This window comes from Citrobacter sp. Cf132, assembly GCF_030333885.1.
Taxonomy (GTDB): Bacteria; Pseudomonadota; Gammaproteobacteria; order Enterobacterales; family Enterobacteriaceae; genus Citrobacter; species Citrobacter freundii.
In genome coordinates this window covers 56862-106912 of sequence record NZ_JAOWFA010000041.1, presented here as the reverse complement: position 1 = coordinate 106912, position 50051 = coordinate 56862, and the positions used below count along the sequence as shown (strand labels likewise).

Sequence of the window (50051 nt, the reverse complement as noted above, 5' to 3'; positions counted from 1 at the left end):
GGAAGGTGCGAATAAGCAGGTCATTTCTTCCCAAGCTGACTCGCTGATTAAAATTTCGCGGATCTGGGCCGATTTTTTTCCCGCAAACACATCGAATCAGCCTATTTAGGCTATTTTTTCCACCATTTCTGGCGTTATTTCCGGTTTTTACTGAGATCTCTCCCACTGACGTATCATTTGGTCCACCCGAAACAGGTTGGCCAGGGTGAATAACATCGCCAGTTGGTTATCGTTTTTCAGCAGCCCCTTGTATCTGGCTTTCACGAAGCCGAACTGCCGCTTGATGATGCGAAACGGGTGCTCCACCCTGGCACGGATGCTGGCTTTCATGTATTCGATGTTGATGGCCGTTTTGTTCTTGCGCGGATGCTGCTTCAAGGTTTTTACCCTGCCGGGACGCTCGGCGATCAGCCAGTCCACATCCACCTCGGCCAGCTCCTCGCGCTGTGGCGCTCCTTGGTAGCCGGCATCGGCTGAGACAAATTGCTCCTCTCCATGAAGCAGATTACCCAGCTGATTGAGGTCATGCTCGTTGGCCGCGGTGGTGACCAGGCTGTGGGTCAGGCCACTCTTGGCATCGACACCAATGTGGGCCTTCATGCCAAAGTGCCACTGATTGCCTTTCTTGGTCTGATGCATCTCCGGATCGCGTTGCTGCTCTTTGTTCTTGGTCGAGCTGGGTGCCTCAATGATGGTGGCATCCACCAAAGTGCCTTGGGTCATCATGACGCCTGCTTCGGCCAGCCAGCGATTGATGGTCTTGAACAATTGACGGGCCAGTTGATGCTGCTCGAGCAGGTGGCGGAAATTCATGATGGTGGTGCGATCCGGCAGGGCGCTATCCAGGGATAATCGGGCAAACAGGCGCATGGAGGCGATTTCGTACAGGGCATCTTCCATGGCACCGTCGCTCAGGTTGTACCAATGCTGCATGCAGTGAATACGCAGCATGGTCTCCAGCGGATAGGGCCGTCGGCCATTGCCCGCCTTGGGATAAAACGGCTCGATGACAGCGGTCATATTCTGCCATGGCAGAATCTGCTCCATGCGGGAGAGGAAAATCTCTTTTCGGGTCTGACGGCGCTTAGTGCTGAATTCACTATCGGCGAAGGTGAGTTGATGGCTCATGATGTCCCTCTGGGATGCGCTCCGGATGAATATGATGATCTCATATCAGGAACTTGTTCGCACCTTCCCTAGATTAATTGATATTACTTCTAAAAAAGGTTTGGTTATTAATTTTATTGTTGGTCAGATGTATGGGACTTCGGCATGGCAGTCTTTTTTATTGGCCTGGAAACGACTTGGGCTTTCTGATGACATAATTAATAACAGTGAAATTATCTTGCACGATTATGTATTAAATATTAATGAATGGCTAAGTGTTACGGAGGATAAATTCAGATTAATTATTGTAGGAGAAAAATCAAAAGAAATCAAAGATAATCACCATGGAACGGGCGATGGTTTGTGTGCTTTTCTTTTTGCTCCGACTGTTTTAGTTAATCAAAATAATATTTCTGAGAAGGCACGATTGTACAGGTCTATTTCTACAGATGAAAATCATCTGATCAAAGATCTTAACGATTTGATTTTTTATCAGGCCAGAACCGGGATGATCAACAATTTATTGATAGGAAAACATAGTGATAAAAAAGATGTAGCTAAGGCAGCAATTCTTCTTAACGAACATAATAACAATCTTGAACAGTATTACGCTGAGTTATATATCGGCATTCAGGGAGAGTTTGATATCTGGATGATGTTGATGTTTTCTTTATTAAATGGAAAAAACGTGAGTGCTGTTGATATAATATTTTCAGAGTCGAATGGTAGGATTATATTATCGAGGGTTAAAAAAATTAGAAGTCAGGAATAGATATATGCAAAAGTCCAGTTTGCTGCGGTTGCTTGGTTTGTTATGTATTTTGGTTGTTGTTGGTTTAACATGTTACGTAGTGCTTTTTTACTACGGAGAGTATTTGGGGGTGAGCACCCAAGCAACAAGAGTAATAGCTGTTATAACCGTTTTATTAGCACTGTGCTATATTTTCAAAATATGGCAAATGAATGCTTTGAAATCAACACTAATGTCGTATACCTCATTAGTTAAATATAAATCTATTTTTTATTTTTTTCTGCCATGGAAGTCAGCTTCTAAATCAAATGTTGGAAATAATACGGCGCCTGCATTGGATAATAATATATTCATTAACTTCTGCTCTACACTTAAAGATAATTACGGCCATCGCTGGCGCGCCAAAACCCGTATTCTGCTGGTGATGGGGGATGTCATTCAGGTTGAGTTACTGGTACCAAAACTCACCTCTCTGCGCTGGGTTGAAGGGGATGGCGTGGTGTTAATCTGGGGAGGTACGCTCACTGAACCGCCAGATGTTTCGTTGTTTGATGCGATACGCAAGCTGCATCGGCGCCCGCTGGATGGGATTGTATGGGTAACCCCCACTTTTCGGCACCAGGATTCATTGGTTCAATCGGCACCTGTTGTCTCTTTAACCGCAGAACAAATAGATAATGCTGCCCGCCATCTTCAGGCTGTTTTTACCACGCTTCGCTGGCGAGTGCCGTTATACCTTTGGTCGCTGCATGGCGCACAATCCGTTCTGAATGCCGCGATGGCCCAGTCTGCGACGTGTTTATTCCCTGCTGGATGTACAACGGCGTTATGTCGTTCGCAGCTGGCCGCGCTGGTCATGCAGTTGGCGGAACAGGGTTCGCAGCAGGTTACGCGCAATATCCACAGTAACTTCTTACTGAAAATGGCGAATGCGCTCACGCAAAACGCAGAAGCCATCAGCGACGCGTTAGCCACTTTTTTCAGCCTGCATCGGCCTCTGCCGCTGGCGGCGGTCATCTTGAGTCAGCATGTGGAAAGTACTTCACCGCGCGTGGCGCATGCCTGGGCGCGTGATGAGCGCTGGCGCGCGCTGCTTGATTCGCTCCCTGCGTTACCTGCTGAGCTAAAGGCACAGCGCACAGGCCGTTCAGGGATGCGAGTGCTGGCAGTCGGTACCGCTGGTTTGATGTTGCTATGGGGCGCGGGAATGGTGATATCTTTCCTGGCGAATCGCAATCTGATCGGCGAAAGTCTGGATCAGGCGAGACTGGCAGGTGGTGCGGATGAACCGCTCGCCGAGCGTCTTACGGCGCTGTCCGCGCTTCAGCAAACCCCAGGCATGCTTCGCTGGCGTCAGCTGAATGGGGCGCCGTGGTACTACCGCTTCGGCTTAAGCCAAAATGATGCTCTGTTGGATGCGCTATGGCCACGTTATACGCGTATCGCTATTCCGCTCCTGCGTGATGAAGCCGCGCAACATCTCACTCAGGAATTAACGGCGTTAACCCGACTGGCTCCAGACAGTCCGCAGTTTTCCGCCCAGGCAAAGATCGCCTACAACCAGCTGAAAATGTATCTGATGCTCTCCCGGCCTGAGCAGATGGAGGCATCATTTTTTAGTCAGGCGCTGATGCAAGACTGGCCGGAGAGAGCGGGTATTTCGCGCGCATCATGGCAGGGCGTTGGGCCTGGGCTTTGGCAGTTCTGGGGCGAAAACCTTCAGGCGCATCCTGAATGGAAAATAACAGCGGATAAAAATCTTATTAACCAGGTGCGAACGCTGTTAATTCGTCAGATGGGGATCCGCAATGGCGAAGCCGCTCTGTATCAGAAAATCATTGAACAGGTAACGCCGCATTACACCGATCTTCGTCTGGAAGACATGACCGGCGATACCCGGGCAGATCACGTATTTTATACCCGGAATTCGGTTGCTGGGGTGTATACCCGCAAAGCCTGGGAAGAGGAGGTTTTGCCCGCCATAGAGAAAATCGTAAACAACCGCCGGGAAGAAATGGATCAGGTACTGGGAGATGATACGCATTCTGCAAGCGACCCTCTCTCTCCACAGGCCTTAAAGGCGCGTCTTAGCGAGCGTTACTTCACGGATTTTGCCGACAGCTGGCTGGATTTTCTCAACAGTATTCGCTGGCAGCGCACCCAAACGCTGAGTGATGCCATCGATCAGCTCACGTTGATTGCAGATATCCGTCAGTCTCCTCTGGTTGCGCTAATGAATACGCTCGCCGTTCAGGGACGCACAGGGTTAACCGGAGAAGCGCTGTCGGACTCACTGGTGAAGTCGGCAAAGGATCTGTTTAACACCAAAGAAAATCAGACGATTGACCAGCATGCGCGGGAAGAAGGCCCTATGGCGAGTACCTTCTCGCCAATCCTGGCATTGATGGATGAACAATCGGGCGGGCAGGATATCAGCCATCTGAGTTTGCAAACCTACCTGACCCGGGTAACGCAGGTCAGGCTGAAACTCCAGCAGATTACTAACGCTGCCGATCCACAAGGCATGAGTCAGGCCCTGGCGCAAACGGTGTTTCAGGGCAAAACCGTCGATCTCACCACCACGCGTGACTATGGCAATCTGGTAGCGGCAAGCTTAGGCCAGGCATGGAGTGGATTTGGTCAAACTATGTTTGTTCAGCCGCTGGAGCAGTCATGGCAGCAGGTGTTGCAACCAACCGCAGCGGGCCTGAATGCGCAATGGAAGGCGCTGATTGTGAATGACTGGAACAGCGCTTTCGGCGGACGTTATCCGTTTCGCGATGTCGGTAGCGAGGCTTCTCTGCCGCTGCTGGCGCAATATCTGCGAAGCGATAATGGCCGGATCCCGCATTTTCTCGAAAGTCATTTAAGCGGTGTATTGCATAAACAGGGAAGTCACTGGGTTGCCGACACGGTGAATGCGCAGGGGCTGGAGTTTAATCCGGCGTTCCTTAAGGCGCTGGACCAGCTCAGTCAGATTGCGGATGTCGCATTTATTCGTGGAGAAGCTGGGATGCGTTTTGAACTGCGCCCTGGAACGGCGCGGGATGTGATGCAAACCGATCTCGTACTGGATGGGCAAAAACTCACCTACGTTAATCAGATGCCAACCTGGAAAAACCTTGTCTGGCCAGCCGATACGTCAGCGTCAGGGGCCACCCTAAGCTGGGTGAGTACGAATACGGGAACCCGAATCTACTCAGATAACCCCGGCACCTGGGGCTGGATAAGACTGCTTGAGAAAGCGGAGATCAGCGATAACGCCGGCGTGAGCAGCGGTTTTAACCTGCGCTGGACTGCGCAGGATGGATTGCCGCTGAACTACACCCTGCGAACGGAGGCCGGTGAAGGCCCGCTCGCGTTACTGAAACTCCGCGATTTCGAACTACCAGAAACCATTTTTGTTGTCAGCCAGTCCCCCTCTGAGGAAGAAGAATGAGCGCTCTGCAACGTCTACTGGCCGCCAGCACGGCTTCGCCAGATGAACAACAGCAGCTGATGGAACAGGCGCAAACGCAAACTGCGCTATGGCAAAACTGGTTATTGCCCGTTTCCGCAGCCAACCCGGGCGGGGAAGATCCCGGCTATGACGATGATTTTCAGCGCATGCGAGAGGAGGTGAATAAACTTTCTGGCGCACAAACGGATCTCATCGTTGAGCTTGCGGAAAAACTGCTGATCCACACCTGTAAGGATGTCCGTGTTGTCACCTACTACACTTGGGCGCGTTTGCATCAGGATGGCGAGCCCGGCCTGGCGGATGGTCTGATTTTGCTGGCTGGCCTGATGCAGCAGTATGGCAATTCTCTCCATCCCCTAAGGGCCAATAGCCATAAGGCCGCCCTTGAATGGCTGGCCGGCGGGCGGATGCTGGATAGTCTGGCACGTTTCCCCGAAGTTTCACGGCCTGACGCACAGCGGATCGCCGGTGCGCTGATGCTGCTGGAGCAACAGTTTAGTCAGCGAGAGGAGAGTATTCGTCCCGGGCTTGGGGCGCTGTATAGCGCGCTGGAGAATCGTCTGGCACAGTCTGGCGGCGCTCAGGCGCTGGTTCCACAAAATGTCAGTCCGCAAGCCGGTCGGTACAGCGCAGAAACTCCCGTTCTAAAAAGTATTGCCTCTGGTCGTGAGCTGCTGGAGCAGGCACGGGTGCTGGCGAAATACCTGAGCGATCAGCCGGACGGCTGGCTGGCGGCGCATCATTTGATGAAAAGCGTGCGGCTCGATACGGTCAGCCAGCTTCCACCGCCAGATGGCGCTGGGCGTACACGTCTGATACCACCTAAAAGTGATTACCGCGCTCAGCTCAAGCGTCTGTATTTGCAGCAAAGCTGGACTGAACTGATTGAGCTAACTGACAGCTTATTTGTTGAGGGGGTAAATCATTTCTGGCTGGACGTGCAGTGGTATCTTCATCAGGCGTTAACCAGGGCGGGATTGCCATGGGATAAACATGCCGCCATTATCATCAGCGATCTGAAAATGTTGTTGCATCGGATGCCGGGTCTGGAAACGCTGGCATTTAATGACGGAACGCCCTTTGCCGATGACGTCACGCGTGAATGGATTGCCCGTGACGTGTTGCAGGAAAGCGACTGGCAGGCCGATAAAATCGCGGCGGCTACCGTCGGGAAGGATGACGATATCCTGCTGCTTGAAAGCGAGGCCCTGACGCTGGCGGACAGCGAAGGCGTTGAAGCAGCGCTCGCCTGGCTTCAGGCACGCCCTGGTATTATTTCACGTCGACAGCGTTGGTTACGCCAGCTGTTGATGGCCCGTCTGACGGAACAGTGTGGGCGCAACGATCTCGCGCTGCATTTGCTTGGTGAATTGAATACCACAGCGCACTCTCTCACTCTCAAACAATGGGAGCCTGAACTGCTGTTTGAAGTTAAAGCGCGGCGGCTAAAGCTTCTGCGTTTGAAAGCCAATCGCAGTGAAAGCGACAAAGCGCGTCTGGCGTCAGAGATGGAGTCACTGTTGTCTGGGCTGGTCGCCATTGATCCCGCCAGAGCCGCCGTTTTAGGCGGCTAAAGCAAAAACAAAATAAGCGAACTGTAAAATGGAAGATTTAACTCTGCGTTATTATGACGCGGAAATGCGTTATTTAAGGGAAGCGGCAAAAGAGTTTGCGCAGGCGCATCCGGATCGTGCCGCTATGTTGGATCTGGACAAAGCCGGTATCCCCGATCCCTATGTGGAGCGGCTGTTCGAAGGTTTTGCATTTTCTATGGGGCGGTTGCGCGCCAAAATAGACGATCATCTTCCTGAATTTACCGAAGGGTTGATGAGTCTGCTGTGGCCACATTATTTACGTACCATTCCCTCCTTAAGCATTGTCGAGCTTTTACCTGATACTGACGTGCTGAAAATGAGCGAGCGGATTAATGCGGGGTTTGGCGTATTGTCCCAGCCCGTTGGCCCTAAAAAAACGGTATGTCAGTATCGTACTACCCAGCCCGTCACGCTCAGCCCACTGTCTGTTACGGCGGTGAATATCGATGCTGAACCTGACGGACGCTCAGTCATCCGTATGCGAATAAAGTGCAATCCACAGATGGACTGGTCGCAAACCGAACTGACGCGTCTCAGCCTTTACCTGAGCGGTGACGCGCCGGTGACCCACGCACTGCACCTTGCATTGACAAAGCGTCTGGCCTCTCTTTATTTGAGACTCCCCAACAGCGTAGAACGTATTCGACTGGAGGGTTACTTTTCCCCGGGCGGATTTGCCGATGAAGACAGTTTGTGGCCAAAAGGCGATACGGCGTTTGGCGGCTGGCAATTATTGCTTGAGTATTTTACGTTCCGCGAAAAATTTATGTTTGTCCATCTTAACGGTCTGGAAAAAATAACCTTTCCTGCGGGCATCGACTGCTTTGAAATCGAAGCGGTACTGACTCAACAGTGGAATTCTGAGCTTCCCGTGGGTAGCGAAAATATACGTCTGCACTGCGTTCCAGTTATTAATCTCTTCACTCTGGAAGCCGATCCGCTGGTGGTTAATGGACTGGAAAGCGAATATTTGCTGCGTCCGCGCAGATTGCAGGATGGTCACATGGAAATTTATTCGGTGGATGCGGTTTCTGGTTCGCAGCGCGCGCGTAATGCCGTTTATGCCCCATTCACCAGCTTTCGCCACAAGGGAGGCATGATGCGCCGTAATGCCCCCGAACGTTACTACCATACACGCGTCAGGCGCGGCGTCTCAGGATTGTATGACACCTGGCTGATCCTCGGCGGTGACGCCTGGGAGCGGGATCGTCTTGCTGAGTATGAAACCGTCTCATTGAAAGTGACCGGAACAAACGGTCAGCTACCCAGGCGAGCTTTGCAGAGTTCATTGCTTAATCGTTGCGAGCAGATCCTCCAGACGCCGCTTGCCGTGCGTAATCTGTGTAAACCGACGCTACCGGCTTATCCTCCCGCCGAGGATCGTTTTCACTGGCGCGTCTTAAGCCACCTCGGGTCCAGCTTTCTGAATATGATGGCCAGCGCAGAAGTGCTCAAAGGAACATTATCTCTCTATAACTGGCAGGATGATGAGCTGAATTATCGTCGTCTGGATGCGATCATGGATGTTCAGCAGCATGAAATACAACGCTTTGAAAAAGGATTTTTACTTCGTGGAGTAGATATCGAAATAACGCTTGATGAGAACGGATTTACCGGTGAGGGCGACATTCATCTTTTTGGTGAAATGCTTAACCGCTTTTTTGCATTGTATGCGGATATTCATTTGTTTAATCAGCTTACGTTAATTATCCAGCCGGCAGGGAAAAGCTTGCGATGGAAAGAGAATCACAATCAGCGACTGCCTGGTTGCTAAATAGCCTTGGCGATAACCTGCCTCGTACCAATTTTTATCGTTTTTGCCAACTGCTGGAACAGTGGAATCCGCAAGCGCCAGCTCCAGGAAGCCAACAAAGTCCGCGCTTTGATGCTATTCGTTTTCGTCCTCATCCGGGGATGGGGTTCCCGGCGGGGGAGCTAAAAAGTACAGAATATGATCCGCAAAAACCCACACTGCCACCAACGGTCAGTGTCACATTTATGGGGTTGTATGGCGTGGAATCGCCGCTGCCGACAACCTATCAGGATGATATTGCCCAGTGTCAGGAAGGCTCGGACGTCGCCGCTGAGTTTCTGGATATTTTTAACCATCGCTTAATTACGCAGTTTTATCGAATCTGGCGTAAATACAGCTATCCAGCGACTTTTCGCCCTGGCGGTACAGATGAGACCTCACAATATTTACTGGGGCTGACCGGGTTGGGGATTCCTGGATGCGCCACACAAACGCAAGCCCCGTTATCGCGTTTTTTGGCGCTGTTAGGAGTAATGAGAATGCCAACGCGTACGGCAGAAGGAATATCCGCGCTGGTATCTTTATTATCGCCAACAACAAATATCACCGTGACGCCACATGATAAACGCTTCGTCCTGCTGGATAAGGCGTTAAAAATGAGTGCGCGGCACCCCGTTAGCCTTCATTCTCGTCCGGTGATGGGACATAGCGCCGTAGATATTAACAGTCAGGTGCTCATTACGCTAACCACGGAGGTTCCTGATGGGGTTTGCGACTGGTTACCCGGCGGTCAGCTTTACCATGATTTTCTCGCGCTCCTGCACGTTTATTTAGGTGCCAGAGTGAATGCGAGGCTGCAATTACGTATTCCTCGCTCGGTGCTTCCGGATGCTCAACTTACCAGTAATAAAAGCGAACATGCAGTACAGCTCGGTCGCACGGCTGTTATGCGTCTGAATAACCCGAAAGCTCTGAACCAACTTATCACCATTAAACTTGGGCTTTGGCAGAGCCTTAGCCAACACGATCAGCGGAGGGAAGCCGATGAGGCTGGCGATTATCGCTATTAATTTTGTCGTAATAACCGGCATGACCAGCCTGATCACAGGGTGTGGTCTGACACAAAAAGTATCTGAAGGCACGGTGTCATTAACGAAGTCAATTTTTTATAAGGAAATTAAAACGCTGCATTTGGATCTTTGCGCCAGAGAAGCCGCTAATAAAAATGCTCAGGGCATCGCGCTTTCAACGGTCGTACGTATTTACCAACTCAACGATCGTAAAGCATTTGACTCAGCGAATTATCAGTCTTTATTTGCGCAAGACAGCACGGTGGTAAAAGCGGATTTACTGGCTCAGAAAGATGTTTGGGTTCGTCCTGGTGAAAGCGTAACTATCGATATTCCACTCGAAAAGGAAACGCAGTATGTTGCCGTGGCGGGAATGTTTATTTCTCCCGAACAGTCTGAAGATTCATGGCGCGTGGTAATACGTCGAGAAGATCTCGATTCTGATAAAGCGCGAGTGATTGAATTAAATTCTCAGGCTCTGGTTCTCCTGAAGCCGGAGGACGAGTAATGATTAAACGACCTTCTCTTTATGACATCTTGTTGGGTAATTTCTCCGGTGGTTTGCCTTTGCATGCAGTTGGTGAAAACACGCAGGTCATCTTATCCGTTTTGGATAATATGCAGCGCATTTTGAATACGCGCGCCGGTAGCCTTAAACATTTACCCGACTACGGTCTGCCGGATATGACCAAAATCCTCCAAGGTATGCCGGGAACGGCACATCAACTTATCAGTACGCTTTCTCAGGTTTTGTTGAAGTATGAACCGCGACTGAAAAGTATTCAGGTCACAATGCAGGAGCAGGAAACGCCAGGGCATTTACGCTACTCCATCGATGCCGAACTTCAGGACCTTGGCGTTGTTCGTTATGGCACTGATTTTACCCCCGAGGGACGGGTGCTCATCCGCCACCTGAAAAAACAGGGTTGGCTTGAGACAGGAGCGTACTGATATGGAGACGAATCGCATCAGCACCGGTGGCGACCCGCGTGCTTTCACGGAGTTCGGGCAACTACGCGATGAAATCAGCAAGCTGACTCATCCCGCGCGCCCGGACGTTGACTGGCAAAAGGTTGAACAGTTAAGCCTGACTTTGTTTCGCCATAACGGTGTCGAATTGCAAACCCTGGCCTGGTATACCGTCAGTAGAATGCGTAATGCCGGGCTGCTGGGACTTGCCGAAGGTGCCGAGCTTCTGGAGGCGTTACTGACGCATCACTGGAGTGCCATATGGCCGCAGCAAACCCATGCTCGCGTTGAAATTCTGACATGGCTGTCAGCCCGTTTACAGCAAGAATTGCGTACGCTAACGCTGTCATATGCTGATTTATCAGTGGTTTATCGGATTGAACAGCGTTTAAAACATGCCTGCGAAGTGCTGCAACGGCTTGAACTGAAAGCGCTGAGTAAACTGGAGGTTGTCGTTACCTGGATGCATAATGCCGCTTTACGCCTTGAGAAGTCAGAGGCGGATTCGGGCTCAGCCGTTGTGATGATACCGGCTTCTGGCTCAGCCAATAACGCTGAGATCGCTTTGCCCCAGCTGATCTTTGTGGTGAATGAACCCGCGTCGTCCGGGCAATCAAGCACAGCGGTTTTTGCTACTCAAACCGATCACGGAACCCGACGGATGTGGTTGGGGTTTGTCATCGGAGTCATGGTGACTGCGCTAGTGAGTACAGGCGCTTTTCTTGGTATTAAGCATATGCGAGCTGATGAATATGAACTGATCAGGCCATTGCCGCAGGTGTTGACGCCTGAACAATTATCCACGTTGAAGCAATCCTCAGATTTGGGGGAGCGGAAACAGGAATTTTTCGTCGCTGCGCAAGGGCAATTGGATGTTATATCCCGCCTGTCACCTCTGTGGTCGAGGGAGTATGCCGCATCATTAGCGCAGCAGCTAGCCACCCTGTGGCCGGAAGAATCGCTGACTACGGAATTCACAAGCGGATTACAAAAACAGTTAACCACGGAAGCGTTGCCGGAAAGCGCACTGCAAAACTGGCATCATGCCCAGCAGGGGCTGGAGGCATTAACTGCCCAGCTAAATTCGCTTGATGAACGCAAAGGTAAATATCTGACGGGTTCGGAGCTGAAATCAGCCATTTTCACTATCCGTCGTCAGCTTGACCAAACGCCGCCGACAGAAGAGTTATTACGTCAAATAGATGAAGAATTCAAAATGCAGGGGAGGGTATCACCCGCTTTGTATCAGCAACTCGATATGCGGATTAATCAGCTTCTTAATCGTTATGCGCTGTTGAAACAAAGTTCGGTGAAGAGAGAATAGTGACTATTCGCCAAAAGCAAAAAACCCGCCATAGGCGGGTTCTTCTAAATAGTGGTGCCCGGACTCGGAATCGAACCAAGGACACGGGGATTTTCAATCCCCTGCTCTACCGACTGAGCTATCCGGGCAACGAGGCGCATTAAACCCGATTCACTTCGTTTCGTCAACGAAATTTCTTCAAATCAATGCAGACTGCACAATCTATCACCACATTGTTGCTATTGCACGCATTCTCAGGCAAAAAAAGCCGTCCACGCTGCGGAAAGCGGCATTGCCAGTAGAAGGGCAGGAAGCATATTCACCACCGCAAACATTTTAATGCCGCAAATCCGCAAACCGGTTGCAAGTAGCAACAGTCCGCCTACAGCGCTGAAATCGGCCATCATAGCAGGGGTTGTCAGCGGTAAAATCAGAGCTGCACAGGTGGCAAGCGTCAACTGAATTGCCAGCATCGGTATGAAAATGGCAGACACGGCGATCCCTAGCGAGCAGGCGAAGATAATAGCGGTGAAGAAATCGAGAAATGACTTGGCGATTAAAATATTAGGATCGCCGGTCATCCCTTCATGGATTGCCCCGAATATCCCGGTCCCGCTGGCGCAAAACAACACGATGATCGCCACATAGCTTTGGATAAAGGATTCGTGTGTTGCATTGACATCCGATTTGGTGAAAAGCTGTTGCGCTTTGGCAACCGCGGCATTGATTCCTTTTTCCAGATGGCAGAATTCGCCAATTAATGCACCGATCAGTGTCGCCAGAACCATCACCGGCAAGTTAACGCATTTGATAACCAACAAGATACCAATTCCCAACGAGCACAACCCGAATATTGAGGTCATTGAGATCCGAATACGTTCGGGTAAGTGCTGACTGAGCAGCGCGCCGAGAACACCGCCTAATAAAATGGCGCTGGCATTAATAAAGGGTCCGATTACCACGTTTGCTCCTGCATACTCATTATCGTCTTGATGTTAAAGGCAACTGTTTGGGTGAAATTATGTTTCAGATTGCATTATTATGCCGCTATTGTCAGACGAAATGCTTGTTTATCTGTGAGGTTTAAGCACAGGATTTTATCTTGCGCCAGTAGGTGAAAGGTGCCATGATTGCGCGAATTTTCTCCTGTCTGAATGGGGCTGCCTGGGATGATATTACTCCCCCTACATCGCCTTCAATATCGCCTTTTTGCGCGACGTTTTCCCCTTCCTGCGACTTATCTATACTCTGCCACCATGCGGTGAGGGCAGCGCATGCTCACTGCAGGATAACAGTAAGATCAGAGGCTATCTGCTTTTACTGATGTCTGGCGGTCGGGGCTGGTAACCAGTTTGACCCGTCATTTCGTGGGCAAAGCAATGCGGCTTTGCCCGGGACTTTTGATTTTCCCGAAACGGGTTATTGCGCTTATGAAATCAATGAAAATTGCCGCCAGTGGTGAACTGGCTTCTCGTCTTTCCAGCCATCGCCAGGTGGTTGCGCTGGACAGCACCGATTTTACTGACGTCGCGGCAGTCGTCATTACCGTTGCGGACAGCCGCAGTGGGATCCTGGCTTTGCTGAAACGCACTGGTTTTCATATACCGGTGTTTTTGTTCGCAGAGTCTGATGTCGATGTACCTGCGGGCGTTAACGCGGTGATTTGCGGTCAGGCTCAGGACTGGCTGGAGCTGGAGTCTGCTGCCTGTCAGTATGAGGAAGAGTTGCTGCCGCCGTTCTATGACACGCTTACACAGTATGTCGAAATGGGAAACAGCACGTTTGCCTGCCCGGGACACCAGCACGGTGAGTTTTTTAAGAAGCATCCGGCGGGCAGACATTTCTATGAGTTCTTTGGCGAGAACCTGTTCCGCGCGGATATGTGCAACGCTGACGTTAAGCTGGGCGATCTGCTGATTCATGAGGGATCAGCGAAACATGCGCAGAAATTTGCCGCGAAAGTTTTTCACGCGGATAAAACCTACTTTGTGCTGAACGGAACCTCTGCGGCGAATAAAGTGGTCACCAACGCGCTGCTGACGCGCGGCGATCTGGTGCTGTTTGACCGCAACAACCATAAGTCCAACCACCACGGTGCGCTGATCCAGGCCGGTGCGACGCCGGTTTATCTGGAAGCGGCGCGTAATCCGTTTGGCTTTATTGGCGGTATTGACGAGCACTGCTTTGATGAGGCGTATCTGCGCCAGCAACTGCGTGACGTTGCGCCGCACAAGGCTAACCAACCGCGCCCGTTCCGTCTTGCAATCATTCAGCTTGGTACCTATGACGGTACGATCTACAACGCCCGGCAGGTGATCGACAAGATCGGTAGCCTGTGTGATTACATCCTGTTTGATTCTGCCTGGGTTGGCTACGAGCAATTTATTCCGATGATGGCCGATGGGTCACCGCTGCTACTGGAGCTCAATGCTGACGATCCGGGGATCTTTGTCACCCAATCGGTACACAAACAGCAGGCCGGATTCTCGCAAACCTCGCAGATCCACAAAAAGGATAACCATATTCGCGGTCAGGCGCGGTTCTGTCCGCATAAGCGTCTGAACAATGCATTTATGCTGCATGCTTCCACTAGTCCGTTTTACCCGCTGTTTGCGGCGCTGGATGTTAACGCTAAAATCCATGAAGGCGAGAGTGGGCGTCGGCTATGGGCGGAGTGTGTAGCGCTGGGCATTGAGGCCCGTAAAGCGATTCTTACCCACTGTAAGATGATTCAGCCGTTTATTCCTCCGGTAGTTGATGGTAAGCCGTGGGAAAGCTATCCGACGCAGGTGATTGCCAGCGAGCGCCGCTTCTTTAGCTTTGAACCGGGTGCTAAATGGCATGGTTTTTCCGGCTACGCGCGCGACCAGTACTTCGTTGATCCCTGTAAGCTGTTGTTAACTACTCCGGGCATTGATGCGCAAACCGGGCAATATACTGAGTTTGGTATTCCGGCGACGATTCTGGCGCATTACCTGCGTGAAAACGGCATTGTTCCGGAGAAATGCGACCTTAACTCGATTCTGTTCCTGCTGACCCCGGCAGAAAGCACCGAGAAACTGGCGCAACTGGTGGCGATGCTGGCGCAGTTTGAGCAGCATATTGAGGACGATACGCCGCTGGCAGATGTGCTGCCCACCATCTTCAACAAGTATCCGGTACGCTATCGGGATTACACGCTGCGTGAACTGTGTCAGGAGATGCACGATTTATACGTCAGCTTTGATGTGAAGGATCTGCAAAAAGCGATGTTCCGACAGGAGAGTTTGCCTGCCGTGGCGATGAACCCGCAGGATGCCAACAGCGCCTTTATCCGTGGTGATGTCGAACTGGTGCGTATTTGTGATGCCGCAGGTCGCGTTGCGGCAGAAGGTGCGCTGCCTTATCCTCCAGGCGTTCTGTGCGTGGTACCGGGCGAAATCTGGGGCGGGGCGGTGCAACGTTATTTCCTGGCGCTGGAAGAGGGTGTTAACCTGCTGCCGGGCTTCTCGCCGGAGCTGCAAGGTGTTTACAGTGAAACGGATGCAGACGGTATTAAGCGTCTGTATGGATATGTTGTGAAGTAAGCGCAAAAAAAACGGGTTACCTTTTGGCAACCCGCTTTTCTCTGCGTAAACGTTAGTGCGCGATAGTTTGGGTGCCTGCCGGAACGCGTACGTGTTTATATTTAAACAGCGCCACGAAGGCAAAAGCCAGAACCAGCGAGTAACCTGCGAAGATCAGCCACACGGTCTGCCAGTCGGTAATACCGTTCAGCGTATAGTGTTCAACTACTTTACCGCTCACCAGTCCGCCCAGAATACAACCGAAGCCGTTGGTCATCATCAGGAACATACCCTGTGCGCTGGCGCGGATTTCAGGGCGAACTTCTTTCTCCACGAATACCGAGCCAGAGATGTTGAAGAAGTCGAAGGCGCAGCCGTAAACAATCATCGACAGAACCAGCAGCACGGTACCGAACGGTGTCGGATCGCCGTAGGCAAACAGGCCGAAACGCAGCATCCACGCCACAATACTGATAAGCATTACATTCTTAATACCGTAACGGCTCAAGAAGAACGGGATGGTCAGGATAAACAGCGTCTCGGAAATCTGCGAGATCGACATCATCACCGAGGCGTGTTCAACGATGAAACTACCGGAGAACAGCGGGTTGTTATCGAAGCTGTGCAGGAAGGTATTACCGAACATATTGGTAATCTGCAGCTCCGCGCCCAGCATCATGGAGAAGATGAAGAAAATCGCCATGCGCTTGTTTTTAAACAGCGCGAAAGCATCCAGGCCCAGCATGGACGACCAGCTCTGGTTTTTCTGCTGGTTAGCCACCGGAATATGCGGCAGCGTCAGCGTGAACAGCGCCAAAACAACGGACAGCGTTGCACCGATATACAGCTGCATATGACTCAGCTCGAAGCCGGAGAAGCTCACGCCCCACATCGCCATGATAAAGCCGATAGTGCCCCAGATACGGATTGGCGGGAAGTCCGTTACGATATCCATCCCGGCTGACTGCAGGCGATAGTAAGAAATGGTGTTGATTAACCCCAGCGTTGGCATATAGGCCAAAGAGTTAAGCAAGATCACAAAGAACATCGCGCCTGGGGTGGTGACTTCGGCTGCGGCGAACAGCGTTGCTGCACCGACCAGGTGACAAATGGCGTACACCCATTTCGCACTGATCCATTTGTCGGCCACGATCCCTAACAGCGTAGGCATAAACACGGCGGCGATCCCCAGCGAGCTATACACTGCGCCAATGGATGCACCATCGAATTTTAGGGTGACAAACATATAGGAGCCGAGGGTAGTGAGCCAACTACCCCATAAGCAGAACTGCAGAAACGAGAGCACTTTCAGCTGCAGCTTAAGATTCATGTTAATTTCCTCACACCGTAATGCGGATGAATGTTTTAAAAGGCACATTTGCCGGGGCTTGATGATGTGATTCTATCAACGAGGGACACTCTTTTTTTGTTACCTGTGACAAATATTTGCAAACAATTTCTGATTGCAAAGCAAAAGAGTGATGGAGTTAACACTTTACCCTCTTCCGGACCCCGTTTACCGGGGCAGAAGAGGGGATATATTAGCGGCGTCGATATGATTTTTGTGCGGAATTGACCTTGTAAAGGTATCGGCGTGATTCAGCAGACGGATGTCGGGTAGTCAGCGTTTGATAAACGTCCCCCGGGGTCATGCTGTTGATAATATTCGCGGCCTGGATTTTATCGTTCGAGAAAACGCGCAGCACGCTGCCCGCACCGCCGTTATATGCCGTGATCACCGCGTAGCGACGGGATGTTGGATTATCAATGCCGCCTAAATAGACATTGTTGAGCATAGCCAGATAGGCGGTACCGGTATCAATGTTGCTGGCTGGGTCAAACAGGAAGCTACGGCTCGGTGTGCCGGAGCGCCCTTGCGAGCGAAACACATCTTTCCCGGCGCTGTGCTGTACCACCTGCATCAGTCCCAGCGCATCGGCATGGCTGACCGCATATGGGTTAAATGAGGATTCGGTTTGCATGATGGCCAGAATCAGCGACTCATCGACGCCATACTTACGCGAAGCCTGACGCACCATGCCGACGTATTTATGCGCGCGCTTATCAAGGTGGTTCGGTACCAGGTTGATCGTCACGCTATAGATGATGCGAATACCATTGCTGCGGCTTTTCAGGCGTGTTTTCAGCAGATAGTCAGCGAAATTGGTGGCACGCCCCTCCCAACGAATGGGCTGGCCGGTATTATCGACCACCTGCCCGTACAGGAATGGCTCTTTGGAAATCTTAATGTCGTCGACATCGGAATAGAGATCGATAGAACCCGGATCATCCCCCATCAGCAATGTCTTGATAATCGCCCGACGCAGGTGTCCGGCGGGATCTGTCCCGGCAATGGTCTCGACGGTTATCGTACCGTCATCAAAGTTGATATGGCTGCGGGTTTGATACTGATCGGTATACTTTACGTAGTCCTTTGGACCCGCAATCAGCACTTCCTTAAATCCCCACAAATTCTCAATGTTATGGGCAAATTGCCCCATCAGAATATCAAAACCGTTGGTATCCTTGACCCAGGCTTCGTTATAGGAATCGCCTTTTTTGGTCGAACTGGAACAGGAGATGAGCAACGGCGCAATAACGGCAAGCGCGAGAAATTTTTTCATCATTCCGGGAGTGCGTGTTGTGTTTGTTATTTGCAAGGACCAGAGTAAATCGTAGGCCGGATAAGCGCAGCGCCATCCGGCAACGGTTCTTAAGACTCTGGTGTATAGCCTTCAATATGCACGTCTTTGCCTTCAAACAGGAAGTTGATCATCTCCTGCTCAAGCAGTTTACGATGCTCAACGTTCATCATATTGAGCTTCTTCTCGTTAATCAGCATGGTTTGCTTATGCTGCCATTGCGCCCATGCTTCTTTAGAAATCTCGTTGTAGATGCGTTTCCCCAGATCGCCCGGGTACAGCTGAAAATCCTGGCCTTCTGCTTCGCGTTGCAGGAAAGTGCAAAAAATCGTTCTGCTCATAAAAAATCCTCTCTATCGACCGGTACGTTAAACGTGTGTACCGGCACGTAATTGCTGTAACAAACGCTCCACGGGAGCCGCCAGTCCGACCGACGGCGGTTGCGCTAAGTTATACCAGAGCGCGTTGCCTTCATCCATGCATGCGCCGAATGAAGACACAGGAAGCCACATAGGCACAATGTCTAAGTGGAAATGGCTAAAGGTATGGCGAAACGCATTAAGTTGGGTCAGATTATCTGCGTTAATTTGCCGTTGCGCCAGCCAGTTGCGCAGTCCATCTTCGTCGTCAAACTGTGGAAAACAGTATAAACCACCCCATAAGCCGCTGGGCGGTCGCTGTGCGAGCAGCACTTCGTCATCATGCTGCATCAGTAAAAAATAGCCCGTTCGTTCCGGCAGCGTTTGCTTGGGTTTTTTACCCGGGTACAACGCCCAGCTTGCATTGGCGCTGGCCACACAGCCATTTTCCAACGGACACAGCGAACATTTAGGTTTTGAGCGCGTACAGACCATGGCGCCTAAATCCATCATCGCCTGATTAAAACGTTCAACGCCATGGGCGGGCGTCACCTGCTCGCTCAACTCCCACAGCTTCTTTTCGACCTCTTTTTTACCCGGCCAGCCGTTTACAGCATAACAGCGAGCCAGCACGCGTTTGACGTTACCGTCGAGAATCGGAAAATGCTGACCCAGAGAGAGGGAAAGGATCGCGCCTGCGGTTGAGCGACCGACGCCAGGTAGGGCGGCCACCTCATCAAAAGTTTGCGGAAATATACCGCTATGCAGCGTGACAACCTGCTGCGCGGCTTTATGCAGATTACGCGCTCGGGCGTAATAACCCAGCCCGGTCCACAAATGCAGAACCTCATCCAGCGGCGCATGGGCTAAATCCGTTACCGTTGGGAAGCGCGCCATAAAACGCTCAAAATAAGGGATCACGGTCGCAACCTGAGTTTGTTGCAGCATTACCTCAGAGAGCCATACTTTGTAAGGCGTCTTATCAATTTGCCAGGGCAGCGTTTTCCGCCCGTATTTGTCGTACCAGCTCAAAACCTGAGCCGAGAATTGAGACGCTTGCATGATTACCGTTTCATTATTGCTGGGGGCAAGATTGCAGCACAGCGGCAACGGGGTGTAAACCGGAACTTTCCGCTGCTCACTTTCTTCCTTTACTTGCATCCGGCAACTAACTTTGGATAATGCCCGTTTTCAGAACTCAAACACAGCAGACTAAACTTTTATGAAGAACGACGTCATTTCACCGGAATTTGATGAAAACGGCCGCCCTCTGCGCCGGATTCGTAGTTTTGTTCGTCGCCAGGGGCGACTGACGAAAGGGCAGGAGCACGCGCTGGAAAACTACTGGCCGGTGATGGGCGTTGAGTTCAGCGAAGAGCCTGTAAATTTCGCAGAACTGTTTGGCCGTGATGCGCCAGTCACGCTGGAAATCGGTTTTGGTATGGGAGCGTCGCTGGTCGCAATGGCGAAAGCGCGTCCGGAACAGAATTTCCTTGGCATTGAGGTTCACTCGCCGGGCGTTGGTGCGTGTCTGGCTTCAGCCCATGAAGAGGGTGTCGAGAACCTGCGCGTCATGTGCCATGATGCCGTTGAAGTCCTGCATAAAATGATTCCTGACAATTCTTTATCTATGGTTCAGTTGTTTTTCCCTGACCCGTGGCATAAAGCACGTCATAATAAACGCCGTATCGTTCAGGTACCGTTTGCTGAGCATATCTTATGTAAGCTGAAGCTGGGCGGCGTATTCCACATGGCAACCGACTGGGAAGCTTATGCGGAACATATGCTGGAAGTGATGTCCTCCATTGACGGGTATAAAAACCAGTCCGAGAGTAACGATTATGTACCGCGCCCACAATCGCGCCCGGTAACCAAATTTGAACAACGTGGTCATCGTCTTGGCCACGGCGTATGGGACTTAATGTTCGAGAGGGTGAAATAATGGCAAAGAACCGTAGCCGTCGTCTGCGTAAAAAGATGCACATCGAAGAATTCCAGGAAGTAGGGTTTTCGGTTGCATGGCGTTTCCCGGAAGGTACATCTGGAGAGCAGGTCGATCAAATCGTTGATGACTTTATCAATGAAGTTATCGAACCGAACAAGCTGGCTTTTGACGGCAGCGGCTATCTGGCCTGGGAAGGTCTGATCTGTCTGCAGGAAATCGGCAAATGCACCGAAGAACACCAGGCAATCGTGCGTAAGTGGCTGGAAGAGCACAAACTCGAAGAAGTGCGTACCAGCGAACTTTTCGATATTTGGTGGGACTAAGTAGCACAGGGTCGGCAAATGCCGGCCCGATTTGTCTTGAGGGAAAGATATGATGCGCAAAACGCTGCTGGCGGCAGTCCTAACGTTCACGGCGATGGCCGCACATGCAGATTACCAGTGCAGCGTCACCCCGCGTGACGATGTGATTTTGAGCCCACAAACGGTGCAGGTGAAGGGCGAGAACGGCGACCTGATTATTACCCAGACCGGCGATGTCACCTTCAACGGTAAACAGTACAGCCTGAACGCCGCACAGCGTGAGCAGGCCAAAGATTATCAGGCGGCGTTGCGTAGCAGCCTGCCGTGGATTGACGAAGGTGCCAGAGCGCGCGTAGAGAAAGGTCGCGTGGCGCTGGATAAAATCATCGCCAAAGAGGTCGGTGAAAGCAGCAACATGCGTGGCCGCTTAACCAAGCTGGATGCGCAATTGAAAGAGCAGATGAACCGTATCATCGAGCATCGAACTGATGGCCTGACCTTCCATTATAAGGCGATTGATCAAGTTCGCGCGGACGGACAACAGCTGGTTAATCAGGCGATGGGCGGTATTTTGCAGGACAGCATCAACGAAATGGGTGCCAAAGCCGTACTCAAAGGTGGTGGTAATCCGTTGCAGGGCGTGCTCGGTAGCCTTGGTGGCTTGCAAACCTCAATTCAAAACGAATGGAAGAATCAGGAACAAGACTTCCAACAGTTTGGCAAAGATGTTTGTGCCCGCGTCGTGACGCTGGAAAACGATCGTAAAACGCTGGTTAGCACTCTGAAATAATCTTCACCTCTTTTTAACGGCGCAGAAACATTCTGCGCCGTTTTATTTTGTACTTTTCTGTTTTTTTGATATCCATCTCTAAGAATGGCAATTTGATGGAGATATAAATCTGGTTAATTGGAACTCGTCACATTATTCATCTGTAGGATAGACATAATGCTGCAAATTCAAGTAACTGGAGAAATAACATGGAGTTTTTCAAGAAAACGGCGCTTGCCGCACTGGTTATGGGTTTCAGCGGCGCGGCGCTTGCACTGCCAAATATCACTATTTTAGCGACCGGCGGGACGATTGCTGGTGGCGGTGATTCCGCGACAAAATCTAACTACACGGCAGGCAAGGTTGGCGTAGAAAATCTGGTTGAGGCCGTTCCTCAGTTGAAAGATATCGCTGTCGTTAAAGGCGAGCAGGTGGTGAACATCGGCTCCCAGGATATGAATGACGAAGTCTGGTTAACGCTGGCCAAAAAGATTAATACCGAGTGTGATAAAACCGACGGCTTCGTGGTGACACATGGTACGGATACCATGGAAGAAACCGCCTATTTCCTCGACCTGACCGTCAAGTGCAACAAGCCGGTCGTGCTGGTCGGCGCCATGCGTCCATCTACGGGTATGAGTGCTGATGGCCCGTTCAACCTGTATAACGCAGTGGTAACTGCCGCAGACAAAGCCTCTGCCAACCGCGGAGTGCTGGTGGTGATGAACGACACCGTTATGGATGGTCGCGACGTGACTAAAACCAACACTACCGACGTTGCTACCTTCAAATCCGTTAACTACGGCCCGTTGGGTTACATTCATAACGGTAAAATCGACTACCAGCGTACGCCTGCGCGTAAGCACACCACGTCTACTCCGTTCGATGTTTCTAAGCTGACCGAGTTGCCGAAAGTTGGGATTGTTTACAACTATGCTAACGCCTCCGATCTGCCGGCAAAAGCACTGGTAGATGCGGGTTACGCAGGGATCGTTAGTGCAGGTGTAGGTAACGGTAACTTGTATAAAACCATTTTCGATACGCTGGCAACCGCCGCGCATAAAGGTACCGTTGTGGTGCGTTCATCTCGTGTACCAACGGGTGCCACCACGCAGGATGCAGAAGTTGATGATGCAAAATACGGATTTGTGGCTTCAGGTTCCCTGAACCCGCAAAAAGCACGTGTTCTGCTGCAGCTTGCGCTGACTCAAACCAAGGATCCTAAACAGATCCAGGAAATGTTTAATCAGTATTAATGACTGAAGGTGGCTGCGCTCATCGACCTAACCCTGTAGGCCTGATAAGCGCAGCGCCATCAGGCAATTTGCCGGATGCGGCTCAAGGCCTTATCCGGCCTACATCGTTACCGTATTACTCCGCCAGAAACAGCTCCAACAGAGAGTTCAAAAACAGCTTACCGTGTTGAGTAATCTGCCAGTATTCATCGCATTCACTCAGGTAGCCCTGGGAAATAGCCTCATCGATCTGTCGACGAATAACGTCCTCGGTAAGCCCGGTATATTGTCTGAACTCCGCTCGAGGCGCGGCCTCAAGCAACCGGAAACGGTTCATAAAGAACTCGAACGGCTTATCGGCTTCGGCGACATCACGCTGGCTTTCGAGATAACGCCCTTGCATGTAGCCACGCGGATGCCGCGTTTTGGTGGTACGCAGAATGCGCCCGTCCGGGAACGTAATTTTGCCATGCGCGCCGCAGCCAATACCGAGATAGTCGCCAAAACGCCAGTAATTAAGGTTGTGCTGACACTGATAGCCCGGCTTTGCATAGGCTGAGGTTTCGTACTGTTGATACCCGGCGGCGGTCAGCAACTGGTGGCCTTGCTCAAAAATATCCCACAGCGCATCATCGTCTGGTAAAACAGGCGGTCGGGAACCGAACAGCGTGTTGGGTTCGATGGTCAACTGATACCAGGAAAGATGCGGTGGATTGAGCGCGATGGCCTGCTGTAAATCGCCCAGCGCCTCTTCCAGCGTCTGATCTGGCAAACCATGCATCAGGTCGAGGTTAAAGCTGCGTAGCCCTAGACCGCTCGCCAGGTGTGCTGCTCGTTTGGCTTCTTCCGGCCCGTGAATACGTCCCAGACGCTCGAGTTTGGCGGAGCTAAAGCTCTGTACGCCAATTGAGATACGGTTTACGCCAGCGCGTTGATAATCAACAAAGCGATCGGCTTCCACCGTCCCGGGATTCGCCTCCATTGTGATTTCTGCATCTGCGGCCAGATTCAGCCGTGCACGCACGCCGTCGAGCAGCGTTTGCATTGCCGGGCCAGAAAGCAGGCTCGGCGTACCACCACCGATAAAAATTGTCTTTACTTCCCGCCCCTGGGCGTGGGCCACCTCAGTATCCAGATCGCTCAGCAGGTGCTGAACATAGTCGTCATGAGGAACCTCGCCCTTAAGCGCATGCGAGTTAAAGTCGCAGTACGGGCATTTCTGCACGCACCAGGGGATGTGAATATAAAGACTTAGCGGCGGAAGGTTAACCATTGCGCAGGGCATCCAGCAGCAGCTTCAGTGCCTGTCCGCGGTGAGAAATCGCACTTTTTTCTTCGCGGGTCAGCTCAGCAGCTGTTTTTCCTTCGGACGGCACAAAAAAGATTGGGTCGTAACCAAAACCACCGTTTCCGGCCGGTTCACGGGTAATCACGCCCGGCCAGCTTCCGTGGCACACTAAAGGCGTGGGATCGTCCGCATGGCGCATATACACCAGCACGCAGTGGAATTGCGCCTGACGCTGGTCATCCGGGACATCCCGCAGGGTGTGCAGCAGTTTTTCCAGGTTCTGCTGATCGGTCGCATCTTCGCCGGAATAGCGGGCTGAATAGATACCCGGCGCGCCGCCAAGGGCATTTACTGCCAGGCCGGAGTCATCAGCAATGGCTGGCAAACCCGTAATTTGCGCGGCATGACGCGCCTTCAGAATGGCGTTCTCAATAAACGTCAGTCCGGTCTCTTCTGCAGAATCAACTCCCAGATCCGTTTGGGCAACAACATCAAGACCGAAATCACTCAGAAGAGAGGCGAGTTCACGCACTTTACCGGCATTGCCGGTCGCGAGGACAACTTTTTGCATGGGATACCTAATCAGTTAGCGCCGCAATTTCGGGCGGGATCTGTTGCGGATGAATAATTTTAACCTGTTTGTGGCGACCAAGCTCGCCCTTCTCAATAACGACCTGGCTTTTCGCTACGCGGAACTGTTTGCCGAGAAACTTCACCAGATGGCTGTTGGCTTGCCCATCGACCGGCGGGGCGGTAATGGCGACTTTAACTTCGTCGCCATGTAAACCCACAATACTGTCACGGCTGGCTTTCGGCTGAATATAGAGCCGTAAAACCAGACCGTCGTCGCAGGGTGTAACGGCACTCATAGCGCCATCCACAGCCCCGGCAGCAGCATGTTGCCTGTCGCCTGTAACACTTCCGCGATACCCATGTTAATGACATAGAGCAGCAGAACCAGAATCATTGGGGAGAAATCGATCCCGCCCATGCCTGGAAGTATGCGACGGATAGGACGCAACAGCGGATCCGCCAGTTGAATCAGCACGTACTCCACCGGACTGCGACCCTGGCTGACCCAGCTCATAATCGCCATTACCAGCAGCACCCAGAAAATCAGCAGCCCAATGGTCTTCAGGACAATCAGCACGGCGGCGATCCAGATGATCGGCTGGAACGTGACCACCTTAAATAGCACGATGGCTTTGATAAAGCTGAGAACGAGCGCGACTAATGCTGATGCGCTGTCAATGGGCCCCATTGGCGGAATAATACGGCGTAACGGCCCAATAATGGGCTGAGTGATTTTCACAATAAACTGCGAGAACGGGTTGTAGAAATCGCAGCGAGACCATTGCATCCACACGCGCAGCAGCAGCGCCATGGTATACAGCTCAATTACCGTTGAGAGCAGGAAGGTCAACGTATTCATGGTGTTCCTTAATTTTCCTTATTTTTTAGTGTAATCACGAGCACCAAAAATGGCAGTGCCGATGCGCACCATCGTGCTACCCGCCGCGATAGCGGCATCCATATCATCAGACATCCCCAGCGAGAGCGTATCGATATTTGGATAGCGTGTTTTCAACCCGGCAAATGCTACAGCCATTTGCTGTGCAACTTCAAACTGCCTTACATAATCTGACTCAGGAGCGGGAATAGCCATCAAACCACGCAGGGTAATGCGCGGCAGCGCATCGACTTCAGCGGCCAGGGCATCAAGCTCTGCCAGCGGAATCCCTGACTTACTGTTCTCATCGCTGATATTAATCTGGATCAGCACATTCAGCGGCTGCAGGTCTGCCGGGCGCTGTTCGCTCAGACGGGCAGCGATACGTAGACGGTCGATCGTATGGCACCAGTCAAAGTGCTCGGCGACCAGACGACTTTTGTTGGACTGCAGCGGGCCGATAAAGTGCCACTGCAGATCGTTGACGCCTTTTTCCTGAAAGTAGCGGATTTTATCCACCCCTTCCTGGACATAGTTTTCACCGAAGGCACGCTGCCCTGCGGTAATGGCTTCTTCGATGGCGCTCGCAGGTTTGGTTTTGCTGACTGCAAGCAACATAACTTCTTCTGAAGACCGCCCGCAACGCGTCGCGGCGGCTGAGATTTTGTCCCGGACATGTGCCAGGTTATGCGCGATATCGTTCATTTTCCGAGGATGTTCATATGAATATGGAAGAAATAGTGGCCCTTAGTGTAAAGCATAACGTGTCGGATCTACACCTGTGCAATGCATGGCCTGCGCGTTGGCGCAGACATGGAAAAGTCGAAAGCGCACCGTTTACCGCGCCTGACGTAGAGAATCTGCTGATGTGCTGGCTCAGTGAGCAACAACAGGTACAGTTGCAGGAGCAAGGGCAGATTGATTTTGCCGTTACCCTGACGGACTCCCGGCGGCTGCGCGCCAGCGCATTTGTCCATCTGCAGGGAACCTCGCTGGCGCTAAGACTGCTACCGCTGGATTGTCCTCATTTAGACGATCTTCAGCCTCCCGCGGTCATACCTGAACTGCTTCACAGTGAAAACGGGTTGATTCTGGTGACAGGCGCTACCGGTAGTGGTAAATCTACGACCCTGGCGGCGATGGTGGAGTATCTTAATCAGCATATTGAGGGGCACATTCTGACGCTGGAAGATCCTATTGAATATCGCTACACCAGCCGACGTTGTCTGATTCAACAGCGGGAGGTGGGCGCACACTGCGCCTCTTTCGCCACCGGTTTGCGCGGTGCGCTACGCGAAGATCCCGACGTTATTTTGCTGGGCGAGCTGCGCGACGTGGAAACCATTCGGCTGGCATTAACGGCGGCGGAGACCGGACATCTGGTGCTGGCAACGTTACATACGCGAGGTGCGGCGCAGGCCATCGCGCGGCTGGTGGATTCCTTTGCAGCAACAGAGAAAGATCCTGTGCGTAACCAACTGGCAGATAGCCTGCGGGCGGTTCTTTCGCAAAAACTGGAGGAGGATAAGCAGGGGGGACGCGTGGCGCTATTCGAACTGCTCGTCAACACGCCCGCCGTGGGCAATTTGATCCGCGAAGGGAAAACGCATCAGCTACCCGGCGTGATTCAAACCGGGCAGCAGACAGGTATGCAGACGTTTGCACAAAGTTTACAGCAGCGACAGGCGCAGGGGCGGCTTTAATAGCCCTGCTCGAAATAGCTTTCCAGGATAATAACGGCAGAAGCGGAGTCTACTTTGCCTTTATTCAACGCCCGGTAACCGCCTTGCTCAAACAGGCCTGAGCGGGCTTCGACGGTGCTCAAACGTTCATCGTGCAGCGTTACGGTTACGCCAAAGCGACCATGAATGCGGTTAGCGAATTTACGTGCGCGCGCGGTAAGGGGCTGTTCGGTGCCATCCATGTTGAGCGGCAGGCCGACAATGATTTCATCCGGTTGCCACTCTTTCAGCAGGCGTTCAATCAAATTCCAGTCTGGCGTACCGTCCTGTGCTTTGATGGCGGGCAATGGCCTGGCCGTACCGGTAATGCGCTGACCCACGGCGACGCCGATACTTTTCGTACCAAAATCAAAAGAGAGTAATGTTCCGTTCATCATGCGTGTCCCGCCACGCCGGGCATGGTCTGAATATCTATCCCGATAAGCTTCGCCGCATCGCGCCAGCGGTCGGCAATCGGCGTTTTGAATAAGATGTTGAGATCGGCAGGGGCCGTAAGCCAGGCGTTATCCAGTAACTCTTGTTCCAGTTGGCCCTTTTCCCATGATGAATAGCCTAATGCCACCAGCACCTCGGATGGTTGCTCCTGCGTGCCCAGAGTTTCTAATACATCGCGGGAGGTTGTGATGATGGTGTTATCAGAAATGCGAATACTGGACGCAAAGCGCGACGGTGGGGTATGAAGTATAAATCCACGGTCTTCTGCCAGCGGGCCGCCGAGCATCACGGGCTTATCCAGACGAATGGCCGGATCGCGTTCTTCTGGAGTAATCTTCAGCTTTTCCAGAATCCCTTCAATTTGTAAGTTTTCCAGAGGCTTATTGACGATAATCCCCATTGCTCCGTTCTCATTGTGTTCGCAAATATACACCACGGAACGGCGGAAAATTGGATCCTGGAGAGCAGGCATGGCAATTAGAAAGTGATGCTGTAAATTCATTGTCAGAGGTTCTGTTTCCTGGTTCAAAAAAGCAACAGCGCCCAGTATGCGTACAAACAGGAGCGCTGTCACTATTAGTATTGGTAGGGTCCCTTCTACCGGCGAGTTCTTTTATTTTTGCAGGCGCGCCTCAATGGCATCCATCAGCATACCGGTAATCGAAACCGGGAACTCCGCTTCAATTTCACGAATACAGGTTGGGCTGGTGACGTTAATTTCCGTCAGACGATCGCCAATGATATCCAGACCGACAAAAATCAAACCTTTCGCTTTCAGCGTTGGCCCAATGCGACGGGCAATTTCCCAGTCACTGTCGGTTAATGGACGCGGCTCGCCACGACCACCTGCGGCCAGGTTGCCACGGGTTTCGCCGCCCTGCGGAATACGCGCCAGGCAGTAAGGAACGGGTTCGCCATCGACCACCAGCACGCGTTTATCGCCGTCTTTAATGGCTGGCAGATAGTTCTGCGCCATGCAGTAGCGGGTACCGTGCTCGGTCAGCGTTTCCGCAATAACGCCAAGGTTCGGATCGCCTTCCTTCACGCGGAAAATAGAGGCCCCGCCCATGCCGTCCAGCGGTTTGAGAATGATGTCGCTGTGTTTTTGCCAGAAGGCTTTCAGCTGCGCTTTATTACGCGTGACCAGCGTTTCCGGCGTCAGATCGGCAAACCATGCGGTGAACAACTTTTCGTTGCAGTCGCGCAGGCTCTGCGGTTTGTTGACGATCAGCGTTCCTTTCTCTTCTGCACGTTCCAGAATATAGGTCGCGTAGATGAACTCGGTATCAAACGGCGGATCCTTACGCATCAGAATAACGTCCAGGTCTGCCAGCGGGAGATCCTGTTCGCTCTTGAACTCATACCATTTGTCGTAGTTCTGCTCTACGCTCAGGGTACGCGTATGGGCGCGGGCTTCACCGTTGATCAGATAAAGATCGGCCATCTCCATATAATGAATTTCGTAACCGCGGCGTTGCGCTTCCAGCAGCATTGCGAAGCTGGAATCTTTCTTGATGTTGATGCTTGCGATGGGATCCATCACGATGCCGAGCTTGATCATGTTCTTCTCCGTTTATGCCTTAGCCCAGATCGCCAAAACGCACCTGAAGCGCGGTAATGGCGGTGAGCGCAGTTGTCTCAGTACGCAGAACGCGAGGTCCTAACAGAATATCAGTAAACTGATACCGTGCGGTCATGGCAATTTCATCTGCCGACAACCCACCTTCCGGGCCAATCAGCAAGCGGATGCGCTCCACCGGGAGCGGCAGCGTGTTAATGCTGGCGCTGGCGCGAGGATGCAGATTGAGCTTCAGTCCTTCGTCCTGTTCTGCGCACCATGCTTCCAGGTCCATTGCCGGGCGAATTTCAGGCACCCGATTACGACCGCACTGTTCGCAGGCGGCAATGGCGATTTTCTGCCACTGCTGGAGCTTCTTGTTCAGGCGTTCATTGTCCAGTTTAACGCCGCAACGCTCAGAAAAAAGTGGCGTAATGAGGCTTACACCCAGTTCAATCGATTTCTGGATAGTAAATTCCATTTTTTCACCGCGCGACATTACTTGGCCCAGGTGGATATGCAACGGTGATTCCCGATCGTCGAGTTCAGCGTTAAGCACCTTCACTTCCACGCTTTTCTTACTGGCATGGGTAATTTCGGCGTCGAATACCTGATTGCTGCCATCAAACAGCTGTAGCGGCTGGCCTGGCCCCATACGTAGTACGCGGCCGATATGGTTGGCAGCATCTTCACACAGTGAAATTTGGCTACCGGAAGCGAGTGGCTCTGGGTGATAAATGCGAGGAATGCGCATAGTTAAACATCCGCGTCATGGCCCTGGGCTGCAACAGGCAGGGCATGGTTAAAAATATTGCCGCTAGTGTAGGTTAGCTCTTTTGCGCCTGGCAAGCGCGTTGCACATAGGGGTTATGATTCCCCTGTACCTTCGCGATGCGTTCGTCGCGCTCACACTCCCAGTCGGTGACCGGATACTGCTTATTCCAGGCATTAAAAAGCTGGGTTTGCTGGCGGGAGAGCGTCAGGTTGTATTGGTCGCGCATATAAAAATAGGTACGCGCGATGGCGCCACGTGCGCGGGCAGGCGGTTCGGCAACTTTTTCTTTAAAATCAACCTTCATCGCGCACTGTCCATACTGGCCTTCGCCACCGTTCCACTGGCTGTACATAAAGTTTGCGCGATCGCCATTCACTTCACCTACCGCAGGCTGCAGGTTATGCATATCGCTTTCCATTTTGCGATAGACCGGATCTTTAGCGCAGTTTTTACGCCCCCCGTCCTGCCAGCACTGGCGCTGATGACCAAACTGCCAGGCGGGGACAACGTGTTCCCATTCAATTCGACTGGCGCGGTTTTCGTTTTTTCGCACTTTATAGCCACAGGATTCGAGGTCCACGACCCCTTTTTTGCCTTGCCAGTTAATTTTACAACCGCAGTAGAAATCGCCTGGCGCATCGGCGTTAACTTTGACGCCCGCCGTTTTTGCCTGAGAAAAACTGTTGATGCCTTCGGCTAAAGCCGGGCCTGAAAATGCTGCGGCTAACAGGGCCGCAGCAAAAGAAAAATTACGGTACATCACGAACTCCGTGTCAAAACGAGCCCGCAACGTAGCGAAAGTCATTCCTGTATGCAATCAGTTAGATCAGAAAAGTTCCTGATAATTCTGAAGATTATTCTGCAATCAGTGGTTCGCCGCAGTGAACGCAGCGGTAGGTGGCTTCACCGCGTACCACGCGGTTATGGCGGCGTACGGTCAGTTGGTGTTCCTGACACTTGCAGCGGTAAGTAAAGGTCTTACGCTGCACGGATTGCAGTTCGAACTGATGTGTGCGTCGGGCTGGCACGCCCAGCACGCTCTCCATCATCCATTTCCACTCTTTGCCGTGCGGCGGCACGCGACCAAAGTATTTCCACACCAGTAAATGCGCCAGTTCATGGGGCACCACTTCGTTAACGAACGCGTCAACGTTCTCCATCAGCAGGACGGGATTCAGACGAATTTCGTAGGTTTGTAGCCACGCGGTACCCGCGGCGGTTCCGCGCTGTTGGTAAACCAGCTTTGGCTCCGGGTAATTGCGTTCTAGCTTGAGATTGGCCTGAGCGAGTTTTTCCCGCAGGCTACGCATAACGGCTTGCTGGATGGCGATAGGGAGACGGGAGGTTTTCATAACGCCAGAGGATAGTGCGACAGGGAAGGGACTGCAAGAGGAAGGCTTCCTCCCGCGGGGGAGGAAGCTTTTCGTGATTAGTCGTGTGCGCCAATTTCGCGCAGTTTACGACCTTTCATCAGGTTACGTTCAATGTGTTCCAGAGAGACATTTTTAGTTTCAGGTATCAGCCACAGGGTCAGGAAGATGAACAGGACGTTCAGACCACCGTAGACCCAGAAAGTATTGGCGCTTCCCAGCGAGTTCAGCATCGTCAGGAAGGTTGCACCGACGATCATATTGGCAATCCAGTTGGTTGCGGTAGAGCAGGTGATACCGAAATCGCGGCCTTTCAGCGGTTGGATTTCAGAGCACAGAACCCAAATCAGCGGACCGGCGCTCATGGCAAAGCCAACGATAAACATCAGCAGCATCAGTACAGCGAAGTATTGCGCGGCCGCCGAGTGAATACCCACGTGCATCATCGTACCCAGCACGCCCATACCGACGGCCATGACGATAAAGCCGAGGATCAGCGTAGGCTTGCGGCCCCAACGGTCAACCAGGCCAATGGCGATAAAGGTTGCCAGTACGTTGGTCAGACCGACGATAACAGTCCCCCACATCTGCTCGGTGGTGTTGGTGTAGCCCGCCAGCTCAAAGATTTTCGGTGCGTAATACATAATGACGTTCATCCCGGTGAACTGCTGCATCACCTGTAACAGGACGCCAAGGAATACTGCGCGGCGGAAGTTGCTGTTTTCTTTAAACAGCGCCCAGCCGCTCTGCTTCACCTGCAGACTTTCACGAATTTCATCCAGCTCGCGTTTGGCTTCTGCGCTGGTATCACGCAAACGCAACAGAACACGTTCAGCATCGACAAAACGACGTTTAGCAGCAAACCAGCGTGGGCTGTCCGGCAGGAAGATAACGCCAACCAGCAGCAGCAGGGCAGGGATGATGATCACGCCCAGCATCCAGCGCCATGCGCCGCTGTAGCTAAACGCCGTATCGGAAAGATACGCACCCAAAATACCGATGGTGATCATCAACTGATACATAGAGATCATGCTGCCACGAATTTTTTCCGGGGCAATTTCAGACAGGTAAAGCGGCGCGGTATAAGACGCAACGCCTACCGCAAGGCCGAGCAGCACGCGGGAAACCAACAGCACTTCAACGTTTGGTGCCGCGGCGGAAAACAGTGAACCGGCAACAAACAGGATTGCGCCGATCATCAAACTCTTTTTACGCCCCAGTTTGAAGGAGAGCCAACCGCTGCCGACGGCACCCACGGCAGCACCAAACATCATCGAACTCACCACCCATTCCTGAGTGTGGGGGGTAATTTGGAACTCGTCGGTGATGAACGGTAAAGCTCCGGCAATAACACCGATATCCAGGCCAAAAAGTAATCCAGCCAGGGCTGCAAGAAAGCAGACAAAAAATGTCATGGCTTTGTTGGAACGCCCCGTTTTTTTATTGTCAGGCATGATGCCCTCCGGTTGGGTAGCTAGTTTTGTTGATGTTAAGGGTAGGTGAGTACGGGGTAAAAAAATGCGAATCACATCACATTAGTGTAATCGGTTACACTAGCATTCATGTAAGTTATTGGTTATTTGATTGAAAAATAACGTTATTTATTTCGCATGAATAACATTGATTGTCTGGGTTTAAGATAATGCTGAAATATAATGTAACAGTGATGCAATCATAGTAACGAAGAGATGTTGATTCATGTTGGATCGAAATTCTACGATATGTAATCGCTTTCATTTGTTGTTTGCAACAAGGGAGATTAGCGTAGCTTTGGCTATGGGGTATGGAAGAGAAAAGGACATAAAAAAGACCAGCGCGAGGCTGGTCTTCATAAGCGTTGAGCCGTGAGGGAATTACTTCAGACCGGCAGCTTCACGCAGCAGAGCGGCTTTGTCGGTTTTTTCCCATGGGAAATGTTCGCGACCAAAGTGACCGTAAGCAGCGGTTTCTTTGTAAATCGGGTGCAGCAGATCCAGCATCTGAATCAGACCATACGGGCGCAGGTCGAAGAACTCGCGCACCAGCAGGGTCAGTTGCTCAGAAGGCACTTTTTCAGTACCAAACGTTTCCACCATGATAGAGGTCGGTTCAGCCACGCCGATTGCGTAGGAAACCTGAATCTCACAGCGATCAGCCAGACCAGCGGCAACAATGTTTTTCGCGACGTAACGAGCTGCATAGGCTGCGGAACGGTCAACTTTAGACGGATCCTTACCAGAGAATGCACCGCCGCCGTGACGCGCCATGCCGCCGTAGGTATCAACGATGATTTTACGACCTGTCAGTCCACAGTCGCCCATTGGACCGCCGATTACGAAACGACCGGTTGGGTTGATGAAGAACTTGGTCGAAGCAGTCAGCCATTCAGTAGGCAGTACCGGCTTGATGATCTCTTCCATAACTGCTTCTTGCAGCGATTTCTGATCGATGTCTTCAGAGTGCTGAGTCGACAGAACAACCGCATCAATACCGACGATTTTGCCGTCGTCATACTGGAAGGTAACCTGGCTTTTTGCATCCGGACGCAGCCAGGATAAGGTGCCGTTTTTACGCACTTCAGCCTGACGCTGCACCAGACGGTGAGCATAGGTGATCGGGGCTGGCATCAGCACATCGGTTTCGTTGGTTGCATAACCAAACATCAGACCCTGGTCGCCTGCGCCCTGTTCCAGCGGATCGGCGCGGTCAACACCCTGGTTGATGTCCGGAGACTGTTTACCAATCGCGCTCAGTACCGCACAAGAGTTGGCGTCAAAGCCCATGTCGGAATGCACATAGCCAATTTCGCGAACCGTATTACGGGTGATCTCTTCGATATCAACCCATGCGCTGGTGGTGATCTCACCGCCAACTAAAACCATACCGGTTTTGACGTAGGTTTCGCAGGCAACGCGTGCTTTCGGATCCTGCTCGAGGATTGCGTCCAGTACGGCGTCAGAGATTTGGTCAGCGATTTTGTCAGGATGCCCTTCTGATACGGACTCGGACGTAAAAAGGTGTTTTGCCATATTTAATTTCACCTAAGGAGAATTTGGTTAGCTCAAACTGTCGAGTGGAATAGCCATGTGTAGAAGATTCTACCATGAGTTTGCAGATGACGGACACTGGCAGTCTGAGTGTTAATCGGTATAGATGGATTAACATCTGGACGGCTATTTTAGGACAGTTCTTCGCCTGATTTCCAGCTTTTTTTGATTGAGGTCGCATTGTACTGAAAATGTAACTGGAAATTTTTCCTGACGGTGCTGGCAATGCGCGCATTTATCTTTTGCTTTTTGACTTCCTTATGGGTATAAAACGCGGCGCGCGGCTCATACAAAAGCACACGACGTTTTCATCGTGTTGCCACTTCCAGCCGGGTTAAGACTTTAGCTTTGGCTTGTGGGTTCGTTCCGTCAGGAGCAACCGTGGAGGTGATACGAGATAATGAACCGTTGTATTCTGCTGAATCTGTCGCACCGTTCTGGTGTACATATGTTCCCCGCAATCTGCATCTTGCATACCTGCCGATGTTATACCCATCTCGGCGCTTCTCAGGACTCCAGGGCCGGTAACGGTCACTAAGAACTGAACAAGGGCGCTCTTGGTAAACAAGAGTTTTCTCGTGGTTTCGCCGAACCGTCAGCATTAAGTTCGGTTACGTGTTTACATTGATATGAAAAAGAAACCGGTCGCACAGTCGGAGCGTCAGCACTATCTGCTGCAAATTCTGCCTGTATTTGGGTTGTTATCGCGTCTTCGGATTGCGATAGTAGTCAACTGTTTTACACTTGTTAATAAAATTTGAGGTTCGCTATGTCTGACGACATTTCTTTGGGTTCGCCTTCGTCAGCAGGCGAACACGGTGTACTACGCTCCATGCAGGAGGTTGCAATGAGTTCCCAGGAAGCCAGCAAGATGCTGCGTACTTACAATATTGCCTGGTGGGGTAATAACTACTACGACGTCAATGAACTGGGCCACATCAGCGTGTGCCCGGATCCGGACGTACCCGAAGCGCGCGTTGACCTTGCTGAGTTGGTGAAAGCCCGTGAAGCGCAGGGCCAGCGTCTGCCTGCATTGTTCTGCTTCCCGCAGATCCTGCAACATCGTTTGCGTTCGATTAACGCCGCGTTTAAACGAGCCCGTGAATCTTACGGTTACAACGGTGACTATTTCCTCGTTTACCCGATCAAGGTCAACCAGCATCGTCGCGTAATTGAATCGCTGATCCACTCCGGCGAACCGCTGGGGCTGGAAGCTGGTTCCAAAGCTGAATTGATGGCCGTTCTGGCCCATGCCGGAATGACCCGTAGCGTGATCGTGTGTAACGGTTATAAAGACCGCGAATATATCCGTCTGGCACTGATTGGCGAGAAGATGGGCCATAAGGTCTATCTGGTCATCGAGAAGATGTCTGAAATCGCTATCGTGCTGGATGAAGCTGAACGCCTGAATGTCGTTCCGCGTCTGGGCGTGCGTGCGCGTCTGGCGTCGCAGGGCTCTGGCAAGTGGCAGTCCTCCGGCGGTGAGAAATCAAAATTCGGCCTGGCGGCAAACCAGGTGCTGCAACTGGTAGAAATTCTGCGCGAGCGTGGTCGTCTGGACAGCATCCAGTTGCTGCACTTCCATCTCGGCTCCCAAATGGCGAACATTCGTGATATCGCCACCGGCGTACGTGAGTCGGCGCGTTTCTACGTTGAGCTGCACAAGCTTGGCGTTAATATCCAGTGCTTCGACGTGGGCGGTGGTCTGGGCGTAGATTACGAAGGTACCCGTTCGCAGTCTGACTGTTCTGTAAACTACGGTTTGAACGAATACGCCAACAACATCATCTGGGCTATTGGCGACGCCTGTGAAGAACACGGTCTGCCGCATCCGACGGTAATCACCGAGTCTGGCCGCGCGGTAACCGCGCACCATACCGTGCTGGTATCTAACATTATCGGCGTTGAGCGTAGTGAACACACCGAAGCCACGCCTCCGGCTGACGATGCGCCACGTGCCCTGCAAAGCATGTGGGAAACCTGGCAAGAGATGCATGAACCGGGAACCCGTCGTTCGCTGCGTGAATGGCTGCACGACAGCCAGATGGATCTGCACGATATTCACGTTGGGTACTCTTCAGGCACCTTTAGCCTGCAGGAGCGTGCGTGGGCAGAGCAGCTGTATCTGAACATGTGCCATGAAGTGCAGAAACAACTCGACCCGAGCAACCGTGCGCACCGTCCGATTATCGACGAGCTGCAGGAGCGTATGGCGGATAAGATTTACGTCAACTTCTCACTGTTCCAGTCGATGCCGGATGCGTGGGGGATCGATCAGCTGTTCCCGGTAATGCCGCTGGAAGGGTTGAATCAGGTGCCTGAACGCCGTGCGGTGCTGTTGGATATCACCTGCGACTCTGATGGCGCTATCGACCACTACGTTGACGGTGATGGCATTGCGACCACCATGCCGATGCCGGAATACGACCCTGAGAACCCGCCGATGCTTGGCTTCTTTATGGTAGGTGCGTACCAGGAGATCCTCGGCAACATGCACAACTTGTTTGGTGATACCGAAGCGGTTGACGTGTTCGTCTTCCCTGACGGCAGCGTAGAAGTTGAGCTGTCCGACGAAGGGGATACCGTGGCGGATATGCTGCAATACGTGCAGCTGGATCCGAACACCCTGCTGACGCAGTTCCGTGACCAGGTGAAAAACACCGATCTGGACGCTGAGCTGCAACAGCAGTTCCTCGAAGAGTTTGAAGCCGGTCTGTACGGTTATACTTATCTGGAAGATGAGTAACGATAAATGCCTGGTGGCGCTGCGCTTACCGTTCCTACGAAAGTAGGCCGGATAAGGCGAAGCCGCCATCCGGCAGTCGGAATCCGCGGGGGCAGCATTTGTGGCACTCACTTGAATCCGTACAAAATAACGGCGATAATTTGCCGTAAATATGCAGTTACCAAATCAATCCCTTCCTCGTCGGGCTTAACGACGCGGAGGGGATTTTTTTTCATCGATTTTTAAAGAGGTCAGTACATGAGCACCTTAGGTCATCAATACGACAACTCCCTGGTTTCTAACGCCTTTGGTTTTTTACGTCTGCCGATGAACTTCATGCCGTACGACAGCGACGCCGACTGGGTGATCACCGGTGTACCGTTTGATATGGCAACGTCTGGTCGTGCGGGCGGGCGTCATGGTCCGGCGGCAATCCGTCAGGTGTCCACCAACCTGGCCTGGGAGCACAACCGCTTCCCGTGGAACTTCGATATGCGCGAGCGCCTGAACGTGGTGGACTGCGGCGATCTGGTTTATGCGTTCGGGGATGCGCGTGAAATGAGTGAAAAACTGCAGGCGCATGCTGAGAAGCTGCTGTCTGCTGGTAAGCGCATGCTCTCCTTTGGCGGCGACCACTTCGTCACGCTGCCGCTGCTGCGCGCGCACGCTAAGCACTTTGGTAAAATGGCGCTGGTGCACTTTGATGCCCACACCGACACCTACGCGAACGGCTGCGAATTCGACCACGGCACCATGTTCTACACTGCGCCGAACGAAGGTCTGATCGATCCGAATCACTCTGTGCAGATCGGTATTCGTACCGAGTTCGACAAAGACAACGGCTTTACCGTACTGGATGCGTGCCAGGTTAACGACCGCAGCGTTGATGACATTATCGCTCAGGTTAAGCAGATTGTCGGTGATATGCCGGTATACCTGACTTTTGATATCGACTGTCTGGACCCGGCGTTTGCACCAGGAACCGGTACGCCAGTGATCGGCGGTCTGACTTCCGATCGTGCTATTAAACTGGTACGTGGTCTGAAAGATCTGAACATCGTCGGGATGGATGTTGTTGAAGTGGCTCCGGCCTACGATCAGTCAGAGATCACCGCACTGGCGGCGGCAACGTTAGCATTAGAAATGCTCTATATCCAGGCGGCGAAAAAAGGCGAGTAACGGTTTCGGGCTATTTTACTCGCCATTTTGAACCCGGGCAGTGCTCGCCATCCTCACGTACTACGTGTACGCTCCGGTGGCTGTGCGCTGTCCGGTCTCAAACTGGCTTCGCCAATAACGCCCGATCGCTGGACTAAATTTGTAATTCTGTAGGCCGGATAAGGCGTTCACGCCGCCATCCGGCACTGTTCGAAGATTATTTGATCCCGTCTGCGCTCATGCGATCGCGAATATGTTGCGCACGTTCTGCGGATGCCGGATGATCGTCAAACATTGAGCTTTGACGTCCTGCTTCCAGTTTTGCCAGTTTCTCAAAACTGGTGGCTAAGCCAGCCGGATTGATCCCACGTTTGCGCAACAGATCATACGAGTAATCATCCGCCTCGGATTCCTGACGCTGGGAGAACTGCGAGTTCACCAGTTTCTCGCCAAGATCGCCTAATTGCGATTGCGACAGGCTGCCGACAATACCGCCAGCGGAAGCCGCAGCTGCCCGCACGGCGTTCGTACCCAGCGCAACCTGCATCCCTTTTTTCACGTGACCCAGCGCAACGTGACCCATTTCGTGGCCGATCACCGCTTCGACTTCGTTGTCTGTCATCATATCCATCAGGCCGCTGTATACGCGGATACAGCCGTTCGCCATGGCAAAGGCATTTACATCTTTCGCCATATAGACTTTGTAGTTTACCGGCTGGCCGTTAATGTTATCGCCAAGCGCGGCGGCGATTTTGCCAAGACGCGTTGCATACTCGCTGCCAGCCGGGGCGATGGTAGCTTTGCTGTCCATATCCTTACAGGCCTGATCGCTCAGCGCTTTTACCTGCGCATCGCTCAGACTGTAGGCCTGAAAAGCCTCTGCGCCTGAGGAAAGCAGTCCGTTTGAGTCCATGTTCTGGCAGCCGGTCAATGCCGCCGCCATGCTCGTAGCAAGCAGTAAAGCGCGAATTTTCATTTTTTCTCTTCCGCACAAAGTCAGGATTATTCTAAAAAATGCGTCGTTTGCAGGTGAACCGACGCTCGGCATAAGTATAAAGAAAAGAACAATAAGCGGGCGAGAAGATTGCGCAACTTGCGCGCATGATCCAGAGATTTCTGAAGCGGTAAAAGGATGCTCCATGTACATGACACGCGGCTTGGGTTACATTGTTGGCACTTTTTTCCGGCGTAGCCCAAAACGCGCTGTCGTCAAGTCGTTTAGGGCGTGGCCTTCATTATCCGATCTGGAGTCAAAATGTCCTCACGTAAAGAGCTTGCCAATGCTATTCGTGCGCTGAGCATGGACGCAGTACAGAAAGCCAAATCCGGTCACCCGGGTGCCCCGATGGGTATGGCTGACATTGCCGAAGTCCTGTGGCGTGATTTCCTGAACCACAACCCGACTAACCCGTCCTGGGCTGACCGTGACCGTTTCGTGCTGTCTAACGGCCACGGTTCAATGCTGATTTACAGCCTGCTGCACCTCACCGGCTATGATCTGCCGATGTCCGAGCTGCAGAACTTCCGTCAGCTGCACTCCAAAACGCCGGGTCACCCGGAAGTGGGTTACACCGCGGGTGTTGAAACCACGACCGGTCCTTTGGGTCAGGGCATTGCGAATGCAGTGGGTATGGCTATCGCTGAAAAAACGCTGGCGGCGCAGTTTAACCGTCCTGGTCACGACATCGTTGACCACTTCACCTATGCTTTCATGGGCGACGGCTGCATGATGGAAGGTATCTCTCACGAGGTATGTTCCCTGGCTGGTACGCTGAAACTGGGTAAACTGGTTGCGTTCTACGATGACAACGGCATCTCTATCGATGGCCACGTTGAAGGCTGGTTCACCGATGACACCGCGAAGCGTTTCGAAGCTTACGGCTGGCACGTGATTCGTGGTGTAGATGGTCACGATGCTGACGCGATTAAACGCGCTGTTGAAGAAGCACGCGCAGTGACCGACAAACCGTCCCTGCTGATGTGCAAAACCATCATCGGTTTCGGTTCTCCGAACAAAGCCGGTACCCACGACTCTCACGGTGCACCGCTGGGCGATGCAGAAATCGCACTGACCCGCGAACAGCTGGGCTGGAAATACGCGCCGTTCGAAATCCCGTCTGAAATCTACGCGCAGTGGGATGCGAAAGAAGCCGGCCAGGCAAAAGAAGCCGCATGGAACGAGAAGTTCGCTGCTTATGCCAAAGCTTTCCCGCAGGAAGCTGCTGAATTCACCCGTCGTATGAAAGGTGAAATGCAGTCTGACTTCGACGCGAAAGCCAACGAGTTCATTGCTAAGCTGCAGGCTAATCCGGCGAAAATCGCCAGCCGTAAAGCGTCTCAGAACGCGATTGAAGCCTTCGGTCCTCTGCTGCCTGAATTCCTCGGCGGCTCCGCTGACCTGGCACCGTCTAACCTGACTCTGTGGTCTGGTTCTAAGGCCATCAACGAAGATACTGCCGGTAACTACATCCATTACGGTGTACGTGAATTCGGTATGACCGCTATCGCAAACGGTATTTCCCTGCATGGTGGTTTCCTGCCGTACACCTCCACCTTCCTGATGTTCGTGGAATATGCCCGTAACGCGGTGCGTATGGCTGCGCTGATGAAACAGCGTCAGGTGATGGTCTATACTCACGACTCCATCGGTCTGGGTGAAGATGGCCCGACTCACCAGCCGGTAGAGCAGGTTGCTTCTCTGCGTGTGACCCCGAACATGAGCACATGGCGTCCGTGTGACCAGGTTGAATCCGCAGTAGCATGGAAATACGGTGTTGAGCGTCAGGACGGCCCGACCGCGCTGATCCTCTCCCGTCAGAACCTGGCACAGCAGGAACGTACTGCAGAGCAACTGGCGAACATCGCTCGCGGTGGCTACGTGCTGAAAGATTGCGCGGGTCAGCCGGAGTTGATCTTCATCGCCACCGGTTCTGAAGTTGAACTTGCCGTGGCTGCCTGGGACAAACTGACCGCTGAAGGCGTGAAAGCGCGCGTGGTTTCCATGCCGTCTACCGATGCATTCGACAAGCAGGATGCGGCTTACCGTGAATCCGTACTGCCGAAAGCCGTCTCTGCTCGCGTCGCTATCGAAGCTGGCATTGCTGACTACTGGTTCAAATACGTGGGCCTGAACGGCGCTATTGTCGGTATGACTACCTTTGGTGAGTCTGCACCGGCAGAACTGCTGTTTGAAGAATTCGGCTTCACCGTAGACAACGTGGTCGCGAAAGCAAAAGAACTGCTGTAATTTCGATTACAGATGAAAACGGGTCGCTTAGGCGGCCCGTTTTTTTGCTTATCAGGGTAGTTACGTGCGTAGCTGACCTGCTTCAAGACGTACTATGCGCGAAAAATGGCGCTGCGTAAATGCAGCGTCATGACTGATCGCTACAACGCTGGCGCCACGTGTACGACACACTGCCAGCCAGTTTTCGAAGACGCCAAGCCAGTGTGCATCAAAGTCCCGGCTGGGCTCATCCAGCAGTAGAATAGCGGGTTTGAGGGCTTCCAGACTGGCGACGGCAACCATACGTCGTTGTGCAGTATGTAGATCGAGCGGGTGCGAGTCGGCGACATCCTCTAACTGACATAATTGCAGCGCCGCCGTCGTGCGTTGCGCAATTTCAGTCGCCGGAAGCTTCTGTAGCCGTAATCCGAAGGCCACTTCCTCTGCAACCTTGCTGTGAAAGATTTGATTCTCCGCTTCCTGAAACAGTACGCCGAGCACCCTGGCGCGCTCCCGGTTTTTCAGTTGCGCAATCGCACGATTTTGAACGGTTATTGTGCCGGATGAGGGCGTCAGTAGCCCGGCCATGATGCGCAAAAGTGTGGATTTTCCTGCGCCATTATCGCCCGTTAGCGCCAGCCATTCCCCCTCCTGGAGTTCCAGCGAAATATTGCGTAAACAGTCATCGGCGGCGTTCGGCCAGCGATAGCTGACCTGGTTTAGCGTTAGCATAGTGATGACAATGCTCCGTCGCGCAGCTGCCATGCCTGCTGGCAGTAGCTGAGAAAAGGTGAAGGGTTGCGTTCGAAAAATATCACCAAAGCATGCTGTTCCTGTGCCCACTGTTGCAGTCGCGCCAGCAGCATTGCCGTGGCTTGCGCCGTCAGGCGACTGAACGCTTCATCCAGAATCAATATTTTCGGCTGCATGGCGAGTGCGCTGGCAATGACTACCCGCTGGGTTTCCCCACCGGAAAGGGTGCCGGGATGACGATGGCGCAGAGGCTGACATTCTGTCAGCGTAAGGGCGGCATCTATGCGCTGCATAATTTCAGTCTCGGTAAGGCAGAGATTTTCCGGGCCAAACGCCACTTCTTCCTCCACGCTGAAAGTACAACCTGAAAGCTGCAGGTAAGGTGACTGCTGCACAAGCTGGATGGTACTCGACTGCTCGACCAGCGATAGTTGCCCGATGGGATTACCCAGTAGCGTACCTGTGCCCTCAATTTCTCCCGGAAGGAAGTCGGGGTACCAGCCAGCCATCAGCTGTGCCAGCGTACTTTTCCCGCTGCCGTTCTCACCAAAAATAGCCACCATACCAGGCCTGGCGTAATGGAAATCGTAACAAGCGGATGGCCGCATAGCGTGCGTCGGAATATAGCGAAACTGCTCTAACGTAACCATATCCAGATTCCTGTCTCAACTGCCATCAGAACCACCATACCGTAGCGGGCCAGACGTTGTAAGGTGCTGTCTGGCGGCGCCCATAGCGTGGTGCGAGTGCGATGCAGGCGAAATCCCCGCATATCGAGCGCTGCACCGCGAACGGCCAAGTCATTGAGCGCGTTATGGGTGAGCGGCACAATCAATGCCGGCATAGCGCGTAAACGTTGGTACCAGGACTCATCCAGCGGTACGCCACGTGCGCGCTGAGCCTCGTGAATAATCGCCAATTGGCGTTTGAGCTGTTCAACCACCAGCAGCGGGCCTGCGAACAGATAGGCAACGCCTGGCGGCAGGCGAGAAGCAAACAGGGCGCGCATAAAGCGCGCAACCGGCACGTACTGCATCCACATCTGCGATGTCGACACAATGGCCAGGATCCGCAGCCAGAGCGTAACGGCATCGCCCCAGCGTTCTGGAGTGCGCGGCTGCCCGCTAATCCACTCGGTAAGCCATCCGCCGTGTACCAGCCATAGCCCCAGTCCTAAGGGGATCATCAGCCAGAGTACGTATTTCGCCCGCGACCGCGTAGCCTTCATACATAGCAAACCGACAAACGTCGCGGCGCTGTACAAGCTGAGCGGCACTCCGGCTGGCAGCAGAAGCGTGGAGCAGGCGGCAAGCGCCCACAGAGTTAACGACGTAAACGGATGCATTTAGCGCACGGCAGACATCGTAGGGAAATGGCGCGTTGTGCGCAGCGGAAGTTGTCGCAGCAGCACCCAGACGATGATTGCCGTGAGGATTTTATCGACCAGATTCGCTCCGATGACGGTGATGGCGACGGACTCAACCAGGTTCTGACCGACCGAGTGCATCCAGGCGACAAAAAGATCGGCGCCGCTGCCGGTGACACCCCCGAACAGAGTCGTGCGAATCGGCACGGCAACGAGGGTCACGGCAAGCGTGATAATTACGCCGCTGACCACGACTTTGGGTAAGGTGCGAAACCATCCCGCCCGTGCCAGCCAACCGGCGACCAGTCCAATAACCATGGCGACGGGCGCAAAGGCGGCGGCGATCGGATCGGTCAGCAACCCCCACAACAGGTTAGTGAGTAATCCGGTTAGCATCCCCACAACCGGACCTAACAGCACTGCGCTGATCAACGTGCCAATCGAGTCGAGAAAAATAGGTAATTTTAACATGCTGATAAGCTGCCCACCGACCATGTTGATGGCGATAGCAATGACAATAAGAACCAGAGACTGGCTGGAAAATTGGCGACGCGCCATATAAAGACCTCGTATAAGTGAAGCGTTAGCGGGATGAAATAACCAGTTCGTCATAACCGGAAACGGCGCAGGGCTGACGGCTGAATGCCAGAGACGTCAACTCGCCAATCACCAGTTCCAGCGTAGTTCGCACGGTACAGCCCGGCATCATGTGCCCGCCCAGCATCGCGCCGTGTGGGTCAGCAACCGCCAGATGGAGATGCTCGCCGGTAAGTTCCAGCGTGCCGTTCAGAGAGATAATTTCCCACGTACCCGTAAGTAATGTGGTTTCTTCACGTCCGGCGAAGCGCAGAGCAATGTTGGTCAAACTGCCGGTGCAACCCGCTATCCAGGCTGCCTGTAGTTGATGCTGCTGGATAAAAGCGTGTAGCGCTGAAAAGACTTCCTGGCCCGGTAATAAACGCAGCGCATGAAAGCGAGCTTCAGATGGTTGGGGATAGAATGTTGCCATAGTTGAGGGACTCCGAGACTCGGACGTTGCGCTGATAATATAGACGCGGGTTAGGGAGCTTTCTGATATAAATCAGGATTTGTGACATGGCAACGAAATAATCTTGCTACGGTTATTCGTAATTCTGGAATATGGAATAAAAGTCGCGTTGAAGGACGTTAAAATGTGACGTAAGTCAGATAACTGTGTTCTGTTGCTGGACAAACATTCCTTTTATTCCGCGTTTCGCTTATTCTAGCTGAAGCGTTTCAGTCGATTAAATGTTCGACAATTAACCAATTAGTCGCAGTTTGCGACAGGTAAGGTTTCCCTGAGCGATTTGCTGCATTACTCTGTCTGCCACATCGTTTCTGAGAAATCCTTGCAGGAGACCTATGACCGTACGCGTAGCGATTAATGGTTTCGGTCGCATCGGACGCAACGTGGTTCGTGCTTTGTATGAATCCGGGCGTCGGGCGGAAATCACCGTGGTGGCAATCAACGAACTGGCGGATGCTGCAGGCATGGCGCATTTGTTGAAATATGACACCAGCCATGGGCGTTTTGCCTGGGATGTTCGTCAGGAACGAGACCAGCTCATCGTTGGCGATGACGCGATCCGCATTCTGCATGAGCGAACGCTCGATGCGCTTCCGTGGCGCGAACTGGGTGTCGACGTTGTGCTGGATTGTACGGGGGTCTTTGGCAGCCGCGAACACGGCGAGGCGCATATTGCCGCCGGCGCAAAGAAAGTGCTCTTTTCACATCCTGGTAGTCACGACATCGACGCAACCGTTGTGTTTGGCGTTAATCAGGATCAGCTGCGCGCTGAGCACCGGATCGTTTCCAATGCCTCCTGCACCACGAATTGCATAATACCCGTCATTAAATTGCTGGATGATGCTTACGGCATTGAGTCTGGTACAGTCACCACGATCCACTCCGCGATGCACGATCAGCAGGTTATTGATGCTTATCATCCTGACCTGCGTCGCACGCGAGCGGCCAGCCAGTCGATCATTCCGGTTGATACCAAACTGGCGGCGGGCATCACGCGAATTTTCCCGCAGTTTAACGATCGTTTTGAAGCGATTGCGGTGCGTGTACCGACCATAAATGTGACGGCGATCGACTTAAGCGTGACGGTGAAAAAACCAGTAAAAGCCAGTGAAGTCAACCAGTTGCTGCAAAAAGCAGCACAAGGTGCATTTCATGGTATAGTTGACTATACGGAATTACCGTTGGTCTCAGTAGATTTTAACCACGACCCGCACAGCGCCATCGTTGATGGTACGCAAACGCGCGTGAGTGGCGCTCACCTGATCAAAACGCTGGTCTGGTGTGATAATGAATGGGGCTTTGCTAACCGTATGCTCGACACGACGTTAGCGATGGCTGCTATTGGTTTCAGGCTCGACGCTTGAGCGTCGACAAAACTTTATGAATCAACGAGAGGATTCACCATGTCTGTAATTAAGATGACCGATCTGGATCTGGCTGGTAAACGCGTTTTTATCCGTGCGGACCTGAACGTACCAGTTAAAGAAGGGAAAGTAACCAGCGATGCGCGTATCCGTGCTTCCCTGCCGACCATCGAGCTGGCCCTGAAACAGGGTGCTAAAGTGATGGTAACTTCCCACCTGGGTCGTCCTACCGAAGGCGAGTACAACGAAGAATTCTCTCTGCTGCCGGTTGTTAACTACCTGAAAGACAAACTGTCTGCTCCGGTTCGCCTGGTAAAAGATTACCTGGACGGCGTTGAAGTCGCTGCTGGTGAACTGGTTGTTCTGGAAAACGTTCGCTTCAACAAAGGCGAGAAGAAAGACGACGAAGCGCTGTCCAAAAAATATGCTGCTCTGTGCGACGTATTCGTTATGGACGCTTTCGGTACTGCTCACCGTGCGCAGGCGTCTACTCACGGTATCGGTAAATTCGCCGATGTCGCTTGCGCAGGTCCGCTGCTCGCTGCCGAGCTGGATGCACTGGGTAAAGCACTGAAAGAACCTGCTCGTCCGATGGTTGCTATCGTTGGTGGTTCTAAAGTTTCTACCAAACTGACCGTTCTTGATTCTCTGTCAAAAATCGCTGACCAGCTGATTGTTGGCGGTGGTATCGCGAACACCTTCGTTGCTGCTCAAGGTCACAACGTGGGTAAATCCCTGTACGAAGCTGACCTGGTTGACGAAGCTAAGCGTCTGCTGACCACTTGCGACATCCCGGTTCCGACCGACGTTCGCGTAGCGACTGAATTCTCTGAAACCGCACCGGCTACCCTGAAATCCGTTAGCGATGTAAAAGAAGACGAGCAGATCCTGGATATCGGCGACGCTTCTGCACAGCAGCTGGCTGACATCCTGAAGAATGCGAAAACCATTCTGTGGAACGGCCCGGTTGGCGTGTTCGAATTCCCGAATTTCCGCAAAGGTACTGAAATCGTTGCTAATGCCATCGCAGACAGCGAAGCATTCTCTATCGCAGGCGGCGGTGACACCCTGGCAGCAATCGACCTGTTCGGCATTGCTGACAAAATCTCCTACATCTCTACTGGCGGCGGCGCGTTCCTCGAATTCGTGGAAGGCAAAGTACTGCCAGCAGTAGCCATGCTCGAAGAGCGTGCTAAAAAGTAAGAATTTAATGGGCAGGGAAACCTGCCCTTATTTTAGCGCGCTTTAGGGCGCGCGCCCTTTCCAAGGCCGAAGATACAGGACTCGTAAAATGTCTAAAATTTTTGATTTCGTAAAACCAGGCGTAATCACTGGTGATGACGTACAGAAAGTTTTCCAGGTAGCTAAAGAAAACAACTTTGCTCTGCCAGCTGTTAACTGCGTGGGTACCGACTCCATCAACGCCGTTTTGGAAACTGCTGCAAAAGTTAAAGCGCCGGTAATCGTACAATTCTCCAACGGTGGTGCTTCTTTCATCGCGGGTAAAGGCGTGAAGTCCGACGTTCCTCAGGGCGCTGCAATCCTGGGTGCTATCTCTGGCGCGCATCACGTTCACCAGATGGCTGAACACTACGGTGTTCCGGTTATCCTGCACACTGACCACTGCGCGAAGAAACTGCTGCCGTGGATCGACGGTCTGCTGGACGCGGGTGAAAAACACTTCGCAGCAACCGGCAAACCGCTGTTCTCTTCTCACATGATCGACCTGTCTGAAGAGTCTCTGGAAGAGAACATCGAAATCTGCTCCAAATACCTGGCGCGCATGTCCAAAATGGGCATGACTCTGGAAATCGAACTGGGTTGCACCGGTGGCGAAGAAGACGGTGTGGACAACAGCCACATGGACGCTTCTGCACTGTACACCCAGCCGGAAGACGTTGATTACGCATATACCGAGCTGAGCAAAATCAGCCCGCGTTTCACCATCGCAGCTTCCTTCGGTAACGTACACGGCGTTTACAAGCCGGGTAACGTCGTTCTGACCCCGACCATCCTGCGCGACTCTCAGGACTATGTTTCTAAGAAACATAACCTGCCGCACAACAGCCTGAACTTCGTCTTCCACGGCGGTTCCGGTTCTACTGCTCAGGAAATCAAAGACTCCGTAAGCTACGGCGTAGTGAAAATGAACATCGATACCGATACCCAATGGGCTACCTGGGAAGGCGTTCTGAACTACTACAAAGCAAACGAAGCTTACCTGCAGGGCCAGTTGGGTAACCCGAAAGGCGAAGATCAGCCGAACAAGAAATACTACGATCCGCGCGTATGGCTGCGTGCTGGTCAGGCAACCATGATCACCCGTCTGGAACAGGCTTTCAAAGAACTGAACGCGGTTGACGTTCTGTAATTCAGTCTGCTAATGACAAACAAGGCTTCCTCCGGGAAGCCTTTTTTCATCTCGGTTTACTTTGTCACGCAGGTGCCTTTTTCTCCGGCCAGAATTTGCGGGGCATCTTTCAGGGAGCCGATAAATGCCGCGTTCCCTGTCTGTTTGACAAATTGCATCACCGCCGCCGCTTTAGGCCCCATCGCACCATCAGGCGCGGCAAATGGCGTAAGTTCCTCAACGGTGGCATGTCGTAGCGCACGCGCCTGCGGTGTTCCCCAGTTTTCATAAACGGCATCGGCGTCCGTCAGAATCAGCAGATGGTCAGCGTTGATGGATTGTGCCAATACGGCAGCGGTCAAATCCTTATCAATGACCGCTTCGGTTCCCTGGTAACCATCACCCTGTGCAATAACCGGAATACCGCCACCGCCACAGCAAATAACCGTATGTCCCGCATCCATCAGCGTACGGATGGCGTCGCTATCGATAATTTTCAGCGGAGTCGGTGAGGGAACCACGCGGCGAATATATTGCCCATCGGTTTTCATCTGCCAGCCATAGCATGCTTCCAGCTCTGCCTGTTGATCCGGTTGATACACGGGGCCAATATACTTACCGGGAACTGAGAAGGCTTCGTCCTGCGGATCCACCTCAACCCGGGTCATCAGCATTGTGACGGGAGAGTTGCCCGCGGATGACGCCAGTTCCTGAGTAATAGCGAAACCGATCATTCCCTGGCTTTCCGCGACCAGAATATCCAGCGGCCAGGCTGGGGATTCTTTGTATGCTGCATTCTGTAGCGCCAGCAGGCCAACCTGAGGGCCGTTGCCATGAACAATGACCAACTGATAGTCACGGGCTAATTCGGCTGCCATCTCAGCAAATACCTGAATGCTCCGCCGCTGGTTTTCTGCGCTCAAAATTTCTCCGCGCTGTAATAACGCATTACCGCCAAGAGCAATGACAATTCTCTTTTTCATTGATGACCTCATTATGCAAATTATCTCGCGGTCAAAATAACGTTTTATTACCTTTATTATGTGATGGGAGCGACAAGTAAAATATCTACAAAAATAACTCGATAATTAATGATGAACTCAGTCTCTTTATTTAAATTGCCTTGAAAATGATTATTAGACTTTTTTTAATAATGCTGTGGTCAGTTCCCAGGAATTTATAACAATGGGTTTTGTGTGACTTTGTTCAAATGAAATACATTTTTACCCCGATAAGGTAGGCGCAGTTAAAACATCAAACCTCACGTATCGTGTCAGGTAACATGGGGTATTCAGCGGTAATTATTACCGGGAGATTGCTTATGTCTGGTTCATATGAAGTGGCTGAGGCCACAAAGAAAAAGGGAATACCGGCCTGGTGGGTCACCGTTTTCCTGTTCTGGCTCGGATGGATTTTTATGTACGCCGACCGTACGGTGCTCAATCCGGTGATGGGCGAATTAGAAAAGGAATTTGGTTTAAGCGGCACACAGTTAGGTATTCTTAATTCCGTGTTCTATTTTTCTTATGCTTTGCTTCAGGTTCCAGCCGGAATTCTGGGCGACAAAATTGGTAAGAAAAAAGTACTGGTTCCAGGATTTATTCTATTTGGT

General features: G+C 52.3%; 49 protein-coding genes and 1 tRNA gene (1 of these 50 only partly in view). 23 read left to right on the top strand and 27 right to left on the bottom strand.

Annotation, left to right across the window (positions count from 1 at the left end):
* Window positions 1-147: 147 nt before the first annotated feature.
* Window positions 148-1128 (bottom strand): IS5-like element ISKpn26 family transposase, encoded by a 981-nt coding sequence (locus OGV85_RS06220; RefSeq protein ID WP_000019450.1) that lies wholly within the window; start codon window positions 1126-1128, stop codon window positions 148-150.
* Between OGV85_RS06220 and OGV85_RS06215 the strand changes: the two genes are divergently transcribed.
* The 8 genes from OGV85_RS06215 to OGV85_RS06180 are packed head-to-tail and all read left to right on the top strand — an operon-like array spanning window position 1127 to window position 12029.
* Window positions 1127-1879: a hypothetical protein gene (locus tag OGV85_RS06215; protein ID WP_286553265.1), complete on the top strand. Its 753-nt coding sequence runs from the start codon at window positions 1127-1129 to the stop codon at window positions 1877-1879. The two genes, OGV85_RS06220 and OGV85_RS06215, sit on opposite strands and share 2 nt — an antisense overlap.
* Window positions 1880-1883: 4 nt before the next feature.
* Window positions 1884-5297 (top strand): ImcF-related family protein, encoded by a 3414-nt coding sequence (locus OGV85_RS06210; protein ID WP_061547631.1) that lies wholly within the window; start codon window positions 1884-1886, stop codon window positions 5295-5297.
* Window positions 5294-6892 (top strand): type VI secretion system protein TssA, encoded by a 1599-nt coding sequence (gene tssA / locus OGV85_RS06205; protein WP_061547630.1) that lies wholly within the window; start codon window positions 5294-5296, stop codon window positions 6890-6892. Before OGV85_RS06210 ends, tssA begins: the two co-directional genes overlap by 4 nt.
* 28 nt (window positions 6893-6920) lie before the next feature.
* Window positions 6921-8687: a type VI secretion system baseplate subunit TssF gene (gene tssF, locus OGV85_RS06200; RefSeq protein WP_048218577.1), complete on the top strand. Its 1767-nt coding sequence runs from the start codon at window positions 6921-6923 to the stop codon at window positions 8685-8687.
* Window positions 8648-9736, top strand: coding sequence for a type VI secretion system baseplate subunit TssG (gene tssG / locus OGV85_RS06195; protein ID WP_061547629.1), 1089 nt, complete (start codon window positions 8648-8650; stop codon window positions 9734-9736). Before tssF ends, tssG begins: the two co-directional genes overlap by 40 nt.
* Entirely contained in the window at window positions 9711-10244 is a 534-nt protein-coding gene (tssJ, locus tag OGV85_RS06190) for a type VI secretion system lipoprotein TssJ (protein ID WP_003027146.1), read from the top strand. The genes tssG and tssJ overlap by 26 nt, the downstream gene beginning before the upstream one ends.
* A complete protein-coding gene (gene tssE, locus OGV85_RS06185; protein ID WP_003027143.1) occupies window positions 10244-10687 on the top strand; it encodes a type VI secretion system baseplate subunit TssE in 444 nt (147 codons plus the stop codon). Before tssJ ends, tssE begins: the two co-directional genes overlap by 1 nt.
* Before the next feature lies 1 nt (window position 10688).
* Complete coding sequence (locus tag OGV85_RS06180) at window positions 10689-12029, top strand: ImpA domain-containing protein (RefSeq protein ID WP_061547628.1); 1341 nt, start codon at window positions 10689-10691, stop codon at window positions 12027-12029.
* A gap of 52 nt (window positions 12030-12081) precedes the next feature.
* Here OGV85_RS06180 and OGV85_RS06175 read toward each other — a convergent pair.
* Window positions 12082-12157 (bottom strand) — tRNA-Phe (locus OGV85_RS06175).
* Window positions 12158-12262: 105 nt separating this feature from the next.
* Window positions 12263-12970, bottom strand: coding sequence for a DUF554 domain-containing protein (locus OGV85_RS06170; protein WP_003846348.1), 708 nt, complete (start codon window positions 12968-12970; stop codon window positions 12263-12265).
* Between the two features lie 468 nt (window positions 12971-13438).
* Between OGV85_RS06170 and OGV85_RS06165 the strand changes: the two genes are divergently transcribed.
* Window positions 13439-15574: an ornithine decarboxylase gene (locus tag OGV85_RS06165; RefSeq protein WP_061547627.1), complete on the top strand. Its 2136-nt coding sequence runs from the start codon at window positions 13439-13441 to the stop codon at window positions 15572-15574.
* Between the two features lie 52 nt (window positions 15575-15626).
* On the opposite strand, the gene OGV85_RS06160 is transcribed toward OGV85_RS06165, so the two are convergent.
* The 4 genes from OGV85_RS06160 to mutY form a co-directional block, all read right to left on the bottom strand.
* Window positions 15627-16883: a nucleoside permease gene (locus OGV85_RS06160; protein WP_003027130.1), complete on the bottom strand. Its 1257-nt coding sequence runs from the start codon at window positions 16881-16883 to the stop codon at window positions 15627-15629.
* A gap of 211 nt (window positions 16884-17094) precedes the next feature.
* Entirely contained in the window at window positions 17095-18180 is a 1086-nt protein-coding gene (mltC, locus tag OGV85_RS06155; RefSeq protein ID WP_049001609.1) for a membrane-bound lytic murein transglycosylase MltC, read from the bottom strand.
* Between the two features lie 86 nt (window positions 18181-18266).
* Window positions 18267-18536, bottom strand: coding sequence for an oxidative damage protection protein (locus OGV85_RS06150; RefSeq protein WP_003027126.1), 270 nt, complete (start codon window positions 18534-18536; stop codon window positions 18267-18269).
* Window positions 18537-18563: 27 nt separating this feature from the next.
* Window positions 18564-19616, bottom strand: coding sequence for an A/G-specific adenine glycosylase (gene mutY / locus OGV85_RS06145; protein WP_156485342.1), 1053 nt, complete (start codon window positions 19614-19616; stop codon window positions 18564-18566).
* Window positions 19617-19776: 160 nt separating this feature from the next.
* Between mutY and trmB the strand changes: the two genes are divergently transcribed.
* From trmB to ansB, 4 genes are all read left to right on the top strand, one after another.
* On the top strand, window positions 19777-20496 hold the full coding sequence (gene trmB, locus OGV85_RS06140; protein WP_044700848.1) for a tRNA (guanosine(46)-N7)-methyltransferase TrmB: 720 nt from the start codon (window positions 19777-19779) through the stop codon (window positions 20494-20496).
* Entirely contained in the window at window positions 20496-20822 is a 327-nt protein-coding gene (locus OGV85_RS06135; protein WP_003027115.1) for a YggL family protein, read from the top strand. The genes trmB and OGV85_RS06135 overlap by 1 nt, the downstream gene beginning before the upstream one ends.
* Window positions 20823-20871: 49 nt before the next feature.
* A complete protein-coding gene (locus OGV85_RS06130) occupies window positions 20872-21591 on the top strand; it encodes a YggN family protein (protein ID WP_032950065.1) in 720 nt (239 codons plus the stop codon).
* A 188-nt stretch (window positions 21592-21779) separates the two neighbouring features.
* Window positions 21780-22826, top strand: coding sequence for an L-asparaginase 2 (gene ansB, locus OGV85_RS06125; protein WP_003027108.1), 1047 nt, complete (start codon window positions 21780-21782; stop codon window positions 22824-22826).
* Between the two features lie 115 nt (window positions 22827-22941).
* Here the strand turns inward: ansB and hemW are convergent, their stop codons facing one another.
* From hemW to OGV85_RS06100, 5 genes are read right to left on the bottom strand one after another with little or no spacing between them, the layout of a single operon-like run.
* Window positions 22942-24078 (bottom strand): radical SAM family heme chaperone HemW, encoded by a 1137-nt coding sequence (gene hemW / locus OGV85_RS06120; RefSeq protein WP_032937402.1) that lies wholly within the window; start codon window positions 24076-24078, stop codon window positions 22942-22944.
* Entirely contained in the window at window positions 24071-24664 is a 594-nt protein-coding gene (locus OGV85_RS06115) for an XTP/dITP diphosphatase (RefSeq protein ID WP_003027104.1), read from the bottom strand. Before OGV85_RS06115 ends, hemW begins: the two co-directional genes overlap by 8 nt.
* Window positions 24665-24671: 7 nt before the next feature.
* Window positions 24672-24962 carry a DUF167 family protein YggU gene (yggU, locus tag OGV85_RS06110; protein ID WP_003027101.1) on the bottom strand — a complete coding sequence of 97 codons (291 nt, stop codon included), beginning with the start codon at window positions 24960-24962 and terminating at the stop codon, window positions 24672-24674.
* Entirely contained in the window at window positions 24959-25525 is a 567-nt protein-coding gene (locus OGV85_RS06105) for a YggT family protein (RefSeq protein ID WP_003825417.1), read from the bottom strand. The genes yggU and OGV85_RS06105 overlap by 4 nt, the downstream gene beginning before the upstream one ends.
* Before the next feature lie 18 nt (window positions 25526-25543).
* Window positions 25544-26248, bottom strand: coding sequence for a YggS family pyridoxal phosphate-dependent enzyme (locus OGV85_RS06100; protein ID WP_049015284.1), 705 nt, complete (start codon window positions 26246-26248; stop codon window positions 25544-25546).
* A 17-nt stretch (window positions 26249-26265) separates the two neighbouring features.
* Here OGV85_RS06100 and OGV85_RS06095 point away from each other — a divergent pair, with 17 nt between their 5' ends.
* On the top strand, window positions 26266-27246 hold the full coding sequence (locus OGV85_RS06095; RefSeq protein ID WP_003027090.1) for a type IV pilus twitching motility protein PilT: 981 nt from the start codon (window positions 26266-26268) through the stop codon (window positions 27244-27246).
* Here the strand turns inward: OGV85_RS06095 and ruvX are convergent.
* From ruvX to metK, 8 genes are all read right to left on the bottom strand, one after another.
* Window positions 27243-27659 carry a Holliday junction resolvase RuvX gene (ruvX, locus tag OGV85_RS06090; RefSeq protein ID WP_003027087.1) on the bottom strand — a complete coding sequence of 139 codons (417 nt, stop codon included), beginning with the start codon at window positions 27657-27659 and terminating at the stop codon, window positions 27243-27245. The genes OGV85_RS06095 and ruvX overlap by 4 nt on opposite strands.
* Window positions 27659-28222 carry a YqgE/AlgH family protein gene (locus tag OGV85_RS06085; RefSeq protein ID WP_003027086.1) on the bottom strand — a complete coding sequence of 188 codons (564 nt, stop codon included), beginning with the start codon at window positions 28220-28222 and terminating at the stop codon, window positions 27659-27661. Before OGV85_RS06085 ends, ruvX begins: the two co-directional genes overlap by 1 nt.
* A 111-nt stretch (window positions 28223-28333) precedes the next feature.
* Complete coding sequence (gshB, locus tag OGV85_RS06080) at window positions 28334-29281, bottom strand: glutathione synthase (protein WP_003027083.1); 948 nt, start codon at window positions 29279-29281, stop codon at window positions 28334-28336.
* Window positions 29282-29300: 19 nt separating this feature from the next.
* A complete protein-coding gene (rsmE, locus tag OGV85_RS06075; RefSeq protein ID WP_003027080.1) occupies window positions 29301-30032 on the bottom strand; it encodes a 16S rRNA (uracil(1498)-N(3))-methyltransferase in 732 nt (243 codons plus the stop codon).
* A gap of 73 nt (window positions 30033-30105) precedes the next feature.
* Window positions 30106-30813, bottom strand: coding sequence for a deoxyribonuclease I (gene endA, locus OGV85_RS06070; protein WP_061547624.1), 708 nt, complete (start codon window positions 30811-30813; stop codon window positions 30106-30108).
* Window positions 30814-30907: 94 nt separating this feature from the next.
* Window positions 30908-31405: a SprT family zinc-dependent metalloprotease gene (locus OGV85_RS06065; protein ID WP_061068543.1), complete on the bottom strand. Its 498-nt coding sequence runs from the start codon at window positions 31403-31405 to the stop codon at window positions 30908-30910.
* 77 nt (window positions 31406-31482) lie between these two features.
* On the bottom strand, window positions 31483-32877 hold the full coding sequence (galP, locus tag OGV85_RS06060; protein WP_003027074.1) for a galactose/proton symporter: 1395 nt from the start codon (window positions 32875-32877) through the stop codon (window positions 31483-31485).
* A 399-nt stretch (window positions 32878-33276) separates the two neighbouring features.
* Window positions 33277-34431: a methionine adenosyltransferase gene (metK, locus tag OGV85_RS06055; RefSeq protein WP_003027071.1), complete on the bottom strand. Its 1155-nt coding sequence runs from the start codon at window positions 34429-34431 to the stop codon at window positions 33277-33279.
* A gap of 418 nt (window positions 34432-34849) precedes the next feature.
* On the opposite strand from metK, the gene yqgG reads away from it, so the two are divergent.
* The 4 genes from yqgG (at window position 34850) to speB (ending at window position 38353) form a co-directional block, all read left to right on the top strand.
* Complete coding sequence (gene yqgG, locus OGV85_RS06050; protein ID WP_269147429.1) at window positions 34850-34987, top strand: small protein YqgG; 138 nt, start codon at window positions 34850-34852, stop codon at window positions 34985-34987.
* Window positions 34988-35078: 91 nt separating this feature from the next.
* Window positions 35079-35210, top strand: a complete 132-nt coding sequence (gene yqgB, locus OGV85_RS06045) for an acid stress response protein YqgB (protein WP_003027062.1) — start codon at window positions 35079-35081, stop codon at window positions 35208-35210.
* Window positions 35211-35218: 8 nt separating this feature from the next.
* Entirely contained in the window at window positions 35219-37195 is a 1977-nt protein-coding gene (gene speA / locus OGV85_RS06040; RefSeq protein ID WP_003027059.1) for a biosynthetic arginine decarboxylase, read from the top strand.
* 237 nt (window positions 37196-37432) lie between these two features.
* Window positions 37433-38353 (top strand): agmatinase, encoded by a 921-nt coding sequence (speB, locus tag OGV85_RS06035; protein ID WP_003027056.1) that lies wholly within the window; start codon window positions 37433-37435, stop codon window positions 38351-38353.
* Between the two features lie 196 nt (window positions 38354-38549).
* Here speB and loiP read toward each other — a convergent pair whose 3' ends face one another.
* Window positions 38550-39308, bottom strand: a complete 759-nt coding sequence (gene loiP / locus OGV85_RS06030) for a metalloprotease LoiP (RefSeq protein ID WP_003027053.1) — start codon at window positions 39306-39308, stop codon at window positions 38550-38552.
* Between the two features lie 279 nt (window positions 39309-39587).
* Between loiP and tkt the strand changes: the two genes are divergently transcribed.
* A complete protein-coding gene (gene tkt, locus OGV85_RS06025) occupies window positions 39588-41579 on the top strand; it encodes a transketolase (protein WP_286553257.1) in 1992 nt (663 codons plus the stop codon).
* A gap of 60 nt (window positions 41580-41639) precedes the next feature.
* Here the strand turns inward: tkt and OGV85_RS06020 are convergent, their stop codons facing one another.
* Genes OGV85_RS06020 through OGV85_RS06000 form a run of 5 tightly spaced genes read right to left on the bottom strand, consistent with a single transcriptional unit; the run spans window position 41640 to window position 44686 of the window.
* Window positions 41640-42290 (bottom strand): ABC transporter ATP-binding protein, encoded by a 651-nt coding sequence (locus tag OGV85_RS06020; RefSeq protein ID WP_003027047.1) that lies wholly within the window; start codon window positions 42288-42290, stop codon window positions 41640-41642.
* Window positions 42284-42961 carry an ABC transporter ATP-binding protein gene (locus OGV85_RS06015; RefSeq protein ID WP_003027044.1) on the bottom strand — a complete coding sequence of 226 codons (678 nt, stop codon included), beginning with the start codon at window positions 42959-42961 and terminating at the stop codon, window positions 42284-42286. The genes OGV85_RS06020 and OGV85_RS06015 overlap by 7 nt, the downstream gene beginning before the upstream one ends.
* Window positions 42949-43656 (bottom strand): energy-coupling factor transporter transmembrane component T, encoded by a 708-nt coding sequence (locus OGV85_RS06010; protein WP_061547623.1) that lies wholly within the window; start codon window positions 43654-43656, stop codon window positions 42949-42951. The genes OGV85_RS06015 and OGV85_RS06010 overlap by 13 nt, the downstream gene beginning before the upstream one ends.
* Window positions 43657-44235, bottom strand: coding sequence for an ECF transporter S component (locus OGV85_RS06005; RefSeq protein WP_003027040.1), 579 nt, complete (start codon window positions 44233-44235; stop codon window positions 43657-43659). It abuts the gene before it with no gap.
* 25 nt (window positions 44236-44260) lie between these two features.
* Window positions 44261-44686 (bottom strand): PPC domain-containing DNA-binding protein, encoded by a 426-nt coding sequence (locus tag OGV85_RS06000; protein WP_003027037.1) that lies wholly within the window; start codon window positions 44684-44686, stop codon window positions 44261-44263.
* Between the two features lie 374 nt (window positions 44687-45060).
* Here OGV85_RS06000 and epd point away from each other — a divergent pair, with 374 nt between their 5' ends.
* From epd to fbaA, 3 genes are all read left to right on the top strand, one after another.
* On the top strand, window positions 45061-46089 hold the full coding sequence (gene epd / locus OGV85_RS05995; protein ID WP_003027035.1) for an erythrose-4-phosphate dehydrogenase: 1029 nt from the start codon (window positions 45061-45063) through the stop codon (window positions 46087-46089).
* A 39-nt stretch (window positions 46090-46128) separates the two neighbouring features.
* Window positions 46129-47292, top strand: a complete 1164-nt coding sequence (gene pgk / locus OGV85_RS05990; protein ID WP_003027032.1) for a phosphoglycerate kinase — start codon at window positions 46129-46131, stop codon at window positions 47290-47292.
* An 88-nt stretch (window positions 47293-47380) separates the two neighbouring features.
* Window positions 47381-48460 carry a class II fructose-bisphosphate aldolase gene (gene fbaA, locus OGV85_RS05985; RefSeq protein WP_003027029.1) on the top strand — a complete coding sequence of 360 codons (1080 nt, stop codon included), beginning with the start codon at window positions 47381-47383 and terminating at the stop codon, window positions 48458-48460.
* 56 nt (window positions 48461-48516) lie between these two features.
* Here fbaA and OGV85_RS05980 read toward each other — a convergent pair whose 3' ends face one another.
* Window positions 48517-49422: a carbamate kinase gene (locus tag OGV85_RS05980; protein WP_061547622.1), complete on the bottom strand. Its 906-nt coding sequence runs from the start codon at window positions 49420-49422 to the stop codon at window positions 48517-48519.
* 338 nt (window positions 49423-49760) lie between these two features.
* Between OGV85_RS05980 and OGV85_RS05975 the strand changes: the two genes are divergently transcribed.
* Window positions 49761-50051, top strand: the 5' portion of a protein-coding gene (locus tag OGV85_RS05975; protein WP_003027024.1) for an MFS transporter. 933 nt of this gene lie beyond the right edge of the window; the window shows 291 of its 1224 coding nt (coding positions 1-291); the start codon lies at window positions 49761-49763; its stop codon lies beyond the right edge, outside the window.

Excerpts from the sequence above, each read along its gene's own strand:
- tkt (WP_286553257.1), top strand. The coding sequence starts at position 39,588 with ATGTCCTCACGTAAAGAGCTTGCCAATGCTATTCGTGCGCTGAGCATG.
- trmB (WP_044700848.1), top strand. The coding sequence starts at position 19,777 with ATGAAGAACGACGTCATTTCACCGGAATTTGATGAAAACGGCCGCCCT.
- fbaA (WP_003027029.1), top strand. The coding sequence starts at position 47,381 with ATGTCTAAAATTTTTGATTTCGTAAAACCAGGCGTAATCACTGGTGAT.
- epd (WP_003027035.1), top strand. The coding sequence starts at position 45,061 with ATGACCGTACGCGTAGCGATTAATGGTTTCGGTCGCATCGGACGCAAC.
- OGV85_RS06210 (WP_061547631.1), top strand. The coding sequence starts at position 1,884 with ATGCAAAAGTCCAGTTTGCTGCGGTTGCTTGGTTTGTTATGTATTTTG.
- yqgG (WP_269147429.1), top strand. The coding sequence starts at position 34,850 with ATGAACCGTTGTATTCTGCTGAATCTGTCGCACCGTTCTGGTGTACAT.
- gshB (WP_003027083.1), bottom strand. The coding sequence starts at position 29,281 with ATGATCAAGCTCGGCATCGTGATGGATCCCATCGCAAGCATCAACATC.
- metK (WP_003027071.1), bottom strand. The coding sequence starts at position 34,431 with ATGGCAAAACACCTTTTTACGTCCGAGTCCGTATCAGAAGGGCATCCT.
- pgk (WP_003027032.1), top strand. The coding sequence starts at position 46,129 with ATGTCTGTAATTAAGATGACCGATCTGGATCTGGCTGGTAAACGCGTT.
- yqgB (WP_003027062.1), top strand. The coding sequence starts at position 35,079 with ATGAAAAAGAAACCGGTCGCACAGTCGGAGCGTCAGCACTATCTGCTG.
- galP (WP_003027074.1), bottom strand. The coding sequence starts at position 32,877 with ATGCCTGACAATAAAAAAACGGGGCGTTCCAACAAAGCCATGACATTT.
- ruvX (WP_003027087.1), bottom strand. The coding sequence starts at position 27,659 with ATGAACGGAACATTACTCTCTTTTGATTTTGGTACGAAAAGTATCGGC.
- OGV85_RS06150 (WP_003027126.1), bottom strand. The coding sequence starts at position 18,536 with ATGAGCAGAACGATTTTTTGCACTTTCCTGCAACGCGAAGCAGAAGGC.
- loiP (WP_003027053.1), bottom strand. The coding sequence starts at position 39,308 with ATGAAAATTCGCGCTTTACTGCTTGCTACGAGCATGGCGGCGGCATTG.
- OGV85_RS06180 (WP_061547628.1), top strand. The coding sequence starts at position 10,689 with ATGGAGACGAATCGCATCAGCACCGGTGGCGACCCGCGTGCTTTCACG.
- mutY (WP_156485342.1), bottom strand. The coding sequence starts at position 19,616 with ATGCAAGCGTCTCAATTCTCGGCTCAGGTTTTGAGCTGGTACGACAAA.
- OGV85_RS06005 (WP_003027040.1), bottom strand. The coding sequence starts at position 44,235 with ATGGCGCGTCGCCAATTTTCCAGCCAGTCTCTGGTTCTTATTGTCATT.
- tssG (WP_061547629.1), top strand. The coding sequence starts at position 8,648 with ATGGAAAGAGAATCACAATCAGCGACTGCCTGGTTGCTAAATAGCCTT.
- OGV85_RS06115 (WP_003027104.1), bottom strand. The coding sequence starts at position 24,664 with ATGCAAAAAGTTGTCCTCGCGACCGGCAATGCCGGTAAAGTGCGTGAA.
- tssJ (WP_003027146.1), top strand. The coding sequence starts at position 9,711 with ATGAGGCTGGCGATTATCGCTATTAATTTTGTCGTAATAACCGGCATG.
- OGV85_RS06015 (WP_003027044.1), bottom strand. The coding sequence starts at position 42,961 with ATGGTTACGTTAGAGCAGTTTCGCTATATTCCGACGCACGCTATGCGG.
- yggU (WP_003027101.1), bottom strand. The coding sequence starts at position 24,962 with ATGAGTGCCGTTACACCCTGCGACGACGGTCTGGTTTTACGGCTCTAT.
- tssA (WP_061547630.1), top strand. The coding sequence starts at position 5,294 with ATGAGCGCTCTGCAACGTCTACTGGCCGCCAGCACGGCTTCGCCAGAT.
- OGV85_RS06085 (WP_003027086.1), bottom strand. The coding sequence starts at position 28,222 with ATGAATTTACAGCATCACTTTCTAATTGCCATGCCTGCTCTCCAGGAT.
- endA (WP_061547624.1), bottom strand. The coding sequence starts at position 30,813 with ATGTACCGTAATTTTTCTTTTGCTGCGGCCCTGTTAGCCGCAGCATTT.
- OGV85_RS06220 (WP_000019450.1), bottom strand. The coding sequence starts at position 1,128 with ATGAGCCATCAACTCACCTTCGCCGATAGTGAATTCAGCACTAAGCGC.
- OGV85_RS06010 (WP_061547623.1), bottom strand. The coding sequence starts at position 43,656 with ATGCATCCGTTTACGTCGTTAACTCTGTGGGCGCTTGCCGCCTGCTCC.
- OGV85_RS06135 (WP_003027115.1), top strand. The coding sequence starts at position 20,496 with ATGGCAAAGAACCGTAGCCGTCGTCTGCGTAAAAAGATGCACATCGAA.
- OGV85_RS06000 (WP_003027037.1), bottom strand. The coding sequence starts at position 44,686 with ATGGCAACATTCTATCCCCAACCATCTGAAGCTCGCTTTCATGCGCTG.
- OGV85_RS06160 (WP_003027130.1), bottom strand. The coding sequence starts at position 16,883 with ATGAATCTTAAGCTGCAGCTGAAAGTGCTCTCGTTTCTGCAGTTCTGC.
- OGV85_RS06130 (WP_032950065.1), top strand. The coding sequence starts at position 20,872 with ATGATGCGCAAAACGCTGCTGGCGGCAGTCCTAACGTTCACGGCGATG.
- speB (WP_003027056.1), top strand. The coding sequence starts at position 37,433 with ATGAGCACCTTAGGTCATCAATACGACAACTCCCTGGTTTCTAACGCC.
- OGV85_RS06100 (WP_049015284.1), bottom strand. The coding sequence starts at position 26,248 with ATGAACGATATCGCGCATAACCTGGCACATGTCCGGGACAAAATCTCA.
- rsmE (WP_003027080.1), bottom strand. The coding sequence starts at position 30,032 with ATGCGCATTCCTCGCATTTATCACCCAGAGCCACTCGCTTCCGGTAGC.
- ansB (WP_003027108.1), top strand. The coding sequence starts at position 21,780 with ATGGAGTTTTTCAAGAAAACGGCGCTTGCCGCACTGGTTATGGGTTTC.
- OGV85_RS06020 (WP_003027047.1), bottom strand. The coding sequence starts at position 42,290 with ATGCTAACGCTAAACCAGGTCAGCTATCGCTGGCCGAACGCCGCCGAT.
- OGV85_RS05980 (WP_061547622.1), bottom strand. The coding sequence starts at position 49,422 with ATGAAAAAGAGAATTGTCATTGCTCTTGGCGGTAATGCGTTATTACAG.
- OGV85_RS06105 (WP_003825417.1), bottom strand. The coding sequence starts at position 25,525 with ATGAATACGTTGACCTTCCTGCTCTCAACGGTAATTGAGCTGTATACC.
- OGV85_RS06215 (WP_286553265.1), top strand. The coding sequence starts at position 1,127 with ATGATGTCCCTCTGGGATGCGCTCCGGATGAATATGATGATCTCATAT.
- OGV85_RS06165 (WP_061547627.1), top strand. The coding sequence starts at position 13,439 with ATGAAATCAATGAAAATTGCCGCCAGTGGTGAACTGGCTTCTCGTCTT.
- OGV85_RS06065 (WP_061068543.1), bottom strand. The coding sequence starts at position 31,405 with ATGAAAACCTCCCGTCTCCCTATCGCCATCCAGCAAGCCGTTATGCGT.
- hemW (WP_032937402.1), bottom strand. The coding sequence starts at position 24,078 with ATGGTTAACCTTCCGCCGCTAAGTCTTTATATTCACATCCCCTGGTGC.
- OGV85_RS06095 (WP_003027090.1), top strand. The coding sequence starts at position 26,266 with ATGAATATGGAAGAAATAGTGGCCCTTAGTGTAAAGCATAACGTGTCG.
- mltC (WP_049001609.1), bottom strand. The coding sequence starts at position 18,180 with ATGATGAAAAAATTTCTCGCGCTTGCCGTTATTGCGCCGTTGCTCATC.
- speA (WP_003027059.1), top strand. The coding sequence starts at position 35,219 with ATGTCTGACGACATTTCTTTGGGTTCGCCTTCGTCAGCAGGCGAACAC.
- tssE (WP_003027143.1), top strand. The coding sequence starts at position 10,244 with ATGATTAAACGACCTTCTCTTTATGACATCTTGTTGGGTAATTTCTCC.
- tssF (WP_048218577.1), top strand. The coding sequence starts at position 6,921 with ATGGAAGATTTAACTCTGCGTTATTATGACGCGGAAATGCGTTATTTA.